Here is a 57,671-nt window from a genome sequence, read left to right on the forward strand (position 1 = left end):
CAGCTCATTGATCAAATGACAAATATGCAGGATTATTTATCTGTCACAGAATTAACGGAAGAGATCCTAGAGAAAACAGGTTACCGTGAAGCGCTGAAGATTGAAAAAACGATTGAAGCACAAAGCCGTTTAGAAAATATTGACGAGTTTCTATCGGTCACCAAAAACTTTGAAGAACAAAATGAAGATAAATCACTTGTCACCTTTCTGACAGACCTCGCCCTCGTCGCAGACATTGATAAGCTGGATGAGGCTGAGGAAGAAGATCAGGATGCGGTCATTTTAATGACGCTTCACGCAGCAAAAGGACTTGAATTCCCTGTTGTGTTCTTAATGGGAATGGAAGAAGGTGTCTTCCCGCACAGCCGTTCATTAATGGAAGATGCCGAGATGGAAGAAGAGCGCCGTCTTGCTTATGTAGGGATCACACGGGCCGAAGAAGAGCTTTATTTATCAAGTGCGAAGATGAGAACACTATTCGGCCGGACGAACATGAATCTGGAATCACGATTTATCAGAGAAATACCAGCTGATTTATTGGACAACCTAAATGAGAAAAAAGAAACGAAAACACCATTTGGCCAAACGAGAGAAAGACCGCAAAGACGAGGGCCTGTCTCACGTCCCCAAACGCAAACCATTCAAAACACAGGCGGCGGCAGCATTGGTTGGGCTGTCGGTGATAAAGCCGCTCATAAAAAATGGGGTGTTGGCACGGTTGTGAGTGTAAAAGGTAGTGGGGATAGTACAGAGCTTGATATTGCCTTCCCAAGCCCTACAGGCATTAAGCGTCTCCTTGCCGCATTTGCGCCAATCGAAAAGCAATAAACTGATAGGACTGACAAAACGGATGAAGTGAAAGGAAGAAGCAGATGGATAAAGAAGCAGCGAAACGCCGGATCGAGGAACTACACCAGATTTTGAATCAATACAACTACGAATATCACACACTGGATCGTCCAAGTGTTCCTGACGCTGAATATGATGCGCGGATGCGTGAGCTGATCTCTCTGGAGGAAGAATACCCTGATTTAAAAGCAGCGGATTCACCCTCGCAAAGAGTAGGAGGTGCTGTTTTAGACGCCTTCCAAAAAGTACGTCACGGTACACCGATGCTTAGTCTCGGCAATGCGTTTCATGAACAGGACCTTCTTGATTTTGACCGCCGGGTTCGTCAAGCAGTCGGTGACGACGTCGCTTACAATGTCGAGCTGAAAATTGACGGACTCGCTGTTTCTCTCCGTTATGAAAATGGCGTGTTTGTCCGGGGTGCCACGCGGGGTGATGGGACAACAGGTGAGGATATTACCGAGAACCTCAAAACCATTCGTTCCATCCCGCTCAAAATCAATCGGCCTCTGTCGATTGAAGTGAGAGGCGAGGCATTTATGCCAAAACCTTCTTTTGAAGCCCTTAACGAAAAAAGATTACAAAACGAAGAAGAGCCGTTTGCGAACCCGCGTAATGCGGCTGCTGGCTCACTTCGTCAGCTTGATACGAAAATTGCAGCGAAACGAAACCTTGATATCTTCGTCTACAGTATAGCGGAGCTTGATGAAATTGGTGTTGAAACGCAAAGCGCAGGACTTGATCTTCTCGATGAGCTTGGCTTTAAAACGAACAAAGAAAGACGGATGTGCCAAACCATTGAAGAAGTGATCGACCTCATTGAAACACTGAAAACAAAGCGTGCTGATTTCTCATACGAAATCGATGGCATTGTCATTAAAGTCAATTCATTGGCTCAGCAAGAAGAACTAGGCTTCACAGCAAAAAGTCCACGCTGGGCTGTTGCGTACAAATTTCCGGCCGAAGAAGTCGTGACGAAGCTGATTGATATTGAACTAAGTGTGGGGCGTACTGGCGTCATCACCCCAACAGCGATTCTTGAGCCTGTAAAAGTGGCAGGAACGACAGTGCAGCGTGCTTCTCTTCATAATGAAGATTTGATCAAAGAGAAGGATATCCGCCTTTTTGATCAAGTGATTGTCAAAAAAGCGGGCGATATTATCCCAGAGGTTGCAGGGGTCCTTGTTGATCAGCGAACAGGAGAAGAAAAGCCGTTTCACATGCCGACTGAATGTCCAGAGTGTCATAGTGAGCTGGTCAGAATTGAAGGAGAAGTGGCGCTGCGGTGCATCAATCCACAATGCCCCGCTCAAATACGTGAAGGACTCATTCACTTTGTGTCTCGTAATGCGATGAATATTGATGGGCTAGGCGAGCGAGTCATTACACAACTTTTCAAAGAACAGCTTGTCTCTCGTGTATCAGACCTTTACCGTTTAACAAAAGAAGAGTTGATTCAGCTAGAACGAATGGGCGAAAAATCAGTCGATAATTTACTGCGTTCGATCGAGCAATCGAAAGAAAACTCTCTTGAACGTTTATTATTTGGACTTGGTATTCGATTTATTGGTTCTAAAGCAGCGAAGACGTTGGCCATGCACTTTGAGGATATCGATCAGTTAAAACAAGCAACGAAAGAACAATTACTTGAAGTAGATGAAATTGGTGAAAAAATGGCCGATGCAGTCGTCACGTACTTTGAGAAAGAAGAAATACTAGTTTTGCTAAATGAACTAAAAGAACTTGGGGTCAATATGACCTACACAGGGCCAAAACCAGTGAAAGTAGAAGAAAGTGATTCCTACTTTGCAGGAAAAACGATTGTGCTGACGGGGAAATTAGAAGAAATGTCGCGAAATGATGCAAAGGCAGCGATCGAAGCATTAGGCGGCAAGTTAGCCGGTAGCGTAAGTAAAAAAACAGACTTAGTCATTGCCGGCGAAGCAGCTGGAAGTAAGCTGACAAAGGCAGAAGAACTCAATATTGAAATTTGGGACGAAGCCAAAATGCTCGAGGAGCTAAAGAAATAAGAGGAGTGTTTTCTATTGAAAAAGTTGCTATTGCTGCTGACAATGCTCACACTGGTATTGTCAGCGTGTGCACCTTTTGGGGGAAAGGATGAGGAAGAGGTCACACAAAAAACGGATGAAACGAAAGAAACAGCGATCATCCCAATGTACAACATCTCTGATTCCTATTACAAAATGGTGCTGCCGTTTAAACAAGGAGCGGCAAGAGGACTAACAGCAGAGCGTCTCAATACACGCTTAGACATTGATGAATTTGAAACAGGGCTCATGCGCCTGGCAACAGAATCATTCAATACAAACGACTATTTGTTCCAAGAAGGACAGCATTTAGATGAAGATACTGTTCTCAGCTGGCTTGCCCGCAAAAAAACAGGCAGTGATCTGAAAAAAGCTGAAAAAGAAGACAAAGACTTTAAGAACTTAGGCTTAAACCCTGCTCTTCCAAACTCAGGTTCAACAAAGTCAAAAAATGAAAATAGTCCAATCTACTTAGCTTCCATGCTAGAACATAATTACTTAATCAGAAAAGATAAAAATAGCTTACAGCTTGGCGGGGTTGTCATCGGTCTTGCGCTTAACTCTGTCTATTATTATCGCGAAAATATCGGGGATCCTCAGCAAGAGGTGACCATCGATTCATCGAAAAATTCAAAGAAACTTTTAGCAGAGGGCGAAAAAATTGCGGAACAAGTCATTAAACGACTTCGTCAAATGGACGGACTGCAAAAAGTCCCAGTCATGATTGCTCTTTATAAACAAGCACCAAAATCATCTATTGTTCCAGGAAACTTCATCGCTAAAACCGATGTAAAAGCAGGATCAGCTGATATTGGCAGTTGGGATACGATTAAAGAAGAGAATGTCTTCTTCCCTTCAGATAATGCCAAGAGCAGCTACAAAGATGATTCAGAGCGATTTGACCGCTTTAAGACAAAGGTAGAAGACTACTTCCCGAATTACACAGGTGTGGTAGGCAAAGGTTTCTATAAAAACGGGAACTTGCAAAAAATGAAAGTAGAAATTCCAATGCAATTCTACGGAAAAACAGAAGTCGTGGCATTCACGCAATACTTAACAGGTGAAGTCATGGATTACTATAAGAGCACCAATATAGAAATCAACATCACCTCTTCTGATCAGCAAGAAGCCCTCATCACAAAAAATGCTGAAGACAAAGAACCAACGGTCCATATATATGACTAAATAAAAACTGCCTTTTGGCGGTTTTTAGCGTGTAGACAAACCCTCGCATTCTTTGTCAGTCCTGCGTGCTGGTGCTCACGAATGTGAAATTCGCTTCGCGCCAGTACTCGTCCTTCCTAGGGCTGCAAAGGTTTTCTATTACGCTGAAAAGAAGACAAAGGGCTAAAATCAAGTTCATTTTCGCCCTTTGTCAACCATCTGAAAACCGCCTTTTGGCGGTTTTTTATTTCTAATTAGAGGAATTTTTCAACTTTTGTCAAAGTATGTGAAGAAACCAAAAGGAAAGGCAGGTATGTTGATGCTCGTATAAATGCTGATTACCGTCATGTATAAGTAAAAAGACGATAAAAGGAGAATCAGCATGCATAAAGAAGTAAAAGCACGATACGATGAACAAATGGTCTTAAAGAAAGCGGCTCTACTCTATCATTTTCAGCCAGAACAGGTCACATTTCTAGCCGATGCAGAAAATTATGTGTATGAATATACGGATGAAAAAGGGTCAAGTTATATATTGAAAATTACCCATACCATTCGCCGCTCCCGCACATATATTTTAGGAGAAATGGACTGGATTCGGTATTTATTTCAACATGGAATCTCAGTAGCTAAACCGGTTTTATCCACAAGAGGAAAAGATGTTGAAGCGATTCCCGATCAAGCAGGAGGCGCTTTTTTGCTGAGAGTGTACGAAAAGGCGCCCGGCAGAAAAGTGACCGAAGCAGATTGGAATGGACAGTTGTTTCAAGCGTTAGGAGCCTATACTGGGCGTATGCATCAAACGACTAAACAATATCAAGTGAAAGATCCTCGCTATAAGCGTCAAGAGTGGTATGAGGAGGAGCAATTAAAGCTTGAAACGTATATTCCTTCTGATCAAACGGTTGTGTTGCAGAGAAAAGATGAACTGATGCAAAAGCTTCACCAGATCCGAATATCCAAGGATGTCTATGGACTGGTGCATGCGGATTTACATCACGGGAACTTCCATTATCATCAGGGAGAAATCATTGCATTTGATTTTGATGATTGTGGGTATCACTGGTTTATCAATGATATAAGCATTTTGCTATACAACGTTCTTTGGTATCCGGTGATTCCGTATGAGGATAAAGCTGAATTTACGGGTGAATTTATGAGCCATTTTCTCAAAGGCTATCGACAGGAGAATGAGCTTGATGACGCATGGCTGGCGACAATACCAGATTTCCTTATGCTGCGTCATATGCTTATTTATGGGCTTTTACATCAAGCATTTGATCTCCGAACACTAAGCGCTGAAGAAAGTGCCATGCTGGCGCGTTTTCGAAAGGAGATTGAGGACAAAACCCCAATTACGCCTTTTGACTTTCATCAGCTAACAACATAAATAGAAAGCCCCTTGCTGTTTCACATAGCAAGGGGCTTTTTATCCTAAACCGTATCACACTTCACACCAACAACGCCTTCTAAATCTTTAATATCAAAGTACACATCGGTTGTATAGCGGTCTTTATGTACGCGAACACGTACTTCCATGATCGGATAGTCCTTTTCCTTTAAATCATCAATACGTACAGAATGAATACGAATATTGAGTGCTTTCATTTCTTTTAAAATCTCTGTCATACGGTTTCGATCAGAAAGTGACATTCTGATGCGGATTTCTTTTTCCTGTAAGCGAATGGGTCCAATCCGCTGGAAGAGCCAAGGTAAAAATTCCACACTGACAAGAATAAAGAAAAGACTAAGGAAGGCTTCTTTATAAAAACCTGCACCTGTTGCAACCCCAAGTCCTGCTGCTCCCCAAATCATCGCAGATGTCGTAAGACCTGAGATGACGTCATTGCTTTTGCGAAGAATCACACCTGCTCCAATAAAACCAACACCAGATATAATTTGCGCCGGTAACCTGAGTGGGTCCATTTGAAGCTTAGAGACTCGAGGGAAATTGTAGGCTGCATCAATGCTGATGATGGTTAATACGCAGGAGCTGACAGCAATGACAATACACGTTTTCAGCCCAAGCGGCTTTTTCTTAAGTTCGCGTTCAAGACCGATGATCAAACCGATTAAGGTGGCAACGGCTAATTTTAAGACCGTATCCCATTCAATTGTCCAAAACATGCGTATCGCTCCTTTCACTTCATGTACGTTTCACATCATGTATATGATCTTCTCACAGCCCATATGGCTGCACAACTTCTATTTTATTCAGAAACGGGAGAAAGAAAAGCATTTTATTTAAAAATAAAGAGAGTCATCCGCATAATGCAGATGACTCCTCATGTCTGGTTATTTTGTTTCTTCTTCGAGATGGTCTTCCATTTTGCTAAATAGCTTTTTAGAAGCTTTAGACGGTTTATTTGTTAAGAGGCTGACAATAATAGCAGTCAAACCACTTAAAATAAATCCAGGAACCATTTCGTACAATCCAGTCGTGTTGTTTAAGCCTGTTGAAATCCAAACGAGAACGACAACAGCCCCAACAATCATTCCGGCTAAAGCGCCATGATGATTCATTCGTTTCCAGTATAGACATAACAAGATGACTGGACCGAATGAAGATCCAAACCCAGCCCAAGCATAACCGACAAGGTCAAGAATGGTATCACTTGGGTTTAGAGAGAGACAAATGGCAACAATCGCTACGACTAGTACAGAGATACGTCCAATCATCACAAGTTCTTTGTCAGAGGCTTTTCTTCTAAAGAATGTACGGTATAAATCCTCTGTCATCGCACTTGCAGTGACAAGTAGCTGAGAAGAAATTGAACTCATAATTGCAGCTAAAATGGCAGAAAGTAAAAATCCAGTAATATATGGATGGAATAACACTTTAGAAAACACAATAAAGATGGTTTCTGGGTCTGCCAAAGTGGTGCTTGTTTCATGAACATACGCCACGCCGACTAAACCGACAGATAGTGAACCAATGACAGACACAATCATCCAGCTCATACCGATACGACGTGCTGGCTTTAAATCTTTTACAGTCGTAATCGCCATAAAGCGAACAATAATGTGCGGCTGTCCAAAGTAACCGAGTCCCCAAGCGAGGAAGGAAATAATGCCAATGACGCTCGTTCCTCTAAAAATATCAAGCAATTTAGGGTCAATCTGTTGAATATCATTGAATGTGGCAACAGGTCCACCTAATTGAGTAAAGGCAACGATCGGCACGAGCACTAATGCTAAAAACATAATAGCTCCTTGAACAAAATCAGTTAAACTAACTGCCAAAAAGCCGCCGAATAGTGTGTACAAAATCACGATACTAGAAGTTAAGATTAAACCAAACATATAATGAGCACCAAACGCTGATTCAAATAAGCGTCCGCCTGATACCATACCTGATGAGGTGTAAAGCGTAAAGAAAATCATAATGATGACAGCTGAGACAGCTTTCAATAAAGTAGATGAGTCTTTAAACCGTTTGTCAAAAAAGTCTGGAATGGTAATCGCATCATCAGCAACTTCTGTATACGATCTCAATCGTGGCGCTAGGAATAGATAGTTTAAGTAAGCCCCACTAATTAAACCAACAGCAAGCCATCCAGATGAAAGACCAGTTGTATACATAGCGCCTGGAAGCCCCATCAGCATCCACCCACTCATATCAGCTGCACCAGCAGATAGAGCCGTTACATAAGGACCTAACCCGCGTCCGCCTAACATATAATCATTCAAGTCATTTGTTTTTCTGAATGCATACCAGCCAATAGCAAGCATTCCAATAAAATAAATAGATAGAGAAATTACAATCTCAATACTCATGTTTCCATATCACCTTTTTCGTATTAATTTGACATCACCTCAATCAAAATATACAAAGAACAGCCTATTGAACTGTCTGCTCACTGCTATGGTTACTTAACCTATCAGAGTATTCCCAAGTGATCAACCTTCTTAAACATCTTTATCTTTAAGAAAAAATGCACGGATCGGTGATAAGCGTCTATATGTATGCGTTTACAAAAATAAACTAAAGTAAAAATTTTCTGAAAAATAAAAAGGTACTTCGATGAATATTTTAGACACTGGCTGCACCACAATGACATATTAGGGGATAAAGCCTTTCTGGGCGACCTCGTAAAGTTGCTTTAGAACAGTAAAATTTGATATGATAAAGTGTATATGACTTATGATCATGACCACGAACACGTATCATTTTTGGAGGTGAACCTGCATGTCAAGAATTTCAATAGAAGAAGTAAAGCATGTTGCGCATTTGGCACGGCTTGCGATTACAGAAGAAGAAGCTGAGATGTTTACAGAACAGCTTGATAGCATCATTTCATTTGCAGAGCAGTTAAACGAGGTAGATACGGAAAACGTTGAACCAACAACACACGTATTAAAAATGAAAAACGTCATGAGAGAAGATGTTCCGAATAAAGGTCTTTCCATTGAGGCAGTCATCAAAAACGCGCCTGATCATAAAGACGGCTATATTCGTGTGCCATCAATTTTGGACTAAAGGAGGCCTGAGGCATGTCACTGTTTGACCACAAAATTTCTGAATTAAAAGAGCTTTTACATAAAAAGGAACTGTCTGTTTCTGATTTAGTGGACGAGTCTTATAAACGAATCCATGAAGTAGACGGGAAAGTACAAGCATTCCTAGCGCTGGACGAAGAGAAAGCACGTGCGTACGCAAAAGAATTGGACGAGGCCGTTGGTGAAAAGGACGAGCTTGGTCTATTGTTCGGTATGCCGATCGGTGTCAAAGATAACATCGTGACGAAAGATTTACGTACAACGGCATCAAGTAAAATCTTGCAAAATTTCGATCCTATTTACGATGCAACCGTTGTGAACCGCTTAAGAGAAGCGGAAGCTGTCACAATCGGTAAATTAAACATGGACGAATTTGCGATGGGATCTTCTACGGAGAACTCAGGCTTCAAAGCAACGAAAAACCCGTGGAATTTAAATACAGTTCCAGGTGGGTCAAGTGGTGGCTCAGCAGCATCTGTTGCAGCTGGAGAAGTACCATTCTCTCTTGGATCAGATACAGGCGGCTCCATTCGCCAGCCGGCATCATTCTGTGGTGTTGTTGGTCTTAAACCAACGTATGGCCGTGTATCTAGATACGGTTTAATCGCATTTGCTTCATCATTAGATCAAATTGGGCCGATTACGCGTAATGTTGAGGACAACGCATATGTTCTTCAAGCGATTTCTGGTGTTGATCAAATGGACGCAACGAGTGCAAATGTCGATGTCCCAGATTTCCTTTCTTCATTAACTGGCGACATCAAAGGCTTGAAAATCGCTGTGCCAAAAGAATATCTTGGCGAAGGTGTTGGCGAAGAAGCAAAAGAGTCTGTTCTTCAAGCGTTGAAAGTATTAGAAGGACTTGGTGCGACATGGGAAGAAGTGTCTCTGCCGCATTCTAAATATGCGCTTGCGACGTACTACTTACTGTCATCTTCAGAAGCATCTGCAAACCTTGCGCGTTTTGACGGTATTCGCTATGGCTACCGTACAGACAATGCAGACAACCTGATTGATTTATATAAAAATACCCGTTCTGAAGGCTTTGGAGACGAAGTGAAACGCCGCATCATGCTTGGCACATTCGCTCTAAGCTCAGGATATTACGATGCATACTATAAAAAGGCACAAAAAGTCCGTACGCTGATCAAAAAAGACTTTGAAGATGTTTTCGAAAAGTATGATGTCATTGTAGGACCAACAACACCAACTCCGGCATTTAACATTGGTGAAAAGACAAGCGATCCACTCACAATGTATGCAAACGATATTTTAACGATCCCTGTTAACCTTGCAGGCGTTCCAGGAATCAGTGTGCCTTGTGGATTTGCAAATGGTCTTCCATTAGGACTACAAATCATTGGTAAACACTTTGATGAAGGAACCGTTTACCGCGTGGCACACGCTTTCGAACAAGCAACAGATCATCATAAAGCAAAACCTGAACTGTAAGGGGTGAATCAGAATGAACTTTGAAACGGTAATTGGACTTGAAGTCCACGTAGAGCTCAAAACACAATCAAAAATTTTCTCAAGCTCACCGACGCCTTTTGGTGCGGCTGCCAATACGCAAACAAGTGTCATCGATCTTGGTTATCCTGGCGTACTGCCTGTGCTGAACAAAGAAGCGGTGAACTTTGCGATGAAAGCAGCAATGGCACTGAACTGTGAGATTGCAACTGATACAAAATTTGACCGTAAAAACTATTTCTATCCTGATAACCCAAAGGCGTATCAAATTTCTCAATTTGATAAACCGATCGGTGAAAACGGCTGGATTGAAATTGAAGTAGACGGCAAAACAAAACGAATTGGTATTACACGTCTTCATTTGGAAGAGGATGCAGGAAAACTGACGCACACAGGCGACGGTTATTCACTCGTCGATTTCAACCGTCAAGGAACACCACTTGTTGAAATCGTATCTGAGCCTGACATTCGTACGCCAGAAGAAGCGTATGCTTACTTAGAAAAATTAAAATCCATTATTCAATATACAGGCGTCTCTGACTGTAAGATGGAAGAAGGCTCACTGCGCTGTGATGCCAACATTTCTCTTCGTCCGATCGGCCGTGAAGAGTTTGGAACGAAAACAGAGCTGAAGAACTTAAACTCATTTGCTTTCGTCCAAAAAGGTCTTGAGTTCGAAGAAAAACGCCAAGAGCAAGTATTGCTTTCTGGCGGCTTGATCGAACAAGAAACTCGCCGCTATGACGAAGCGTCTAAAAAGACGATCCTCATGCGTGTCAAAGAAGGTTCTGATGATTACCGCTACTTCCCAGAACCAGATTTAGTGGAGCTGTATATTGATGACGAGTGGAAAGAACGCGTAAGAGCATCCATTCCAGAGCTTCCAGACGAGCGCCGCAAACGCTACATTGATGAACTTGGACTTCCTGCATATGACGCAATGGTACTGACGCTGACAAAAGAAATGTCTGATTTCTTTGAAGCGACCATTTCAGAAGGTGCTGAAGCGAAGCAAGCATCAAACTGGCTCATGGGTGAAGTATCTGCCTACTTGAACTCGGCTCAAAAAGAGCTGGAAGATACGAAGCTAACGCCGCAAGGACTGGCTGGTATGATCAAGCTTATCGAAAAAGGAACGATTTCTTCTAAGATTGCCAAAAAGGTATTCAAAGAACTTATCGAAAATGGGGGCGACGCAGAAACAATCGTCAAAGAAAAAGGACTTGTCCAAATTTCTGACGAAGGTGCACTGCTCAAACTTGTCACAGAAGCACTTGATAACAACCCGCAATCCATTGAAGACTTCAAAAATGGAAAAGACCGCGCAATTGGTTTCTTAGTCGGACAAATCATGAAAGCATCGAAGGGCCAAGCAAACCCGCCGATGGTCAACAAGATTCTTCTCGAAGAAATCAAAAAACGATAAATTGCAAAAACCGCCTCATGGAAGAGGCGGTTTTTTTGTTGATGGATATGACAGGGTCTTATCACAGATTCAGACCACCGCCGTATATCAATTCATTGGTTCTTTTTTTATAATGAAGCATAAGCTTTAGCACATATTCGAAGGGGATAAAGGTGAACTAAAGTGAACATCGCCACGTATTGTCATTGGAGGAATAGCTTCAATTGTTCCACAGCTCTTTGGACAGCGGAGTCCTCACACGTTTCTAAATTTGTCAGCATCCCTTGAATGACCGGCTTGCGAGGCTCAGCTTTGGCCAATTCTTCTTCAATAACTTCAATGGATACAAGGGTATCATCCGAAAGCAGATGCTCAGATTTTAACAATCGAAGCTCTTCTTGAAGAGTAGCGGCATTTGGCGCTTCATCATCCCAAATGTTTTGCTTCAGAATCGGCTTCGCATGAGAACGGAGAAGCCCATGCACCAAATCATCAAATCGGTCGAGAATAAAGGATGAGAGCTCATCACATGATAATTGCATCTGATCTTGCAAAAGCAGTACCTGCACATAAGATTGGATAATTCCTTGAATCATGACTGACAGGTCAGTTATATATGGTTCGATCTCCTGTCCATACGTGGTCAAAATAGAAATTTGGATTTCATCATTCATCTGTTTTTTAACCGTTTTGGAATACTTTTTAATTTGCTGGTTTTCCGGAATAATGTTCTCGCTGAGGATCAAAATGATAAAATCCTTGTTCTCAGCAAAGTGCTGGAACTGTTCAGCGATTTGTTTCTGAAAGATATCTCTAGGCGCAAGATGTTGATTTTCTTTTCGAATCTTTTCAATACTTTGCATAGACGTGTCGATATAATATTCAAACGCTCTGTTGAAAAGCTGTTCTTTTGATTTGAAATGCAAATAAAATGCACCTTTAGAAATTCCGCATTCATCTGCAATTTCCTGAATGGTCGTAGAAGAAAAACCTTTTTTCGCAAACAACTGAATGCTTGCTTTAATGATCTTTTCTTTTTTTTCGTTCATGAAATAAGGCCCCTTCAGCTTTAGAATGTTACGTCAAACGCAAGTGAAATGGTTGACGGCATTGTATATCACCGTTTATTATGATATAGAATGACCAGTCAGTCAATACATAAAGGAAAATGGAGGACATAATGAATTCGATCATCAATTTTGTATTAAAGAACAAGTTCGCTGTATGGCTCATGACGATTATCGTAACAGTTGCTGGTCTATATGCCGGATTGAATATGAAACAAGAATCAATCCCAAATATCAACACTCCAGTCATTACGGTTTCTACAACGTATCCTGGCGCAACGCCGGACGAAGTATCAGATAAGGTGACAGATCCAATTGAGAAGTCGATACAAAATCTCAATGGGGTGAATGTGGTCACTTCTAATTCTTTTGAAAATGCCTCATCGATTCAAATCGAGTACGATTACAATAAAGATATGGATGAAGCAAAGAAGGAAATTGAAGATGCCATTAGCAATATCAATTTCCCAGAAAATGCAGAAAAACCAAAAATCGCACGTTTTAGCATCAATGCGATTCCAATCTTAGCTCTTAGTGTCTCTGGTGATAAAGAATCATTACAAGACCTGACACAAAAAGTGGAAAATGACCTTATTCCTTCTCTTCAAGGCTTAGATGGTGTCTCTTCTGTCGAAGCTTCTGGACAACAAATCAAAGAAGTAGAATTTTCTTTTAAACAAAAGAAATTAAAGGAATATGGTTTAGATGAAGAAACTGTCCAAAACATGATTAAAGGCTCTGATGTCAATGTACCTTTAGGGTTATACACATTTGGCAACAAGCAAAAATCAGTCGTAGTGGATGGCAATATTTTAAGTGTTAAAGATTTGAAAAACATGCGAATTCCTGTTACACCAAGTGCAAGCGGCGGTGCGGGAAGCGCAGGAGCTGGAGCGCCTTCTAGCGGCTCAGGAAATGCAGGAGCTCAAGGTGCTGATCAACAGGCTGGAAGTGCAAGTCAGCAGCAGGCAGCAGCTCAGCAGCAAACTGGTGCAGGTGCAGCAAGCGGTCAATCGGTAGAGCTGCCGACGATCAAACTTTCTGAGATTGCAGATATTAAAGTCGTGAAAGATGCAGAATCGATTTCTAGAACGAACGGAAAAGACAGTATCGGTCTGCAAATTGTCAAAGGCTCTGATGCCAACACAGTGAGTGTAGCAGAAGCAGTCACAAAAGAACTTGAAACATTCAAAAAAGACAATAAAGGAATCAAAGTCAGCACGACATATGATCAAGCAGAGCCGATTAAAGAATCTGTCAGCACAATGCTGAACAAGGCGATCATCGGAGCAATCTTTGCGATCATTATCATCATGTTGTTCCTTCGAGATATCAAATCAACATTAATTTCGGTCATCTCTATTCCGTTATCCCTGTTGATTGCTGTTTTATTATTAAATCAGCTAGATATCACATTAAATATCATGACACTTGGTGCCATGACAGTCGCCATTGGACGTGTTGTCGATGACTCGATTGTCGTCATAGAAAACATCTATCGACGAATGGCGTTAAAAGATGAACCGTTAAAAGGCAAAGCACTCGTTAGAGAAGCAACAAAAGAAATGTTTATTCCGATTATGTCTTCGACGATTGTCACAATTGCGGTATTCTTGCCATTAGCGCTAGTGGGTGGAATGATTGGTGAACTATTCATCCCATTTGCATTAACCATTGTGTTTGCTCTAATGGCTTCATTACTTGTCGCCATTACAATCGTTCCAATGATGGCTCACAGCCTATTTAAAAAGAACCTGTACGGCAAAGCGAAAAAGGTAAAAGAACACAAACCAAGCAAACTTGCTGGTGGTTATAGACGTGTACTCAATTGGACATTGAACCATAAATGGATCACGTCAGGAATTGCGATTTTGATGCTGGTCGGAAGCTTATTCCTCGCACCACTTGTCGGTGTTAGCTTCTTACCACAGGAAGCAGAAAAAACGGCAATGGTGACATACACGCCAGAGCCTGGACAAACGAGAGAACAAGCCATTGCTGAAACGAAAAAGGCAGAAGATTACTTAATGAAACGGGATCATGTCAATACGGTTCAATATTCATTAGGCTCTTCAAATGCACTGACAGCAAGTGTTGGTGGAAACTCTAACGGTGCATTATTCTTCGTACAATACGACGATGACACACCGAACTTTGATAAAGAAAAAGATCGTGTGGTTAAAGCCCTTCAAGACAAAACGTCTAAAGGGGAATGGAAATCACAAGACTTCTCATCTGCTGGCGCAAGCAATACAGTGACGTACTATGTGTACGGTGACAAAGCAAGTGATATTGAAGGCACAGTCAAAGATGTCGAGAACATTTTAAAAGATGAGAAGAACTTGAAAAACGTCAGCACAAGCTTATCTGAGAAGTATGACGAATATACGTTTAATGCAGATCAAGAAAAACTGGCGAAACTAGGCTTGACCGCTTCACAAATCGCACAGGCGATCGCTCCTCAAAGTAATGAAACAACGTTGACGAAAGTAACAGAGGACGGCAAAGAACTAGATGTGAAGCTTCAAACGGAAAAAGATGAATACAAGAGTAAAAAAGATCTAGAGAATAAAAAGATCACAACACCAACAGGACAACAAGTCCGAATTGGCGATGTGGTGAAAGTGAAAGATGGCACAACAGCAAACACTGTGACAAAGCGTGATGGGAAGATTTACGCTGAAGTATCTGGTGACATGACAACAGACGACGTATCAAGTGTGACACAAGATGTCCAGAAGAAAGTTGACAAGCTTGATTTAAAATCTGGCGTTACGATTGATACAGGTGGTGTAAGTGCGGATATTGAGGAATCCTTTACACAGCTAGGACTCGCAATGCTTGCAGCGATTGCTATTGTATACCTCGTTCTCGTCATTACATTTGGCGGAGGTCTTGCACCATTTGCGATTCTGTTCTCACTTCCATTTACGATTATTGGTGCACTCGTTGGATTGTTTGTAGCGAAAGAAACCATCAGCTTAAATGCCATGATTGGATTGCTGATGCTGATCGGAATCGTTGTAACAAATGCCATTGTCTTGATTGACCGAGTGATTCATAAAGAAAAAGAAGGACTTTCAACAAGAGAAGCCTTACTTGAAGCAGGTACAACAAGATTACGTCCAATCTTAATGACGGCACTTGCGACAATTGGTGCATTGCTGCCACTCGCATTAGGTTTTGAAGGCGGAAGTCAGATCGTATCAAAAGGACTTGGCGTCACCGTTATTGGCGGTTTAACAAGTTCTACACTTCTCACATTGGTCATCGTGCCAATCGTGTATGAAATCTTAAGCAAGTTTAGACGTAAGAAAAAGTACGCTGAAGAAGAGTAAGAGGAAGCCCCGCTCATGAGCGGGGCTTCAGCGTGTAGACAAACCCTCGCATTCTTTGCCAGTCCTGCGTGCCGGTGCTCACGAATGTCAAATTCGCTCCGCGCCGGTACTCGTCCTTCCTAGAATGCAAAGGTTTTCTATCACGCTGAAAAGAAGACACAGGGCTAAAATCAAGTTCATTTTAGCCCTGTGTCAACAATTTGAGCCCCGCTTATTAGCGGGGCTTTTTTATGATGAAATCTGACAAACCGCTTTTCTCATAAGCTCTTCAAAGGCCTCGAAAAAGGCATCTCGATCAACGTGGTCAATGACTTGAATCGATTTTCCATCTGGATGTTCTTCGGTACGTCCTTGTCTTGGCGATTCGGTATAAACAATTGCATTCATTTCTTTTGAACGGGTAAATGAGGTGGATGCAAGAGTGATCGTGGTCAGCACATCCCATAAGTAGTAAGTCGAGTTCGTTTCGTGATGAATGAGAGGCGGACAAAAGGCATAACATTGTCCAATAAAGTCAATCCCGATGTGAGAGCGAAGGGAAGCCCATCGTTGACGGACATCGAGTGTGAGCGGGACTTGATTCGTGCTTTCCAGTGCGACCATTTCAATTGGAAAACGCTCTTGAAATACGGTGCTCACAGCATAAGGGTCCCAAAAAGCATTCCATTCTGCTGTTCCATCATGCTCGGGTTCTTCTACATTGCCTTTTTCAAGGAATGTGCCGCCCATCCATACCAGTTTCTCAATTTTATTTGAGATGGAAGGATCTTCTTCTAAGGCGCGTGCAAGGTCTGTGAGCGGTCCTGTAAAGAGCAGCGTAACAGGTTCGGTTGACTTTTTCACCGTTTCAATCAGGTGAAGATGTGCAGGAAGCTTAGATACTTTTGTATCAATAGCGCCTTTTTCATTTAAAATCGGCAGGGCATCTACATAAAAAGCATGCATGCGCCATTCCTTTGGAAATGGATTCACACCTCTAGAATTGGAAGCGGCTACTTCAATCTCATATGGGCTAAATCGATCAATAATTTTCTGAGAGGCGCTCAGCGCAGGCTCTAAATAACAATCAGCAGGAATCACAGACATCCCGATCACTTTCAGGTGTTCCATTTGAAGAAGTAGAAATAAGGACACGAGATCATCAACACCGCCGTCATGGTTGAAATAGACAGGCTTTTTCATGGCATGCCATCCTTTTCATCGTTTTCTTTTATCTTATCAGAATGCTGATCTGCTGAGGGAAACGTACCGTGAGATTTCAAATATTAGGGGGTTGTTCTGTTGCCATTTTCAAATCTCATAGTATAATTAAAGGTTGTTAGTGGTGAAAATAGATTGCATAATGATAATAGGATGATGATGAATGAAACGTGCTCGAATTATATACAATCCGACATCTGGACGTGAACTCTTTAAGAAGAATTTACCGCAGGTTTTGCAAAAATTTGAACAGGCTGGCTATGAAACATCTTGTCATGCGACGACATGTGCAGGAGATGCAACACAAGCAGCCGAAAAAGCCGCACAGAGAGATTTTGATTTAATTGTAGCAGCTGGTGGAGACGGCACGATTAATGAAGTCGTCAATGGATTAGCACCGCTTGAAAAAAGACCAAAATTAGGAATCATTCCAGTTGGAACGACCAATGACTTCGCTAGAGCACTTGGCATTCCAAGAGAAGATATTTTAAAAGCGACAGATGCCATCATTGATGGTGTAGCAAAGCCGCTTGATATTGGTAAAGTGAATGGACAGTATTTCATTAATATTGCGGGAGGCGGCCGATTAACAGAGCTGACCTATGAAGTGCCTAGTAAGCTGAAAACCATGCTAGGACAACTTGCGTATTATTTGAAAGGCATGGAGATGCTACCATCCATTCGCCCGACAGAAGTCGAAATTGAATATGACGGCAAATTGTTTCATGGAGAAATCATGCTGTTTCTTGTTTCACTAACAAACTCAGTAGGCGGCTTTGAAAAGCTGGCACCAGATTCCATTCTAGATGACGGGATGTTTGACCTGATCATTCTAAAGAAGGTCAATCTAGCAGAAGCCATTCGAGTGGTCAGTCTTGCACTTCGAGGCGAGCATATTCATGATAACAATGTCATCTACGCAAAAGCGAATCGCGTGAAGGTAGATGTAAAAGATAAAATGCAATTGAATTTAGATGGTGAATACGGCGGCATGCTGCCAGGTGAATTTGAAAATCTGTATCGCCATATTGAATTTATTGTGCCAAAAGCAACAGCTGAAAAAATAGGGTGAAGACTAAACTTGGTTCCTTATGGCGACCAAGTTTTTCTTTGCAAATGAGGTGATAAAATTGGTGAAAATGAAACCGCCTGTTGAAAAGAATGAATACTACAATGTAACCTTCGAAGATTTAACGCACGAAGGTGCAGGAGTAGCGAAAATTGAGGGTTTCCCTGTGTTTGTACCGAATGCCCTTCCTGACGAACAAGGGAAAATTAAAGTCACACGTGTCAAAAAAGGATTTGCTTTTGGACGACTCATGGAGCTGACAAAGGAAAGTCAGCACAGGCAAGATGCGCCATGTCCCATTTACAAGCAGTGCGGCGGCTGTCAAATCCAGCACATGAGCTATGAAGGTCAGCTGCAATTTAAACAGAAACAAGTAAAGGACGTATTGGAGCGGATCGGCAAGCTTGATATGAGCCGTGTAAAAGTTCATCCTGTACTCGGCATGGAAGACCCTTGGAACTACCGAAACAAAGCACAAGTACCAGTTGGCGAACGGGAAGGCGGACTTGTTGCTGGATTTTATCAGCAGCGTACCCATGAAATCATTGATATGGAAAAATGCTTGATCCAGCAATCAGAAAATGACGAAGTGGTACAGGCAGTAAAAGACATCTGCAATGCGTTTGGCATCAAAGCATATAACGAAGAGCGGCATAAAGGCTGGCTCCGTCATGTCATGGTTCGCTATGGCATGGCAACAGGTGAAATGATGGTTGTGTTTGTCACAAGAACGGCTGATTTTCCGCAAAAGCAACAGGTGATTGAGCAGATTATAGCACGCTTCCCACATGTTCGGTCAATTGTGCAAAACGTGAATTCAAAGAAGACAAATGTCATTTTCGGAGACGAAACGACCGTTTTATGGGGAGAAGAATACATTTATGACACGATTGGCGACATCAAATTTGCCATTTCAGCCCGCTCATTTTATCAAGTGAACCCAGCTCAAACAAAGGTGCTTTACGACAAAGCGCTTGAATATGCCGAGCTGCAAGGAGAAGAAACCGTGATCGATGCGTATTGCGGAATCGGTACAATTTCCTTATTTCTCGCACAAAAAGCAGGCAGAGTCTATGGCGTAGAAATTGTGCCAGAAGCGATTGAAGATGCAAAACGCAATGCTGCCCTAAACGGGATTAACAACGTTGAATTCGCAGTCGGTGAAGCAGAAACTGTTATCCCAAACTGGTACAAAGAAGGTATCAAAGCAGATACGCTAGTGGTCGATCCACCAAGAAAAGGCTGTGATGAAGCACTGCTTGATACGATTTTAAAGATGAAACCAAACCGTGTTGTGTATGTGTCCTGTAATCCTGGGACGCTAGCTCGTGATTTGCGTATTCTTGAAGATGGTGGGTATGTGACGGAGGAAGTGCAGCCGGTGGATATGTTTCCGCATACCTCACATGTGGAATGTGTGGCGCAACTTATTTTAAAAGAAGGCAACTAACCCTTGTGGTTGTTGCCTATTCTTATTCTTCGAAAGGATTTACGAAGTTGTTATGAACTATCGCCTTTCTTACTAGAACAATTTCTAATTACCTTAAATTTATATAAACAATACAAAAAGTTAGTATTGACTATACTGTTTTTGTGTATTATATTTAACTTATGATATAAAAACTTACTTTAGAAGGAGTTAAGTATGGAAAGAAAAAAGGGAGCTAAAGAAGTATACAAAAGTATTAAAACACTAAACTTTACAAATAGCTTAAGTAATTCGGAAACTGTTCTGCTAACAACAGGTACAATTTTAGCAATAGCAAAACAAAATGGTTCTGAATTTACAAAAGTAATTCAAAGCCAAAATGTTTTAGAAAAAGTAGAAAAGATGATTATTGAGTTACAACTCGAAGAGCACTTTAAAAATTTAATGCTAGAAGTATTTAAAAAAACTTTTAATACAAAGTACATAAATGCTTTAGTGAATGTCCTTTTAAACATCGAACAGAATTTAAAAAAACTATATATAGGTGAAGTCTTTGATGAGTTAATCGAATTCGTAGGAATGGAAAGTCGAGATCTATTCTTGACACCACAAAGTATTAATAAGATTTCTACAAAATATTTAGTAGATCAGGTTTCTGAATATACTACGTTCCACGATGGAACAGCAGGTTATGGTCAGACTGCAATAATGTTAGCGAAAAAAGTACCAAATAGTCGTTTAGCTTTACAAGATATCAATCCTACAGTTGCAACAGTATTGCGTTTAAGATTATTCTTAAATGACATTGAGGGAACAGTTGTAATAGACGATTTAATAAAAAATCCAGTATATGTAGAAGGAAATAAACTAGTTCAATTTGATCGGGTGTTTATGGCTCCGCCATTTGGACTCCGTTTAACAGAAGAACAACAAATTGATATGAAATATGATCCATTTAATCGATTTGTTTATGGGATTCCTCCTCGTTCCCAAGGTGATTTAACATTTTTAAGCTGTGGGTTAAGTGCAACAAAAGAAAATGGAAAAGCAGCTTTCTTATTACCGGCGGGTGTTTTATTTAGAGGTGGTCCGGAAAAAGAAATCCGTCAACGTTTAATTGACTTTGATGTAATAGAAGCAGTCATTTCTTTTCCACCGTTACTACAACCGTACACAGGTATTAAAACGGTGCTTTTACTTTGCAACAAAAATAAGCCCAAATCACGTAAAGGTAAAATTTTAATGGTAAATGCTGAAGATCTAGGTGAGACATCTAATAAACGTGATGTTGTATTAAGTGAAAAAAATATTGGATTAATTAATGACATAATTTCTGCGGGTGAAGAAATTGATAAAATTAGCCAATTTATTACTAACGATGATATTAAATTAGCACAATTGACACCAAGTAACTATATTTATAAAACGGAGACACAAGTAAGTGAATTAGGTACTGTTGCAATTGATATGGATGGCTTAAATAATGTATCAACGAAGCCATTATCAGAATTAGTTGATTTTTATCGCGGGTTTAACGCCTCAGCAAAAGATGAGGATGAAAGCGGAGAATACGCTGTTTTAAAAATTTCTGATATTCAAGATGGTGTGGTTAATTTGGAAGGTGTAACACGTTATTCTATTAAAAATAATGCCAAAATCAATAATAACCGTATACAACAAGGCGATGTTTTATTATCTATTCGAGGAGTAAATCGTAAAGCAGCATTATTTACTAGTGATTGTGATGATGTGTTACTATCTCAAAACTTTGCAGGCATTCGTTGTAGTGAATTACTAGATCCAAAATTTTTGCTATTATACTTAGAATCGCCGATAGTACAATTCTACTTCGATAAACATACAGCGGGTACAACAATTATGAATTTATCAATGAAGGGTTTAAAAGAACTACCTGTCCCGCTACTATCAATAGACGAACAGAAGAAAGTTGTTGAGATATTCGAGGTTGAACAAGGTAAAATTAACGAAGAATTAGTACGTCTAAAAGCACGTCAAAAAGAACTTAAGCTTGAAGTATATGAAGCAATGGGAATCAATAAAGCTTTTACACTTTTGTAAAGGCTAGGATTTCTGATATAAGAAGGAACTTAAATGATTACAGGTGAAATTAAATAAAATTGATGGGATTTGGACAACTCTTTGGACAGAAGGAAATACAAATCCATTAACAAATATCGAACAATTAACATATTTACTATTTATTAAAGGATTAGACGAAAGTGAATTACATAAAGAAAAAGAATCGTCTTTTTTAGGCTTAGAACATACAGGAATTTTTACTGAAATGCCAACTGATTTTACAGATATACAAAAAGAACATTAGCCAAAAATGCGCTGGACTCAATTTAAACAATTACCAGCAGAAGAAATGCATCAAGAAATGGTAACTACTATTTTTCCGTTTATCAAAACATTAGGTGGTGGTATTACGGTTGTCTTTAAAGATCAATTGCCAAAAGCAAAAGGAATTTTGGATATTATTGATATAATTAACCGTAATGCTGAGGAGATCTATTATTAATCTAGCTGGGAATAGAAATAACCCAGCTTTTCTTAGAAACATAATATTTTCAATATTAAAACTTATTAAGGTTTTAATAATATAGAATCAATTTAGGGGTGTAAAAATGTATAAAATAAATTTATATAAAATTGATGAAAGAAATCATAGAACTTTTTTTAATTATTTAGAAGAAAAACTGGTTTATATTGGAAATAAAGCGTTAGAAGATGAGGAAGGAGAAAAATATTCATTTTCATTATTTAAAATAAATGAAGAGGTAGATAAAGAAATTAGTTGGAATTGGATTTTAAATGAGTTTGAACAATCGTTGTTGTCAGTCAAAACACAACCAAAAGCAGTGCTAGTACTTGAGTATGATGATGAAATGTATGCGGTGACATTTGGGAGTGCATTTTTCTTAGTAGATAAGTATTGTGATAGAAATTTTGCATTCGAATTTGCTAGAAGAATGAAATACTTAGAGATTAAAACGACTACTTTATTATCACCTAATATGCAAAGGAATAAGAATATTAGTACATATATAAATTACGAAGCCTTGGAGTTTGATAGTGGTGAGTCATTTGCAAAATTAAAGGCAAAGTTAAACTTAGATGAGTTCAATAATCCATTAATTGGGGAAACTGTCGAATTTGGAAAATCTATAAAATTCGATTTGAAAGTTTCAAGCTTAGAAAATGTAAGCCAGCTATTAAAATTTATAAAATCAACATTAAATCAAGATGAAATATATAAAATCCCCGTATTTAATAATGTGACGGACAAAGATCTCTTAATAAAACTAGAGGCCAACTTATTTTCAAAGATTGAGGAAAATAGTAATGTTATAACTATTTCTGAGTTAGATATTATTGGGGTTTCAGAGATATTTAATAATCAAGATACATTTTTTGAGCTATGGCACGGTCATAAAAGAAAAGAAATAGAAAGTCTTAATTTTGCTGAGGTAGAAAAGTTCGCTGAAGAAAAAGAAATCGAATTATCTAGAGAGATTCTCAATATCAAGGTAAAAAGTTTTAATAACGGTAAATCTATTAGAACAGACAAAATTAAAAATTTAATTGATTATGTAGACGATGATAATAGGTGTGTTTTAAATAAAGGAATATGGTATCACTATAATGATGATTATCAAAAGTACTTAGAGGATTCTATTTCAGAAATAGAAGTGATTTATAATCAGGAGTATGATTTTAGCGATTCAATTCATCAGGATTTTATTGATGAAAAATTTAATGCAGAAAAAGAAGAGACTGAATTCGAGGGATTGAGAGATTCGAAAATAAAAGAAAAATTAAAGAATAAATACTATGCAGAAAGAGCTTTTAATCTTTTAAGAGTGAGAGATGGTTTTGAAAATTACGATAGAGTTACAAATAGTTATGCAGGTGCAAAGATAGAGTTAATGGATTTATACAAAGATGAAACTATGTACGCAGTAAAAATAGGAAGTAAATCTTCAAATTTATGTTATGCAGTAGATCAATCTATAAGTTCTTTGAAAATGTATAAACATAATACATTAGAAGGAATGCCGGCAATTAAGAATGTCGCAGTTTGGTTAGTATTAAAGAGACAACCACTTCCTCTTAATGAAAATGGACAACCTGATTTAAGTACTTTGAATATGATCATGCTGAAAAACAAATTAGATTCGTGGAAAAAAGAAGTTCGATTGCAGGGACTTAATCCGATTGTATATATAAATTATAAGCAGTAGTAGTTTATCCAGGCACGTGGAATTTGTAGCAAGCCTTGTAATTAATCAGTAATCTATTGAGAGTCATCCCGATTTCGAGAAAAGCATTGATATCGGGATATTTTTATTTTTGTTTGTTCAATATGCACCAAAAAATAATATTTGGAAGTGAAATGAATATTTCCCCCCACATTTCATCACCAAATGTCCTTTTTTGCAATTTTGCCTAGTTCATATTAAAGTATATAATGATAAAAATTGCTGAAAGAATTTACAGAAGGACATGCCCCATAAGGCGCTATGTCATGAGAGGAATTGGATGAAAGATGAGTAAAAATTTCTGGCGTGATTTACCACGGCCATTTTTTATATTAGCACCAATGGAAGAAGTGACAGATGTTGTGTTTCGTCATGTTGTGAGTGAGGCAGCGAGACCGGATGTGTTTTTTACGGAGTTTACGAACAGTGAGAGCTACTGCCACCCTGATGGCATTCAAAGTGTGAAAGGCCGATTAACGTTCACCGAGGATGAGCAGCCGATTGTTGCTCATATTTGGGGAGATAAGCCTGAGAACTTTAGACAAATGAGCATTGGAATGGCGGAGTTAGGATTTCAGGGGCTCGATATTAATATGGGTTGTCCTGTCCCTAATGTTACGCAAAACGGAAAGGGCAGTGGATTGATTCTTCGTCCAGACGTTGCGGCAGAGCTGATTCAAGCGGCAAAAGCAGGGGGATTACCTGTTAGTGTGAAAACAAGACTAGGGTTTACAGAGGTCGATGAATGGCGTGGTTGGCTCAGACACATTTTGGAGCAAGACATTGTGAATTTATCGATTCATCTTCGTACTAGAAAGGAAATGAGCCAGGTAGATGCGCACTGGGAGCTTATTCCTGAGATAAAAAAACTGCGTGATGAAGTAGCACCTGATACGCTTTTGACGATCAATGGTGATATTCCTGATCGTCAAACGGGCTTAAAGCTTGCTGAGCAATATGGAATAGATGGAGTGATGATTGGGCGTGGGATTTTCCATAACCCATTTGCTTTTGAAAAAGAGCCGAAAGAGCATACGAGTGACGAACTCTTAGGTCTTTTAAGATTACATCTTGATCTTCATGATCAATATTCTTCATTAGGTTTGCGTCCATTTAAGGCACTGCATCGTTTCTTTAAGATTTATGTAAAAGGATTCAGAGGAGCGAGCTTCCTAAGAAACCAATTAATGAACACATCATCAACAGATGAAGTGCGTGCAATGCTAGATGAATTTGAAGCGAGAAATAAGGAGCAATCATTATGAAAAAGAGGAGGGAGGGCCCTTCTCTTTTTTCTTGAATCAGGACTACTTCTTTTGCACTACATATTCGTGATTATACTAAACTTCTTGGTATTTCTATTTTGTAACTTGTTTATCTTAATGTCTTAAAACAGTATTAATTAAATTCATTAATATTCTAGTAATAAACATCATGTTATTTAACTTAAAGTGATATGAAATTAAAATTATACTTATGTATAAAAAATTACTGTCGATATAATTATGGGAGGTATTAGTGTGTTAGTGTTCAAAAAAAGTGTTGAAGTTATATATAGAATCTTAAAAAAAATTTTCGTTCCCTCAAAAAAATTATCTGTATTCTTTGCTCAACTGTGTATGTATTTGTTTTTAATAGCACTGGTAGGCGTTTTAATTAACCAGACATGGATAATTGAATACAGTGGTTTTTTTCTAAGTAGCATAATTGATATAGCTTTTATATATTGGCTGTTCTCTTATTTCAGCTTTCTAAAATTTAGAAAAGATCCTTTGTATTTTAAAGTAGCTAAACAAAAGGACTACCCTCACCAATATTCTGAAATTAGTAAGGCAGTGGAAAATATCGATGAAATTGAAGTCTCTGTTATGAAATGGGCTAAAGAGAATTATAATCAGAATGCTTTAGAAAAACTAAAATCATTAAATCTATATCACAGAGTTAGTTCAGGAAGAAAGGATTTAGATTTTTTATATAACTCACTTATAGCAGTTATTTTCGGGGTAATAACGACAGTAATATTTAATCCTGACATAATGAATACTTATAAAACATATATAAGTGAGCGTTTCCCCTTAGTCAACGAGTATGTAATTTACTATATGAATGGTGTGACAATATTTTTTTGTGGGGTAATCGTATCATTATACTTTTTGAAAGAAAAGCATTTAATGAATAGAAAAACTGAACTTTATGAAAGTATATTAGATAGAGTTATTAGCAAACTTGAGCACAAAGAAAGTGACTGAAACTCTTTTAGACCTCATCTATAACGTTTAAATGATAAGTGAGTTAAAAGACCCCCTCACCAAAAGGGGGTCACCAATTCCTTTACTCTGCACTCTCCTCAACATCACGGCTATCTTCTGTTTCACCAATATAAATAGGGCCGTTTGCATGGTCGATTCGGATTGGCCATTCGTATGGGACTTGCAGGCGTCGTGCGATGGCTCTCCAAAATTTTGCAGAATCAAATTCTAGTTCTTGAAAGTCTTTAAGCAATTCTTTATAAGAAGATCCATCAAATTGAATGTACGAGTCTTGCAGACGCATAAAGGCGTAATGTCTCACTTCTAATGCTGCCGCAGCTTCCATTTCTTCTTCTGTTGCTTCGCCAATGATTGTTCCTGCGGGTGGAAGCATGTCGTATACGTTAAATTCCTCTTCTTCTTCGTGTGCTGCATTGTGCTGTTGATCTGACATTTTTTTCACTCCTTCTAGTCTTCATCAAGCTTTTATTCGTGCTTACTTCTATTATCGGAAGGAAATGTGAAATGTGGAATGAAAAAAGAAGCAGATCCACAATACTTGCTTTTTCTTCTTGAATCCTCTATGATTAATTACAGATATAAAAGGTCTACAATAGATAGAAAGGAATGTTTCTATGAAATATTCTAAAGCGACCAACTATGCGCTTCATACGATGGTCTTTTTAACCCTTGCACCAAAGGGGAAAGCAATAGGCGTTGAGCCTCTCGCCAAGATGCAAGATCTTTCACCTACCTATTTATCTAAAATTTTAACAAAGCTTGTGAAGGCAGGATTGATTGAATCAACACCTGGCGCAAAAGGTGGTTACACCATTCTGAAAAAGAAAGAGGACATTTCGTTTTTAGACGTCATTCAGGCGGTAGAAGGACAAACCCATTTATTTCGTTGTTCCTTAGCACATGATTCTTTCATGCCTCACGATGGCTGTTTGATTGAACAAGTCATGCAGGATGTTGAAACAAAAATGCAGGAGACGTTAAGTCAAAAGCGGTTAGTTGATATTGCAAGTCAAATAGAGCAGACAGAAAAAAATCCATTTTTCAACATGTGATTTTTTTGAACCAATTATAGATATTAAGAGTCTTTAAAGTCTTGAATGAAGGAGCGGTTTATATGATATTAGATTGTGCCATTATCGGAGGCGGACCAGCCGGATTAAATGCAGCACTTGTTGTAGGGCGGGGCAGAAAACAGGTAATAGTATTCGATGACGAGATGCCAAGAAATCGGGTGACTCAGGAATCACATGGATTTATTACAAACGATGGAATGACACCGTTTGAGATCAGACAAGCGGGAGAAGCGGATCTTCAAAACTACCCCAATATCCAAATCAAACGAAGCAGAATTGTGGAGATACAAAATCATGAGGACAACTTCGCATTACTGACACAAGAAGGAGAAAGATTCGAAGCGAAGAAAATCATATTGGCAACAGGACTTCAGGATATACTGCCAGAAATGAAGGGGATTCATGAAGTGTATGGAAAGACGTTGTTTAGCTGTCCTTTCTGCGATGGCTGGGAGCTGAAGGACAAGCCACTTGCCCTGATTGCAGAGAACCAGCGCGCTTTGCATATGGCGAAACTTCTTTCCAATTGGACAAAGGATTTGATTGTGTTTACAAATGGACAGCAAGTGTTAGCTGAAGAGGAGAAAGCACTGTTATCAGCACATTCTATTCAAGTTATTGATGTGCCAATTGTAGCGATCCATCATGACAATGGTCAGCTACGCTCTCTTCAGATTGCAAATGGAGAGATAGTGATAAGAGAAGGCGGATTTGTCGCATGTGATTTTAAGCAGTCAACCCCTTTTGCTGAAAAACTAGGCTGTCAAATGACGAAAAATGGGGGCATTGAAACAGATATTCTTGGGCGTACAACCGTCAGCGGTATTTTTGCATGTGGTGATAATTTAGGCGGACCTGCTCAGCTTGTTCTTGCAGCAGCAGCTGGAAGTCAGGCAGGAATGGGCGTCATTCATGAACTTGTGCAGGAAGAGTTTCAACAAAAAACATCTCTGTAAAAAGAGATGTTCAGCGATGAGCGATTTTCCGTTTTACTAAGACGTGAGCAGTCCATTCAAAAAGTGCGTAGATGACAAAGAAGATTAGGATCCAGCTACTGACATCGACCCATACATTGTTGATATGAATGATGTTCGCCTGATCAAGTCCAGCCTGTATCCACATCGTGATCAATGCGGTGAGGAACACCTGTAAAAACCATTTTTTCAATTGGTCACACCTCCATCTCTTTCTATCATATAAGAAATGACAGTTTATTTCCAATTGAATTTCCATCAGTTTCAACGGTAAAATAAGATATAAAACCAATGGAAGGACATGAGATGAGCAATCAAACCAATCGTTTTTTAAAAAGTCATTTTCCTGATCTTGTCCTCACACCGCCTCTTTTTTATAGGTGGCCTTTTGGTCTTCGCTTTGAAGTGGCAGATTGGTCATTAGGAAAAGAATCGGTTGTATTAGAAAAAGCAGGCGATCGGGCTTTAAAAATTATCAGATATGCTTTTGATCCAGAAGACGATATTCTACTTGTCACGGATGTCTATACGCAGCATGAACATGAATTAACGAAGCAAAAGCTCCTTGTTTATCAAAAATATGCCGACCGACAAGTGCGTCACCGATTGCGTCACGAGCGTTTGACCTATGTACAACCAAAACAAGAAGAAACAATGAAAAGAGAGAGATTTACACTCAAGTGTCAGCTGCAAGATATTCGATTGCGCCCGCTATTACAAGCCATCTGCCAAGAGGATTTCTACAAACCGAATCAAATCATGAAAGGAAAGCTTGGTTATGACATTTATCTCATCAATCTCTCAAAACAGATGATTTTCCACTTATATGATGATCGAGGCTGTGATCTTATTGCGGCAGATCCAGAACATCTGCGTCCAGTTTATGAAGGTTTACAGCACTGGCTCTTAGACTATGACCGTGCTCAGATGGATCAGTTGTTTGCCGGGAAATAAGAAAAACCGCACTTTGACAAGTGCGGCTTCTTTTTATGCTTCTACTTTATTGAAAAACTGTGGCAGATATTCTTTGTGTGCTTCTAGCATTTCATCTAGGATGCTTTTTGCAATGGCATCTGATGGGACGAGCGGATTGATGGTCATGGCGACAAGTGCTGTGTTGTAGTCGCCTGTCACGGCTGCTTCAGCGGCTACACGTTCAAAGGATTTAATTTGAGAAATAAGTCCTTTGACAGCGACCGGCATTTCACCAACAGCGATTGGTTTTGGGCCGTCTTTTGTGATGACACAGTTCAGTTCAACGGCAGAATCATTTGGAATGTCACTGATGGCGCCATTGTTGATCGTGTTTACAGGCTGAATGTCATGCTTGTCGTTATAAATGGATGCGATCAAGTTACATGCTGCATCACTGTAGTAAGCACCGCCTCGTTTTTCAAGCTGTGGCGGCTTAATATCAAGATCAGGATCTTTGTAAAGCTCGAACAGGTCATTTTCTAGTGCACGGACGACTTCTGCACGAGTTCCTTCATTCTCTGCTGCTTTCTTTTCTTCAGCCAGCATATCACTTGTTTTGTAATAGTAGCGGTGGTACGGACAAGGAATCACACCAAGCCCTTTTAAGAAATCTGCATCCCACGGAATGGCGTGAATGTTGTTCATGGACATGGTGGAGTTTGGATCTGCCATGTCTTCGATCACTTGATCCATGATGCTTTTGCCATCTAAGAACACGTTCAGTCCAAAGACCATATGGTTTAATCCAGCAAAGCTGACTTCGACTCTGCTTGCGTCGACATCAAGTCCTTTGGCGATGCCCATGCGAATGCCGATTGGTACGTTACATAGTCCAACGACTTTGCGGTGGTTTGAATAGCGAAGTACGGCTTCTGTGACCATACCAGCTGGATTTGTGAAATTCACAAGCCAAGCATCCGGGCATAATTCTTCAATATCTTTCACAATCTCAAGAATGACAGGGATGGTGCGCAGACCCTTGAATAGACCGCCTGGACCGTTTGTTTCTTGACCAATGACATCATATTTTAAAGGAATACGTTCATCCTTCATACGTGCTTCCAGTAATCCGACGCGGAATTGTGTTGTGACGAAATCAGCGTCTACCAGTGCTTTCCGGCGATCTAAAGTTAAATGAACCTCGATTGGAAGCCCTGCTTTTTTCACCATGCGTTTTGCAAGATTTCCGACGATCTCAAGCTTTTCTTTACCTGCTTCGATATCGACGAGCCAAAGTTCGCTAATTGGAAATTCCTCGTACCGTTTAATGAATCCTTCGACAAGTTCTGGTGTATAGCTTGATCCTCCGCCGATTGTGACAACCTTTAATCCTTTTGCCATGTTCTGCACCTCCGAATAATGTAACGCACAATGTTATAATAGAGTGAATCAATCTTTTATCATTTGTTTGTACATCTATAGCTTATCGTGAGAGTACCTTGTGCGTAAACGGTTTCAGCGTCTTTAGGCAAGGGTGCCCTATTTAGAGATTTGTTACATAAAAGAAACGTGTTGTGTCATGTTGTTGGAGAAAGGGGAAGTCAGATGTTTTCAAGTGAGGTCATTTCCAGCTTTAATGAACTAGAAAGCTCTTTATACCGATACATTATGGAAAACAGTGAAAAAGTCGTCTATATGAGAATTCGTGATTTGGCAGATGCCGCACATATATCGACCTCATCTGTCCTTCGCTTTTGTCGAAAAGTGAATTGTGAAGGCTTTTCAGAATTTAAGGTGAAGCTCAAAATGTATTTAGAAGCAGAACAAACACCTTCTTTGAAAAGCACGCAGCATTTCCTGTATGAATTTATCGAACGGACACTTAAAGGAGATTTTGAGGAGAAGATTAAAGAGGCAGCGAAGCTCATTGCGGATGCAAAGAATGTGCTGTTTATTGGGACGGGCAGTTCTGGTATTTTGGCGCAGTATGGGGCAAGGTACTTTTCAAGTCTGGAGAAATTTTCGTTTTACATCAATGATCCATTTTTCCCGATGAATATGCAGTATTTAGACAATAGTGTCACCATTGTGCTGTCGGTATCAGGAGAGAACAGTATTACGATTGATCATATTTCGAAACTTAAAAGAGAAGGCAGCACGATCATTAGTATTACAAACAATCAGCACTGTACAATTTCTCGTATTTCTGACTTGAATATTGCTTATTACGTCACAGACGAACGAGTCCATAGAGCCAACATCACTACACAGACACCCGTTGTCTATATCCTAGAAGCAATGGCGCGTGACATGTTTGCGATGTTAAAAGAAAAGTAAAAGAGTCGCTGCCTTAAACAGCCGCTCTTTTTTTCTGCATCATGAAAGTGGTGATGGCAATGCTTGAGCAGATGAGTACAAACAGTCCGCCTAACAAATACACAAATCTCGCTCCGAATGTATCCGCAATTAATCCAACAAAGAAAATAGATAAACTGACAGACATAGAAGAGAGAACGTATTGAGCCGAATACACCTTTGATAACTCATGGACTGGCGTTTCCGTTTGGAGGATGGTTTGCTGCGAAACATCCCGAATTTGATAGGCAGGCCCCATTAAAATACAAAGCAGCAATGCAAGCCATGGCAGGCTGTTTAGTGAAAATAGGATCGTCAGCACTGCATAAATAAAAGAGCCCGCTGCCATAAAGAGGAGAAGTTGTTTTTGAATAAACTGACTTAGCCATGCAGCCATGAGTCCGCCTATAATGGCACCTATATAATATGCGGCATTGATATATCCCCACCATTCCGCACCTTCATTTAAAACAAGTGTGACAAAGGCAAGCGTAACCGGTCCGACCCACAAAGCACCTGCAATATTTTCACTAACATCCATGAAAGTCAGGATGCGAACCGTTTTGTTTGTCCAAATGATCTTCCAGCCATCCTTGAACCCGTTCATCTTATTTTCTTTTTGAACCGTGTCTTCTTGCTTGAGTAGAGAAAAAACAGGGATGATCAATAGATAGGACAACACAATCATGAAACAAGAGGCCCACATTAAATAAAATGGACCAATCAACAGGACGAGCATTCCAGTAAACGAATAGCCGGCGATTTGAACAGATTGATAAAAAACGGAGGCTGTACTGTTCGCTTTCACAAGCTGATTTGCTGGCACAAGCATCGGCATGATGGCCTGTAATAAAGGGCTGATGAACCCGCCTGTGATGGAAATCAAAACGAACGCACTAAACAGCCAGATCAGGTGCTGCTGAAAGAAATCAAATTGGGTCGTGAATACGATGAGCATTCCAATACGTAAAAGAGGGACCCATTTCAATAGACGCTTGGCTTGAAAGAGTTCTGTCAAAACAGGCGAGAGGAGCCCAGCCAATAGCTGACATAGTGTTCTTATGAGCGGAAATACAGCCGCATAGGCGACAGATTGTGTATCTTGATAAATAACCAATGTGACTGTCATCAAAAATAGAATATCACTTAGCATGAGAAGGCTTTTACTGCCTGTATAACACCAAAACTTATTTCCCATATCCAACCGACTCCTTTTCAAAAACAAGTTCAGTATAGCATGTTGGCGAAGTGTGCAGAGGTTTTCCATTGAAAAATACATCTTAAGGATGAGAGGATTGTGATAAGCTAAATGAAAGGACATTGTAAGGAAAGGGGTTCAATCCATTGAAAAAATTACCAGCACATGACTTTTTGGACAAGCATGGCATCCCGTATGACATCAAAACATTTTCTGCCGACACAGAGAAGGGCGCAGCGAATGTAGCGGCTGCTCTTGGTTTTAGAGAAAGACAAATGATCAAAACATTGATCTTTGAAACAGGGGAAGGGGAGCAGCTGCTTGTGATGGTTGGTGCTGACCAGCACATCAAATCAGGGAAACTAAAGAAAGCCGCAGGCTCTCGCAATATCAAAATGGCTTCACCAGACACGGTGCTTGAAGTGACAGGCTATCGCATTGGCTCCATCCCGCCATTTTGTTGGCAGCCTGAAGGGTTCCGCACGATTATCGAAGCATCGCTATTAGAAGAAAAGATATTAGGCGTTGGAGCAGGAGAATGGGGAAATGAAATACTCATCACACCAGAACAATTAGTGAAAGCCTCAAAGGCGGTCCCATTTGATCTAGTTCAACCATCCGAATAGAAAAAGTGCCTGTTGCTGAAGCAGGCACTTTTTTAATTGGAGTCAGGTGCTATAAAGGGTCCGATGTCTTTCATTTGCAGAAAAGCATTCACCGTCCTATTTTCCTCAAGGTCATTCGCCCGTTTGCAGACCACAACAGGTCTGATAATGTCAATTCCTTCGATATACACGCGCCCAATCTCTCCACGTTCTAAGCTTCGCTGAACAGCGTCACGAGGAACAAGGGTGATGCCATAGCCAGCTTTGATCATTTGAATGGCTTCGTGGACACCACTGAATTGTAAATCAACGGTCGGTTTTTTAATTCCTTTAGCGGTAAAAAGGGAAAAAAGCTTGTCTCTCGTCGAACTGCCTTCTTCTCGCATTAAAAAGGGTTCATGGCTTAGGCGTTCTAGGGGGACGGTTTGTCCATTTAACGGGTGATCCACAGGCACGATAAAGTCATAACTTAAATCAGTTAAGTGAGAGGTGTGAAGATCTTCGTCGTGCAGATCCTCTATTACGGCGATCGCCACATCTGATTGATATTGAAGCAGGCTTTCGATCACTTGAGCGGAGTTTCCGCTTTTTAATTCAATGTCTGTCTGTGGCGATGATGTTTTAAAAGAGGCAAGCCAATCAGGCAGCAAAAAGTTAAGTGGTACATAGGTAGAAGCAATTCTGAGTCTTCCTTTTTTTCCGTTTTGCAGAAGGGTGATCTGATATTCTACTTCTTTTTCCGCCTCGAATACTTGCCGAGCATATGGATACAGGATCTTCCCCATCTCTGTCAGTGTAATCCCCCGGCCGTTTCGTTTGAAAAGACGAAAGCCGATCTCTCGTTCAATGCTTCGTAATTGTGCTGTCACAGCCGGCTGTGTCAAAGACAGCACGTCTGCCGTTTGTGTGACACTTTTTGTTTCGGCTACCTTTGCAAAAATACGGAGGGCATGTAAATTCATCATTGCACCGCCTATCAATTATTTTGATGATTCAATCAAAAACATTCATTAGATTTATTATAAGGTATCCCTTATCGTAAAGGTAGCGAAGGGGGAAGAAAAAATGGATCGTCGTCAAAAGCAAGTGGTGTCAATTTCGCTCATCACAGCATTTGCCCTTATTGGGGATTCAATGCTCTATATTGTTCTCCCGGTCTATTGGAAAGAGATTGGTTTATCATCCATTTGGGAGGTGGGGTTACTGCTGTCTATCAACCGATTCATTCGTATCCCGCTAGCACCTGTCGTATGGTGGCTTTATCGATATATCCCAATGAAGACCGGTGTACTGATCGCAATTTTGATCGCGTCAGTGACCACGATATTATATGGTATGAGTGGATTTTGGCTGCTATTGATTTGCCGCTGTGCATGGGGTCTCGCTTGGACGTTACTCCGTATGAGTGGGATGAGGGTCTTGGCTGAAATGGACGAAGGCTCACAAGGACATTTGACGGGTCTTTATAATGGGCTTTACCGGCTTGGCAGTTTATTTGGCATGTTATTTGGTGGAATCCTTGCCAGCTTGATCGGTTTTCAGTCCATGACGCTTGTCTTTGGCTTACTCACATTAATGGGCTGCATTTTTTATGTATCGTTGGATGAAATTGAAAAGAGAGAAGGCACGCAGGTGTATCATGGCATCAAACAGAAGTGGTTTACACGAGATGTGGTAAAAGTACTGATAACAGGCATGCTGATCGCACTGATCATCCAAGGTTTATTCGCATCCACGCTGAGTCATGTCATTGAAGCAAAGATTGACCAAGATGAATTGACTCTGTTTGGCTTTGTCATCGGAGCTTCAGCTTTAAGCGGTGTTATTCAAGCACTCAGGTGGGGATGGGAACCATTTCTCGCACCGAGAACGGGCAAATGGTTTGATCGTCTTGTGATGAAGGAACGAATGTTATGCTGGATGTTTCTTTCATTTGGAGGTCTCAGTTTTCTTGTGATCATGCTGAAGGTAAGCGGCTGGTTCCTATTGATGCTGCTTTTGATGCAACTGATGGCAACAATTGTCACAACGTTCACCGATACACTTGCCTTTCAAAAAGCTTCTGCTCAAACAGATAAGAACCGCTTTCTCGCCAGCTATTCTTTTGTTCAAGATATGGGGGCTGCTTTAGGACCTTTGTGTGGGTATACGTTGATCCAGTTTTTCGGAACAAACAGCGTCTTTTGGCTGATGCTTATCATAAGTTTAATGCTCGTCAGCATGTGGATAAGAAGCGGGCAGCATGTTTCTTCTAGTGCAGTGTAAAAAATAAAGCGTTATATAAAAAACTGCCTCATGCAGCTAATCGCAGGAGGCAGTCATATTCTCTTATTCTAAGTCTGAATCATAGGCTTTTTGCGTCAGTTGGCTGACGACCTCTTTCAAGCCATTGGGTTTATGGAATTCAACAGGTGTGCTTCCTTTTTCAAATACAATTTGATCTGCTTCAACGAGCACGACATATCGATTGTTGACCTTTGCAATATGAATCGAGTGGCCGAAGTCGGCTAAAAGTCCTTTAATTTCTGTTTCGCCTAGACGCATCTTCATCGTGATATCAGGGGTTTGTTCAACAATGTGTGAAGCGGCTAGCGTGACCTGTTCTGTATCGAGTGTTTCCCGAATCTCCCGTTTTTCACTTGCTTCCCATATTTCAAGGTCCTCTTCAAATTGTTTTAATTCTTCACTTTCATCCTGAAATGTTTCAAATACATGTTCCTGCACCATATTCATGACCTGTGATTTCATGATTTCAGGCATCGATTCCCCGTATTCGACGAATTTTAGAAAGTCTTCAAAATAACGAGCGTGTGAGGATTGGTGAATTTTCACTTCGGCTTCCTCTGTCATGCCCTCTTCTGGCATAAACGGGTATTGAATCGATTTCATGTTTTTTGTTGTAATCGCCATTTCTACTTTTTTGATCAAGGTGGATGTATCAGCAATAGAAGCGACTTTCTGTTCAAAATCGCATTTCATGATAAAGACAAAAGAGTCATCGAAATACTTTTTAGGAACCGCAGATGCAACCAGAAACACGCCGCCTCTGACAGCACTTGTATCTAAATAGGTGCGAACAAATTGTTCACTGCATTCGTTAAATACTTCTTTTGTATCTGCAAATCTCGTCTGATGAAATAAATTGTAGTTTGGATTTGAATCGAGTTCATGCCCGGGTTCGACAATAAATCGGCCAATTTTAGTCGGTACTTGCTCAGACTTAGGGTGTCTGTCCACTTTTCGTTTGACGATTTTTTTAAGCTCACCGTCTAGAAAGTCCTTCAGCTCACTTTGTTCAAATTCCTCTTGGTTTAATGTTTGGTAATGTTTAAACCGTTTATTTGCTTGTTCCTCTTTGCCTTCTATTTCAACCACATAGAATGATAGAAAACGTATCGTAAAATCCACTGATTGGTCACCACTTTTTCTTCTTTGGATATGTTGAGTATAGAAAAAGGAGTGAAAATCGTCAACGAATGGAGAAATATCGTGTCATTATTTCCCGAGAAATGTTTCGTGAAAAACGCTTGATAATAATTATCATTCTTGATAGAATGATAAAAGAAAAGAAGGAACCTGCCAGTTCCTTCATCTCAGAAAATCATGTATTATTTTGTTTCAAATGTTTCGCAATCCGTTTCAGCATTGCGAGTCACGTCAGTCATTGTGCTTTTACCAATTTTAATGGTAGAAGCTGTACAGCTGTTGTCAGCCCAAAAACGGCAAGAGTTCACTTCACAAAGTACATTTTGTGCCATGGGAATTCACCTCCGTGATTCATATTAAGAATGAAGCAAGCTGCCACTTGAGTTCATTCAATCTAGTAGTCTCTTTATCGAAAGAGGCTGTTTGTGCTGTATATGCACATGTTTATCATACCATCTACCCTGAAAATATACAATTTAAACTTTGAAAGAGCGAGAATGCAAATCTCGCTCTTTTTTGTTTGTAAAAATAGTTAAATGCTAGGTGGCACCCTCTCTTATTCCGACATATGAATAGAGTAGATTCAAAACCTGATGTCGGACAAAGTATAAGGGTACATGTACTGATTTTCCGCATGAAGATAGGGTTTTCAATCAAAAATTTTCATAGAGAGATGAGGGGAGAAGATGAAAGCAGTCATTCTCTGCGGAGGAAAGGGAACGAGAATGAGTGAGGTCACACAAGCGCTTCCTAAACCACTTGCTATGATCGGAGATCGGCCTATTCTATGGCATATTATGAAAATCTATCAGTATTACGGTGTAGACGAGTTTATCTTATTGCTTGGATATAAAGGAGAGAAAATCAAAGAGTATTTTCTCAACTACGACTGGCGGCATCACAGCATGCAGCTGGATATGTCGACAGGGGAAATAAAGCTTTTAGGGAATTCGGAGAACTGGAAAATCACTTTTTTAGATACGGGTGAGAATACGATGACAGGCGGGCGGCTAAAGCAGGTACAGGATTATATTGGTGATGAGACATTTATGATGACGTACGGGGACGGACTTGCCAATATCAATATGTTTCATTTGCTCAAGCGCCATCAAGAGCTTGGAGCAGCTGCCACTGTCACAGGAATTGAAAAGAAATCACAGTACGGCACGCTGAAGGTGTATAACGGGATGGCACAATCCTTCTCTGAGAAGACAGACAGTATCGGGATGATCAATGGAGGATTTTTTGTGTTGTCTCCAAAGGTTTTTGATTATTTAACAGATGATGATCAATGTGTGTTCGAAGCAGAGCCTCTTCAAAACTTGGCGAATGATGGAGAGCTTGCAGTCTATGAGCACCACGGATTTTGGACAGCAATTGATACGTATAAAAACTTGAAAGAAATCAACGGCATGTGGGCAGATGGAAAACAACCATGGAAGGTTTGGTGACAGCATGAGCGGATTTTGGAATGGGAAAAACGTATTTGTGACCGGGTGTACGGGATTGTTAGGGAGTTACCTCGTCAAGGAATTGATTGATCAAGGAGCAAACGTAACAGGGCTTGTACGTGATCAGGTGCCAAGATCGAACTTGTATCAAGGCAGTCAATTTGAAAAGATGAATGTCGTCCAAGGCGCACTTGAGGACATGCAAACGATAGAACGTGCGTTAGGAGAATATGAGATTGATACAGTCTTTCATTTGGCTGCCCAAGCGATTGTCGGGGTCGCAAATCGTCACCCGGTCTCTACATTTGAAGCCAATATTTTAGGAACATGGAATGTGCTGGAGGCATGCAGAAGGCAGCCGCTTATCAAACGAGTGATTGTGGCATCGAGTGATAAAGCATACGGGGATCAAGAACAGCTTCCTTATGATGAAGACATGCCGCTTAACGGCAAGCACCCATATGATGTGTCAAAAAGCTGTGCAGATTTAATTTCTCACACGTACTACAACACATATGGTCTACCGGTTTGTATTACGCGCTGCGGTAATTTATATGGAGGCGGGGATTTGAATTTTAACCGAATCATTCCGCAAACCATCCAGCTTGTGTTAGAGGGAAAGGCGCCAGAAATTAGAAGTGACGGAACCTTTATCCGTGATTATTTCTATATTGAAGATGCGGTCAAGGCTTATTTACTGCTAGCTGAAAAAATGGAGGAAAAAGGGCTTGCAGGAGAAGCATTTAACTTTAGTAATGAAATTCAGCTGACTGTGCTTGAGCTCGTTGATAAAATCTTAAAGGCGATGGGCAGTGAACTAAAACCTCGTATTTTGAATCAAGGAACGCATGAGATTAAGCATCAATATTTATCAGCAGAAAAGGCGAGAAAGCTGCTTGATTGGAAGCCTGATTACTCCATTGATGAAGGGTTAGAAAAGACAATTGAATGGTATCGCGAATTCTTTCAAAAATAGAGGTGTATACAGATGAACAGCATATATTGTACGGTTCTATCAAGTGGAAGACTTTATCAAGCTATTGCGTTTTTCTTATCGTTGAAGCAAGTAGAAGATGATGCTGTCATCAAGACGTTATGTATGGATGATGCTGCATTTGATTTGCTTCATCAAATGAATTTCCCGCATGTCGATCTTGTTCATGTACGTGAACTTGAAACGCCGGAGCTTCTAGAGATCAAAAAGGAACGAAATGATTCGGAATATTGCTGGACATTAAAACCGATTTGGATTGAGTGGCTATTTAAGCAGGACCAGGCGGAGGAAGTGACGTATCTTGATGCGGATTTGTTCTTTTATGAGAGTCCACAAGTGATTTTTCAAAACCAGCCTGATGCCTCTGTGCTTCTATCAAGAGGGGATATTGTCATTCCAAGCTTTGATCCAGAGGAAGTGAAGATGCTTCAGAAACTTTTAGGGCGCTATAATTCAGGGTTCCTGCATTTTAAAGGAGATGAAGCCGGCCGAAAGTGCCTGAGCTGGTGGAAAATAGAATGTCTAAAAGAATGCAAAAATGCGCCTGGAGAAGGAAAATTTGGCGATCAAGGGTATTTAGATCATATGCCGGTGCTGTTTGAAAAAGTAGAGGATATTCAAACAAAGGGTGTGAATATTGGTCACTGGAATTATGGCCAGCATTCTTATCAGGAAGAGAATGGACGTATTTTGCTTGAGGATGGAAGCCCACTCATTTGCTATCATTTCAGTGGTTTTCGGATCTTAAGCAAAGATGATATGCAGCAAATCCATGAAAAAGGAAGAGATGACTTGCCATTTTTCCAAGAAGCCTATCGGGAAGTGCTGCGTCATGTGATTGAATCGGTAGAACAAGTCAATCCGATGTTTAACGGCTATGCCAAACTGGAGGAGGATGGCGCATGAATGAAAAGCCGAAGGTCAGCGTCATTATTCCGAGTTATAATGCGAAAGAGCGTTTAGAAGGGAGCCTTTTTTCCTTAACGCTTCAGGAAACCGATATTCCATTTGAGGTCATTGTCGCTGATAATGGGTCAACGGACGGCACGATGGAAATGCTCGAAAACATTGAGGTGAACTTTCCATTCAAAAAGGTGCGTATTCCTGTCAATCAAGGAATTGCCAAGGGGCGCAATCATGCCATTCGTGAGGCAGAGGGAGACCTTTTAATATTCCATGACAGCGATATGCTGGCAGAGCCCCAATTTATTCAAAAGCACGCAGAGGCACATGCTGATCATGAGGACCGTGTCATTTGCGGTGTATGCTGGAAGCGAATCTACCGTTATTTTTACACCGGTTTTGATAAAGATCATGTGAATCGATTAAAAAAACAAGGGCTGTATCAGCGGAAAATGAAAGACAAAACGTCTCTTATGTCGATGGAGGAAGTGAAAAGCGGCGCATTTCTAGAGAGAAGCTTCGACTTGCAGTCCGAATTTATTGATATCCTGAAAGACATTTTAAACACGTACGACTATGATTTAAGTTCTTATCAATTGCCGTGGCGATTTTTTATCACAAATAACTCTTCCGTCAAGCGAAAGCATGTCATGGAACTAGGGATGTTTGATGAAAAAATCGTTAGATACGGGTTTGAGGATTATGATTTAGGCATTCGTCTGCATCAGCTTGGCCTCTCATTTGAACTGCGTGAGGATATTTTGAGTGTGCATCAGGAACATCCAAGTAATTTAACGTCATTCGATGACATCAAATATAACATTTTGTATATGTGCGAGAAGTACAACAATATTGATTCGATTGATGTTCATCTGGCTTTCTCTGGACCATTTTCTCATACCGTGACAAATGATATCGTGAAAGACATTCGCCAGCTGCGTAAGAATGAAGCATATGATGATCTGCTCGCTTATTTTTTGGAGCTGCTTCATATGATCACAGAGCGGAATGTGGGCATTAAACGTGATCAAAAGGACGTGCTGACGGCAAAGCATTTCCCTTTGAAAAAGCTGTCAGAGGCGGCTCAGCTTGCCAAGCAGGAACATGGATGCACGGTGCTGGCAGAGGCCATTCAAGGGCTCACAAAAGAGCTGCTGCATGTTGACTTGTTCCAAGTGGATGTGTTGTAGATGGCATCCTATCATTTCACAACCATTGTGTCGAATACCCATGTATTTAAGCTACTGGCGCTGATTCATTCACTTGAGCAGACGGCTCAATCATACAAACTTTCTGTCTTATGTGCTGATCCTTTGGCTTACAAGGTGTTAAGTCAGTTTCCTCACCCACATGTCCAATATGAACAGCTTGAAGATGTGGAAGATGATTCGCTGCGAAAAGCAAAGGCGGATCGTACGTTCCACGAGTATTGCTGGACGCTTAAGCCTGCGTTTCTACTCAAAATTCTTGAGTCCTCTGATGCAGATTATCTCGCTCACTTGGATACGGATTTGTATTTTTACCATGATCCAGAGGCGATATTTGCAGAAAATCCACTCGCTCATGTATTTTTGACAGATCATATGAATTCCAAGCGTTTCTATCACTTTTATGAATTATCCGGCCGTTTTAATACTGGGTTTGTAGGCTGTCGAAACACAGATGTGGCCAAACGGGCTGTGACGCAGTGGAAAGAGAACTGCATTGCGCACTGTACAGTAGAAATGGATACGGAAAAAAAGACATATGGTGATCAGCGGTATGTTGAAAGATGGGTCGATGATTTTGAGGGTGTCCATGTGGTGGCATCTAAAGGTGCCAATGCAGCGATTTGGAATATTGAAAACTATAAGCTCTCCGTTGTGAAAGGAGATATGTATCTCGACGAATGTCCACTGCTGTTCTATCATTTTTCTGCCTTTACGATCATTGATGAAAATACCTTTAATCTGAATTGGTATTACTATATGACAGAACACACTCTTGTGGATCATTTGTATATTCCGTATGCTGATTTGATTCATCTGAAAATTAAACAGGTGCAAAAGGTCTTTCCAGACTTTCAGCAGGGGTTTATTGCAAAGAAGCATGTTCCTGACACACATTTTTATAAGATATGAAAAAACCGCTCATTTATTGAGCGGTTTTTACCTTTTATGATTCATTCCATTTCGCTATGGTCTGATCGCTTGGCAGTAAGAAGGCTAGGATGCCTAATATCGGTAAAAAGGCGACACCAATCATGGTAGGTGTTAAACCGACTGCATCAATTAATGAGCCGAGGGCAACGGATCCAATCGCTCCCATACCAAACGCAAGCCCAACAGTTAAACCAGACATTGTACCAATTTTCCCGGGAAATAGTTCTTGGGCATAGACCACGGTGACAGAGAAGCTTGAGGTCAGAATGATCCCAATGAGTCCAAGTAAAACATAAGCAAAAACTGGTCCGGCAAATGGGAGAAGCAGGGCAAGCGGAAAGGATGCTAATAAAGAAATTAAAATGACGGTTTTCTTGCCGAAGCGGTCTGCAAGCGGCCCGCCTAAAAATGTCCCAATCGCACCCAATATAAGAAATAAGAAAATATAAGTTTGTGATTCTTTAATCGTCAAACCATATTGTTCAATCGCATAAAACGCATAGAAATTCGAGATCGCATTTCCATACCAAGAACGCGCGAAAATAAGAAAGACGATAATGCCAAGTGCTGTGAGCGCTGACTTGCGGTGAAGTTCAGATCTTGCTGCTTTTGCAGGCGCTTTTTTCGCTTGTGCTCGAATGGTTTGAAGTCTTCCTGCGTACCATCTTGAAATATAAAGAAGGAAACCGACAGCAATCATTCCAACAATCGTAAACCAAGCCACACCTGGCTGACCGAGAGGGACGAGCATTAATGCAGCGATTAGCGGAGCAAAGGCTTGACCTGTATTTCCACCGACTTGATAGATGGATTGAGCAAGACCCCGTCTAGGACCAGCTGCCATGTTGGCAACCCGTGAGCCCTCTGGATGGAAAATCGCAGAGCCGAGTCCAATAAAGACGACGCACAGTAGGATGGTCGCAAATGATGGTGCAAACGCAAGGCCGAGAATGCCGACAGCACTTGAAAATAATGCGATAGGCAGTGCATAGGGCATCGGCCGTTTATCTGTGTACCACCCGATCGCAGGCTGCATGACAGAGGAGACCATATTTAATGTAAAGGCGATTAGCCCTAATTGAGTAAAGGTCAGCCCCATTGAGCGTTCTAAAATAGGGAACATGGCAGGAATCACGGCTTGCAATGTGTCGTTGAGCATATGGCAAATACCAATAATCAATAAAATAGGATAAACCGTTGAACCGGTGACCGCTTTTTGAGGTTTATTCTTTGTTTGAGCAGCAATAGCCAATGAGACTTCCTCCTTTCATTCAACTTGTTTTCTTTTTTTCATTCTCCTCATTTTATTCATAAGGTGAACTATAAAACAATAGCAAATTGTCATGATTTAGAAAAAAAGAGACACATGCGCTTGATGGAGCGTGTGTCTCTAAAGGGTTATTTATAGAAAGAAGCGATGACAGGCTTCATTTTTTGAATGACAAGTCCACTGCCTCCACGGTTTTTCACACCTTCAATCATGCCGACGAGGACATAATCTTCTTTTTTAGGATTAAACGCAAGTAAAAATCCATTTTCAGTACCGTCTGTCGCACCTTGTTTGCTCTTTAGTTCCGCTGTTCCGGTTTTAGCGGCTATATCAGCCCCTTTTATTTGCAACGAGTGAGCGGTTCCGTTTGAATTGGTGACGACTTGAGTTAGTGCATCCTTCACCGTATTTGCTGTATCTTCTTTGATGATCTGTTTTGGTGATGCTGTTTTTTCATCCTGAATGACTCGAGGGTACACAAGCTTTCCTCCTGTTGCAAATGGAGAATAGGCATGTACTTGTTCAATTGGAGACATGAGTAATTCTCCTTGGCCATATGCTGAGTCGGCAAGTAAGATGTCTGATTGGATCCCGTCGTTAGACACTTGTGCCGGTTTCATTGTGAACGGCATGTTTAAATCATCACCAAACCCAAATGTTTTCACTTTTTTCTCGTAAGTATCTTTGCCGATTTCAAGGGCTTCCTGTCCAAAATAAATATTATCTGAGTACACGAGGGCATCGACCATATTGACTTGTTCTTTGTCATGAACCCGTGTAATGCGATAATTTCCCCATGATTGATCCTTTTGCCATTTCAGCCCATGAATGGTGCGCACTTTATTAGGTTTTGTGACACCTGTTTCCAGTCCAATTGCTGCTGTAATGGTTTTGAATGTAGATCCTGGTGCATATCTGCTCGCATACCGAGCTTGGAATGGGAGATCAGGATTTTCACTGTATGCTTGGTATTGTTTAGGCGTGATCCCGTTGGTCATTAAATTGACATCGTAAGAAGGGGTGCTGACAAGCGCTAATAAATCACCTGATGATGGATTCATAATGGTGACAGCCCCTTTTTCACCTTTCAGCTGTTGATAGGCTTTTTTCTGTAAAGATGCATCAATGGTCAGCTTGACTGTTTTTCCGTCTTTTCGGTCTGTTTTTTGTAATGTTTCTTCAATACCTGTTTCATCATGGATAATGAGGATGCTTCCGCCATCTTGTCCTCTTAAGTTCTTGTCAAATGTGAATTCAAGGCCGGTTTTGCCGATGATTTGATCCGCTTTTAAAGCTGGATTTCTTTTGATATCATCCGCATTTGCTTTTCCCACATAGCCTGTCAGATGAGCAGCGGCTTCGTTATATGGATAGTAGCGCATTTCCTTCGTTTGATAGGTGACGCCATTTATGTCTTTTGGAATCGGCTTTTGCTCTAACATAGACTTTAGCGGGACAAATGTGTCATCTGTGACCCATGCTTGTTTCAGCTGATTTTGAATCAGCTCTTCATCTATATCAAAAGCGCTGCTGATTTTTTTGATGTTGCTTTCTTTTTCCGTGCCTGTCCCGAGCTTTCCAGGGATGATGCCAAGTGCGTGTCCACCAGTTGTTTCTGCTAACGTGCGCCCTTTTCGATCCACAATATTTCCGCGTACCGCAGGGTCAGCTGTCACTTTGATGGTGTCACCCTTTTCCATTTGCGGGAAGATGAGATTTGGTTTCCAGTCTACTTTCCACTCGTTATCCTCTTCGGAGAGAATGCCATTGTAAGAGAGTTTGTTCAGTTTTCCAAGTGACGTTTTCATCGTGACTTCATAGGTGAATTGATACCCATTTCCTTTGTCCTGTTTTTCTACGTTGACGTTTGAGACGTTTAGATCATTCGCACCGATGCCGCTAAAGATATGATCGTATTTTTCGGCAAGTTGTTTTTTAGAAAAGTCATTGGCTTTCAGAGAGCCGCTTGTGACCTCATTTGCCAATTTTGTGAATTCTTTTTTCTCCAGATGTTTCGTAAAGGATTCAGCGGCTTTCAGCGCCTCTTTTTCTTTTGAGAAAAGCGTATCTTTTAAGAAAAAGAGAGCAGCAGCAATCGCGATGATGCTAAGAAGGGGAATGATGACTTTTTTCTGTTTCCAAAATGATTTTCGTTGATCTGTATACAATGAAAACACCTCAATTTTTGATTAGATCCTCTATAGTTTACAGTTACTGTGTAGGATTTGTATAGTTTCTCCTATGAAAATAGACCAAGTCATGAAGTGGAAATATGAAGCAAGACACAGTTGCTACTTAAGGATCTCTTCATTTTTTCTTATGATTTAAAGGATTTTTTATGTGATCATCGAATGTGAAAAATTAGAAAAGATTAAAAGCGTTTTCATGAAGGAGGAATTGTGATCGTTTATAATAAAGTGAATCTGACTGGACTTGTTCTTGGACCGATCTTCTTTTTGCTTATTTTTTTGCTCATTCCAGAAAGTGAATTGACCTATGCACCAAGAGTGGTACTGGGCGTTACGGCTTGGACTGCGACATGGTGGGTCACAGAAGCTTTGCCTATACCGGCTACCTCTTTATTGCCCATCATCCTTTTGCCAACACTTGGCGGGCTATCGATGGAGCAAACATCAAGAGCTTATGGAGACCCGATTGTTTTTATGTACATGGGCGGATTTATGATTGCCATTGCTATTGAAAAATGGAATTTACATAGAAGAATGGCCTTACATATTTTAAACATCATTGGCACAAGAAGTGACCGCATTGTATTAGGGGTTATGATGGCAACGGCCTTTTTATCTATGTGGATTTCAAATGCAGCCACAGCACTGATGATGCTGCCTGTGGCACTGGCTGTGATTAAAGAGGTGAAGGCGAACGATATTTTGTCTGGTGCATCTCTTGACCGATTCAGTAAAAGCATCCTATTATCAGTCGCTTATTCAGCCTCTATTGGCGGACTGGCGACACTCGTTGGGTCTGTGCCAAATGCTGTTTTTGCAGCGATGTCAAAAAAGCTGTTAGATCGAGAAATTATGTTTTTTGAATGGTTTTTGTTTGGTTTTCCGGTGGCGGCTGTTCTGCTCATTCTCTTATTTCTGTATTTGACCAAGATACAGTTCAAGGTAGAGCACACAGGTGAAATGGGAGCGGCGTTTATACGGAAGGGTTTAGAGGATTTAGGCAAAATGAAACAAGAAGAAAAATGGGTTTTTGCTATTTTTCTTATGACGGCTTTTTTATGGATTTTTAAAATCTTTTTGTTTGGCGGGCTTCCTGTCTCGGATACGTCGATCGCAATCTTTGGGGCGATGCTGTTATTTCTCATTCCAGCGACAAATGGAGAGAGAATACTAGAATGGCAGGATATGAAGCAGTTGCCATGGGGGCTTTTGCTTTTGTTTGGAGGCGGGCTTTCGCTCGCTACAGGATTTGCGGAAACGAATCTAACAGGATGGATCGGGGAAAATTTACAGCATTTAAATGGGCTGTCGTACCTCATGCTGCTAATTATTTTAACGGCTTCTATTTTATTTATGACCGAAATTATGTCTAATACAGCAGTTGCGAACATGATCATTCCGATTACAGTAGGGCTTGGACTTGCAATTGGCATGGAGCCGTACGGCTTAATGGCTGCGGCTGCGTTAGCTTCCTCATGTGCGTTTATGTTGCCAATTTCCACACCGCCAAATGCGGCTGTCTTTAGTGCGGACGTACTGAAAATATCTGATATGGTCAAGGCTGGCTTTTGGCTAAATGTGATCAGTATTGTAGCGATTGTGCTTGCGGTTTATTTCTGGCTTCCTGTCGTGCTGAGATGAAGACTTTGATCGAATGGAGACTTTTGGTGTTTTTGTTTCTTTTGGCTTCGGTACTGAAGCTGCCTTTTTGAGGTGCGGGTCCTTTGGCGTGTAATAGGTGGCCCCAATGTTGAGTCTGCCTTTAAGCTGATCAATGGAAAGCTCACCAAACTCTAAATGGTAGTCAATTTTGTCCACATGCAGTGATTCAATGTGAATGTGCGTATCCTCCGAGACAGGCGGAGCAGGTGCAGACATTTTCTGCTCAAGAGCGGTGAGTCTTTTTTCCAGCTCGACGACAGATGGGGATGGACTGGTTTCGGTTTTTTTAAAGAGTGATTGAATGAAATGTTTCAAGTGGACCACAACCTTTTCTTTCGCCTTGCTCTAGTCTATGGAAAAGCTGCCCGGTATATACTTATAGAGATACATGAAAGGGGAGAAGTGCATGCTGCCTACACGCATTCAGATTACCCATATGAAGACGAATACGATTGGTACAGGGTCCTCGATGACATTCGGTTCGACGATCGTACGAAATCACTGCTCGACGATCAAAAGAAACAATGGTTTTGGTGAACAAAATGCCGATGGCGTGATCACGATCTTGCCGATTGAAACAATTGATGATCGTGATCTAATAGACGCAGTCAGTATCAATATTCGTCATCTATGATGATCGCAGTTGCTTTTCCTTCATCCTTTTGCAGGCGAATGTATAGCACGCCGTCTTTAAAGGCCGCATTCATTTGACCAAGAATCATATCTGGGAGCCGAATTTTTCTTTCAAACGGACCATACTTTCCTTGTTTTTGGCGAAAATCTTGTTCGTTAAAAAAGGAAAAACGCTGTCCTTTTACAATTAAATATTCACCATATGACAGCACCTGAACATCTTCCTTCCGGTAGCCAGGCAGATAAATTAAGTACTGAAATTCAGTAGGGGTTTCCACAATGTCGACTGGTGGAAACGATGCATCTGTTCCTCGCTGATCTTGCTGCGAGAATGTAAAGGGAGACGGACCATTTGCCATAAAGGGAGATCTTTGCTCATCATCGAATATCATTTTCCAAAAATCATCTCCATGCATTTGCTGGGCAATGTCCATCCACTGCTTCATTTTTTCGAAGTCCATGTGAAGACCTCCTGTTAACATACTTGATGGGTGCTCGCATATACCTATAAAAAGGAGGTTTATCTGTGGTTCAACCAACTCCGTATATCAATATTAATATTTTCATGTTAAAAATTAATTCCTTTGAAAATGCGTCGGCGGTGAATGTCGGACAAAATTTGTTAGCAGAGTGGCAAAACTCAGATAAAAAAAATCAGGGGTACGGACAGAATTTTGGAGATGCCAGCGGTTTTGTCGGAACAAAGAGCCATGTAGATGATCGAGATCAAGTGGACTCACCTGCCTCTTTTTCGCCAGCAGCTAAACCTATTCCAAGGAAGTGATGTGTGATGTTATTCTCACCCTCAGTCGTCAATGTCGGTGCTTTTAAAATCAATGCAATGGATCGGGGGGCATCACTGACGCTAGGACCTTATCAGCAGATCGATTATTTTCTCTCGATGAAATTGAACCAGGGTTTTGGTGAGGACAATGGAGATTGTTCACCGCTTGTCATTCCGATTTCAAGCGTACTCGATCCAGATATGGTGGATTCGAATTCAGTGAAAAACAGTGTGATTTAAACAAAAAAGAGACCGGGATACCCCGTGTCTCTTTTCTATTGTGTTTGATTCAGATGGCTTTTGCGTCTTGCATAGGTGAAGTACACAACGACACCAATGGCTACCCAGATGAGGAAGGCTCGCCATGTCTCCCATTTCAGTGTGGCAGCCAAGATCATACAAATGACCGCACTAATGATGGGAAGGACAGGAACAAAGGGTACTTTAAACGCTGTTTTCATATTCGGATGTTTTTTCCGGAGTATGATCACAGCGATCGAGATCACCGTAAAGGCCGCAAGTGTACCGATGCTGACTAAATTAGCAAGTGTTGATAAGTTGACGAAACCAACGATACATGCCGCAACAGCGCCTGTCAGCCAAGTGTTGGCAACCGGTGTCTTCGATTTTGGATGAACGTTTGAAAAGATTTTCGGCATGAGTCCATCTCGGCTCATAGCAAAGGTTAAACGAACCTGAGCGTAGACAAGTGCAATTAACACTGTCGTAATCCCGATAATAGCACCTGCCGATATAATACCAGCGACACTATTTAGACCAACCACTTGTAAAGCAAAAGCGACAGGGTCACTGACATTCAGCTTCGTGTAGTGAACCATGCCTGTTAAGACAAATGAAACCCCGATGTATAAAATCGTACAAACACCGAGCGCACCAATAATTCCGATCGGCATCGCTTTTTGTGGGTTTTTGACTTCTTCAGATGCATTAGCGATTGCATCAAATCCAAGGTAAGCAAAAAAGACAGTGGCCGCTCCTGCAATCACGCCATGGAAGCCCATTGGCATAAAAGGTGTCCAATTTTCAGGTTTAACGTAAGCAAAGCCTGAAATGATAAAGAGGAGGACAATGGCAATTTTGATGAGCACAATGATGTTATTCAGCTTCGTGCTCTCTTTTACGCCTCTTGAGACAATAAAGGTAATGAGTAAAATAATGAGTGCGCCTGGCAGGTTAAAGATGGCCCCATCAGCGGCTCCGGGTGCAGCCGATAAAGCCTTCGGTATATGCAGACCGAATCCACTGAGCAGTGATTGAAAATAGGACGACCATCCACTGGCAACAGCAGAGAGGGCAATCACATATTCAAGCATGAGATCCCAGCCCATTAAGAAGGCGAGAAACTCCCCAAGTGTTGCGTAAGAATACGTATAGACACTTCCTGACACTGGAATGGACGAGGAAAATTCAGCGTAGCAAAAAGCAGCAAGGGCGCATGCGATCGCAGCCAAAATAAAAGATATAATAATCGCAGGTCCCGCATCTTTCGCAGCCGCAACCCCCGTTATCACAAAAATTCCAGTCCCGACCACACAGCCAATGCCAAGCAAGATTAAATCAAATGTATTCAAAGAACGGCTCAGCCGCTTCGTTTGACTTTCAAGCATGAGCTGGTCGAGAGACTTTTTTCTAAATAAAGAACTCATGTTGACCTCCTAATGGATAAATCTTTTCGTAAGACGAATGTTAGTATATGCGTAAATGACAATTTAGTCAATTGGTTGAAAAACGCTTTAAATCGCTAAAGTATTAAATGTCACAAAAGGCTAATGTTTATCAAAAGACATCCGCCGTCATGTGACAGGCGGATGTGATAACAGGAGATTTACGTTTGTTCTGCAAATATTTTTTCATTGTACAGCACACTCGGATGGGTTGGGTAATGGGCTGAGGATGCAAGATGATGGGTTTTGGCTTGAGCCAAATCACCGAGCTGATAATAACAATAGCAAAGCTGAAGGTGAGGATACCATGTTTTATATTGTGTCAGTGTAAAGGCTGTTTCGATTTCAGGTGCCTTCAGTGCCTGCTCATACCAATAGATGGCCGCTTTGTATTTATTTTGTGCTTTGAAATGATCCCCAATCCGGCAGCAAAATTCTGGACGGGGCTGATCATATAAGAAGGATCGCAATAAGGAGGATAAGGCGGCTTCCTCAAAACCGACTGCATAATAGCAGTCAGCTAAATTTTGGCATGTGCGAATTTCATCCTCAATCCAGCATTGTTTTGTGGCTAAAAATTTGTGATAAAAACGAATCGCTTTCACATGCTGCTTGTTATCTCGTAATTCATTAGCGAAGTAAAAGAGATCGCGAGGCGTCATCTCTTCGCCTTTTGCAAGCATGTTTTCATAAATGCGCAGATTGCGTCCAGGCTCTCCAGCGGTTGTTTTCTTACGCTTTTGATGGGTGACGGCGATATTAGCCGGTAAGATGTTGCCATACACCTGAAGAAACTCATGAACGGCCCCGTACCACTGAAAGTTCAAGGCACGTTTGACGAGCCGGTTTCTTCTATATTTAAAATTCACCTGACCGTCCTCACTAAATCCAACGTGGTAAAACATCGAGACGGCATCTACTGCGGGATCAAGCGTCTGTTTGAGCTGAAGCAGTTTTTGCTGGTCCTCTTCAAGTAGGACATCGTCGGCATCCAGCCATAAGATATACTCTTTTGTCGCATGGGAAAAAGCGAAATTGCGTGCTTTTGCAAAATGCTGGACCCATTCAAAGTCGAGTACCTTTGCTGAAAAGGAGTGAGCAATGTCCTTTGTTTGATCTGTTGATCCTGTATCAACAATGATCATCTCATCTACAATGTCTTGAACAGAAGACAGGCAGTCAGCCAAAACCTCCTCTTCATTTTTCACAATCATACATAAACTAATGGTTATCATCTTTAGATCACCTCTTCATAGTGTATCGAGCATCAAAAGGAAACATTCTTTTCAGCAGCGGGTTTTTTTAAAACTAGTTTTCTGCTACTGGCTGATTTAAAATAAAGGAAGAATCTATGTAAGGGCTGATAAAATGAGTTTATTGAATGTAGAAGGATTATATAAAACCTATGGCGAAAAAACGCTGTTTGATCATATCTCTTTTCATATAGAACCAAAGGAACGCATCGGGTTAATTGGACCGAATGGAACAGGGAAGTCAACGCTTTTAAAAGTCATTGCAGGACTTGAATCATTTGAGGAAGGCGACATCACAAAGGCAGGGACACTTGATATCGAATTTCTCGAGCAAGATCCTGAAATGAGCGGGGATGAAACGATTCTCGACTATATTTTTTCAGGAACAGCACCAATGATTCAAACAATGAAAGCCTATGAAAAGGCGCTGGCTGATTTAGAGCATGATCCACAAAACGAGGCAAAACAAGAAGCGCTTATGCGTATGCAAAATAAAATGGATCAGGACGACGCATGGGATGCGAACCTTTCGGCGAAAACGATTTTGACAAAGCTTGGCGTTAAAGATGTGAGCCGATCTGTTCATGCGTTATCAGGCGGACAGAAAAAGCGTGTGGCGATCGCCAAAAATTTAATCCAGCCTGCGGGTTTGCTGATTTTAGATGAGCCGACAAACCATCTAGACAACGCAACCATTGAATGGCTTGAAGGATATTTGAGTCAATACAGCGGGGCTGTCATTCTTGTCACCCATGATCGTTATTTCTTAAACCGTGTCGCCAATCGGATTTATGAATTAAATCAGGGGCAGCTTTACACATATAAAGGAAATTATGAAGTCTTTTTAGAAAAAAGAGCGGAACGAGAAGCAGATGCTCAAGTAAAAGAAACGAAACGTCAAAACCTGCTTAGACGTGAGCTTGCATGGCTCAGAAGAGGGGCAAAGGCTCGAACGACAAAGCAAAAAGCACGTATCGGCAGAGTGGAAGAGCTGAAGGATCAAAAGGGACCTGATGCAAAGGGAGAGCTTGATTTTGCCATCGGTTCTCACCGGCTTGGAAAACAAGTGATTGAGGCAGAAGAGATCAGCATCACATTTGCTGGTCAAACCCTTGTGGACCAGTTCAGTGATTTAGTCGTGCCAGGGGATCGTATCGGATTTATCGGACCGAATGGAGTGGGCAAAACGACTTTACTCAATTGCCTGGCGGGTAAAATCGAACCGACGAATGGACAATTGACCATTGGACAAACAGTCCGCATTGGCTATTACACGCAGGACCATAACGAAATGAATGAAGAGCTGAATATCATTGATTACATCAAAGAAACAGCTGAAATTGTCAAAACGGCAGATGGCGTCATTGTGACAGCAGAGCAGATGTTGGAGCGATTTTTATTCCCTAGATCCATGCAGCGCACGTTTATCCGCAAGCTGTCAGGGGGAGAGCGCCGCAGATTGTATTTATTGAAGGTATTGATGGAAGAGCCGAATGTTCTCTTTTTAGATGAGCCGACGAATGATCTTGATACAGAGACGCTCAGCATTTTAGAGGATTATTTGGAGCAGTTCCCAGGCGTAGTCATCACCGTGTCGCATGATCGTTATTTCTTAGACCGAGTCGTCCATCGTCTGCTTGTGTTTGAAGGAAATGGACGTATTTCACACTTCCAAGGTGCTTACAGCGATTACATGGAGCAAGAAAAAGAACAGAAGCGGACAGAGACAAAACCAGCTGAAAAACAAGTAGAAGCTGCACCGAAAAAGAGGAAAAAACTATCCTATAAGGACCAGCTTGAATGGGATGGGATTGAAGATCGGATACAAGCACTAGAGGACAAACACCAGCAGCTCGAAGCCAGCATTGCTGAGGCTGGCAGTGATTTTGGGAAAATTCAAGAGCTGATGGACAAGCAAAAAGCCGTCGCTGAAGAACTAGAACAAGCAATGGACCGCTGGACAGAACTGTCACTGATGATTGAGGAATTAGAAAGTAATGAAAAATAAAGGTTGGCAAAAAAACTGTAGAGACATTCTACAGTTTTTTTTGATAAGAACATTTGGCATAAGCATCGTGCTGGTGAATGGATTCTTCATTTCGGCACTCAACTTGAAACCCTTTGATCCAGTTTTGTTCGTACAACTCTGCCGCAATTAATCTCGCAACATCCTCTACAAAACGTGGATTTTCATAGGCCTCTTCTGTCACGTGTTTTTCATCTGGTCTTTTGAGTACAGGGTAAAGGGGCGCACTCGCATTAGACTCGATGATCTGCAGTAGATCTGCTTTCATGTCATCAGGGAGTTGACCTTGTTCAAACAGCTCTACCTGAATAGATACAGTGCCGCGCTGATTATGTGCGCCGTATTCACTGATTTCTTTTGAACAAGGACATAACGTTGTCACTTGAGCAATGCAGCCAATATGACAAATCCATCCGTTTTCTTCATGAAAGTGGATGTCATATTGCACGTCTGCATGCATCAAACCGGACTTTCCGCTGATGGGACTCTTTTTTTCCATGTACCACGGAAAGGAAACTTGAATCGAGGCAGATGGCTGATTCATATGCTTGGCAAGCTGTGCTGTCAATTCTTTTAAGGAATCCACATCAACCGGCTTTCCGCTCTCATAAAAGGAGTGAAGCTGCTCGGTGAGACGGCTCATATGAATGCCTTTTTGATGAGCTGGCAAATATGTACTCAGCGTAAAATCAGCGGAAGAGGTTTGGTGCTGTGGAGCCGTTTTAGACAAAATATGTACAGGGTACGACACACGGCAAATTCCGACCTGTTCCAGATCAAAATAAAAGTCCTGTTCGGTTTGTTGGATGTCTATCATGTCCTCTTTTTGACAAGGTTTTGTTCTAGCGCTTGGCGGGACAGAACCGAATTGTGCGTGTCGTTCTTTTTTGGATGGAAATGAACGCATAGGGTACCTCCTTTAAAACGTAATGATTCCTATTTATTCTGCATCAAACCACAACAGAAATCAAGTGATCAAACATTAACGTTTACGTTAAGGTCATAAAGGTGTATAATAAAACATGAATTGATGAGCAGGAGGCACTGGTGATGGAATGGATGAAAATTGATCAAGTGGCGAAAAGAAGCGGTCTGACGAAACGGACCATTCGTTTCTATGAAGAGATTGGTTTATTATCAGCACCAAAGCGGACAGAGGGCGGTGTCAGACTTTACTCAGAGGATGACATGGAAGAACTGGAGAAAGTGATGCAGGCCAAAGAAGTACTTGGCTTTTCTTTACAAGAGCTTCAGTCGTTTATGGAAATAGGAAAACAGCTTGAGCTGAATAAAGAAGGCTACTTGCTGTCACTTGACCCGAAGGAACGATTAGAGAAACTGTTAGATATTGATGCGCAGCTGACTGTGCAGCATCAATTGATTACAAAAAAGCTAGAAACGATTCAATCCTTTAAAAAGGATCTTGAAATGATGAAAGAAAGAGCGGCTCATGCGATTGAGCAATTACAAAAATAAACACCTCAGTGTGTTTATTTTATTTTGTTAAACAACTGTAGGAAAGGTTCTGATGGAATGAAGGAAGAAGAAGTGTTGAAACAGCGTACGAGTCTGCTTAGACAGCCAAAGGCCGTCTGGGCGGTGGCCTTTGCTTGTGTGATTTCATTTATGGGCATAGGGCTTGTAGACCCGATTTTGCCTGCCATTGCATCACAATTAGATGCATCTCCAAGTCAGGTCTCTCTTTTGTTTACGAGCTATTTGCTTGTCACCGGCTTTGTGATGTTTTTTACCGGTTTTATTTCTAGTCGTATTGGTGCCAAATGGACGTTATTATTAGGACTCATCTTTATTATTGCCTTTTCTGCTTTAGGCGGTACTTCTTCAACCATTAATGAATTAATTGGTTTTAGAGGCGGATGGGGCATTGGGAATGCCTTATTTATTTCAACGGCATTATCAGTGATTGTCGGTGTGTCTGTTGGCGGAAGTGCGAAAGCCATCATTTTATATGAGGCGGCACTAGGTCTTGGGATTTCTGTCGGGCCGCTCCTTGGCGGTGAGCTTGGAACGATCTCTTGGCGTGGGCCATTCTTTGGTGTGGCAGTGTTAATGCTCGTTGCTCTTTTAGCCATTACCTTTATGCTGCCACCTATGCAAAAGCCGCAGAAAAAGGTGAAGTTATTTGAAGCTGTTGGAGCCTTGAAATATAAGGGGCTTTTAACGATGGCATCTGCTGCTTTCTTATATAATTTTGGATTCTTTGTTCTTTTAGCTTATTCGCCATTTGTGCTTCATCTTGATGAGCATGGTCTTGGCTATGTCTTTTTTGGATGGGGATTATTTTTGGCTGTGACATCTGTCTTCTCAGCGCCGGTCATTCATCGTAAATTGGGTACATTAACAGCTCTTGTTGTTCTCTTTGCTTCGTTTGCTGTGATTTTATTCGGCATTGGAATATGGACATCACATGTGGTCGTGGTCATTTGCGGTATTGTCATTGCTGGGGGAATCCTCGGCATGATCAATACGGTGCTTACGACGGCTGTGATGGGATCAGCTCCTGTTGAGCGTTCAATTGCATCATCTTCATACAGTGCTGTACGATTTATTGGTGGTGCGATTGCGCCTTGGATTGCGGGAGTTCTCGCTGAAACTTACACAGCAAGCACCCCTTATTATGTAGGGGCGGCTGTTGTTCTCTTAGGAATGGTCATCCTGCTTCTTGGCCGTAAGCATTTGGTGAATATCCAGGCAGGTCATTAATAGAAAAAAGCCTCATATCTTTTGAAAAGATATGAGGCTTTTTTGTCGTTATAATACTTTGGTTGTCCAGGATTCACAATTCCAAGTTTCAGTGGCCACATCTTGATAAAATTCAGGTTCGTGGGAAATCAATAGGACGCTGCCTTTATATTCTTTTAACGCGCGCTTTAATTCTTCTTTGGCATCGACATCCAAGTGGTTTGTCGGCTCATCGAGAACAAGTAGGTTGGTTTCTTCATTGATCAGCTTACAAAGGCGGACCTTCGCTTTTTCACCACCACTTAAAACAGACACACGGCTTTCAATATGTTTTGTCGTTAAACCGCATTTGGCAAGGGCAGCTCTGACTTCATATTGTGTGTACGATGGGAAGGTGCTCCACACCTCTTCGATACAAGTGTTGCTGTTTTGCTCTTTTACTTCTTGTTCAAAGTAGCCTATATGCAGGAATTCTCCGCGTTCCACCTCACCAGAAATGGGGGAGATTTCTCCAAGAAGACTTCGGAGCAGTGTCGTTTTTCCGATACCGTTGGCACCGTATAACGCAATTTTCTGCCCGCGTTCCATTTTTAAATTCAATGGACGAGAGAGCGGTTCGTCATACCCAATGACTAAATCCTTCGTTTCAAAAATCAATTTCCCTGATGTGCGTGCAGGTTTAAAGTGGAATTCTGGTTTTGGTTTTTCTGCTGCTAATTCAATCATGTCCATTTTATCGAGTTTCTTTTGACGAGACATCGCCATATTTCGAGTGCTGACACGTGCTTTGTTTCTCGCGACGAAATCCTTTAGTTCAGCTACTTCTTGTTGCTGCCTTTTATACGCTGCCTCTAGCTGCTGCTTTTTCACTTCGTACACTTGTTTAAATTGATCATAATCACCAACGTATCGCGTGAGTTCTTGATTTTCGACATGATAAATCAAGTTAATGACACTGTTTAGGAACGGGATATCATGTGAAATGAGGATAAATGCATTTTCATATTCCTGCAAATAGCGCTTCAGCCACTCAATATGCTGTTCATCTAAATAGTTGGTCGGCTCGTCAAGAAGAAGAATTTCAGGCTTCTCTAACAGCAATTTCGCAAGCAGTACTTTTGTCCGCTGTCCGCCGCTCAGCTCTGTCACATCGCGGTCCAGCCCGAGATCTGTTAACCCAAGACCTCTTGCAATTTCCTCTACCTTGGAATCAATGATATAAAAATCATTGTTCGTCAGGGCATCCTGAATGACGCCTACTTCTTCTAAAAGCTTTTCTAGCTCATCAGGATCTGCTTCACCCATTTTTTCGTAAATGTCATTCATTGCGGCTTCCATT

Annotated in this window: 53 protein-coding genes (2 of these 53 cut by a window edge); 34 read left to right on the top strand and 19 right to left on the bottom strand. The window is 41.0% G+C overall.

All coding sequences use genetic code 11. The features are described 5' to 3' along the window. The 4 genes from pcrA to NST73_RS03465 form a co-directional block, all read left to right on the top strand. Positions 1 to 828, top strand: partial view of a DNA helicase PcrA gene (gene pcrA / locus NST73_RS03450; RefSeq protein WP_047946451.1) — the end only. It extends 1,395 nt beyond the left edge of the window; 828 of the gene's 2,223 nt are visible here — the last part of the coding sequence; the start codon falls outside the window, past its left edge; the stop codon is at positions 826 to 828. 44 nt (positions 829 to 872) lie between these two features. Further along, entirely contained in the window at positions 873 to 2,879 is a 2,007-nt protein-coding gene (gene ligA, locus NST73_RS03455; protein ID WP_047946452.1) for an NAD-dependent DNA ligase LigA, read from the top strand. Positions 2,880 to 2,921: 42 nt separating this feature from the next. Further along, positions 2,922 to 4,082 carry a CamS family sex pheromone protein gene (locus NST73_RS03460; RefSeq protein WP_223255677.1) on the top strand — a complete coding sequence of 387 codons (1,161 nt, stop codon included), beginning with the start codon at positions 2,922 to 2,924 and terminating at the stop codon, positions 4,080 to 4,082. Positions 4,083 to 4,443: 361 nt separating this feature from the next. Next, entirely contained in the window at positions 4,444 to 5,451 is a 1,008-nt protein-coding gene (locus NST73_RS03465) for a phosphotransferase (protein ID WP_342467853.1), read from the top strand. Positions 5,452 to 5,495: 44 nt separating this feature from the next. Here the strand turns inward: NST73_RS03465 and NST73_RS03470 are convergent, their stop codons facing one another. Beyond that, entirely contained in the window at positions 5,496 to 6,194 is a 699-nt protein-coding gene (locus NST73_RS03470; protein WP_169476135.1) for an MgtC/SapB family protein, read from the bottom strand. Between the two features lie 162 nt (positions 6,195 to 6,356). Next, complete coding sequence (gene putP, locus NST73_RS03475; protein WP_061418249.1) at positions 6,357 to 7,838, bottom strand: sodium/proline symporter PutP; 1,482 nt, start codon at positions 7,836 to 7,838, stop codon at positions 6,357 to 6,359. A gap of 412 nt (positions 7,839 to 8,250) precedes the next feature. Between putP and gatC the strand changes: the two genes are divergently transcribed. From gatC to gatB, 3 genes are read left to right on the top strand one after another with little or no spacing between them, the layout of a single operon-like run. Then, positions 8,251 to 8,541: an Asp-tRNA(Asn)/Glu-tRNA(Gln) amidotransferase subunit GatC gene (gene gatC / locus NST73_RS03480; protein WP_003213898.1), complete on the top strand. Its 291-nt coding sequence runs from the start codon at positions 8,251 to 8,253 to the stop codon at positions 8,539 to 8,541. Between the two features lie 14 nt (positions 8,542 to 8,555). Beyond that, positions 8,556 to 10,013, top strand: coding sequence for an Asp-tRNA(Asn)/Glu-tRNA(Gln) amidotransferase subunit GatA (gatA, locus tag NST73_RS03485; protein ID WP_007496857.1), 1,458 nt, complete (start codon positions 8,556 to 8,558; stop codon positions 10,011 to 10,013). 13 nt (positions 10,014 to 10,026) lie between these two features. Next, positions 10,027 to 11,457: an Asp-tRNA(Asn)/Glu-tRNA(Gln) amidotransferase subunit GatB gene (gene gatB, locus NST73_RS03490; RefSeq protein ID WP_007496855.1), complete on the top strand. Its 1,431-nt coding sequence runs from the start codon at positions 10,027 to 10,029 to the stop codon at positions 11,455 to 11,457. 182 nt (positions 11,458 to 11,639) lie between these two features. Here the strand turns inward: gatB and NST73_RS03495 are convergent, their stop codons facing one another. Beyond that, positions 11,640 to 12,485 (bottom strand): TetR/AcrR family transcriptional regulator, encoded by an 846-nt coding sequence (locus tag NST73_RS03495; protein WP_039168537.1) that lies wholly within the window; start codon positions 12,483 to 12,485, stop codon positions 11,640 to 11,642. Between the two features lie 131 nt (positions 12,486 to 12,616). On the opposite strand from NST73_RS03495, the gene NST73_RS03500 reads away from it, so the two are divergent. Beyond that, entirely contained in the window at positions 12,617 to 15,841 is a 3,225-nt protein-coding gene (locus NST73_RS03500) for an efflux RND transporter permease subunit (RefSeq protein ID WP_327872507.1), read from the top strand. Positions 15,842 to 16,069: 228 nt separating this feature from the next. Here NST73_RS03500 and NST73_RS03505 read toward each other — a convergent pair whose 3' ends face one another. Next, positions 16,070 to 17,023, bottom strand: a complete 954-nt coding sequence (locus NST73_RS03505) for a nucleoside hydrolase (protein ID WP_135009857.1) — start codon at positions 17,021 to 17,023, stop codon at positions 16,070 to 16,072. 181 nt (positions 17,024 to 17,204) lie between these two features. Here NST73_RS03505 and NST73_RS03510 point away from each other — a divergent pair, with 181 nt between their 5' ends. From NST73_RS03510 to NST73_RS03545, 8 genes are all read left to right on the top strand, one after another. After that, positions 17,205 to 18,113, top strand: coding sequence for a diacylglycerol kinase (locus tag NST73_RS03510; RefSeq protein ID WP_007496845.1), 909 nt, complete (start codon positions 17,205 to 17,207; stop codon positions 18,111 to 18,113). 61 nt (positions 18,114 to 18,174) lie between these two features. Beyond that, positions 18,175 to 19,560, top strand: a complete 1,386-nt coding sequence (rlmD, locus tag NST73_RS03515) for a 23S rRNA (uracil(1939)-C(5))-methyltransferase RlmD (protein WP_326241528.1) — start codon at positions 18,175 to 18,177, stop codon at positions 19,558 to 19,560. Between the two features lie 195 nt (positions 19,561 to 19,755). Then, positions 19,756 to 21,618, top strand: coding sequence for an N-6 DNA methylase (locus tag NST73_RS03520; RefSeq protein WP_342499385.1), 1,863 nt, complete (start codon positions 19,756 to 19,758; stop codon positions 21,616 to 21,618). 43 nt (positions 21,619 to 21,661) lie between these two features. Continuing rightward, entirely contained in the window at positions 21,662 to 21,883 is a 222-nt protein-coding gene (locus tag NST73_RS03525; protein WP_058336470.1) for a type I restriction-modification system subunit M N-terminal domain-containing protein, read from the top strand. Between the two features lie 6 nt (positions 21,884 to 21,889). Beyond that, positions 21,890 to 22,081, top strand: a complete 192-nt coding sequence (locus NST73_RS03530) for a hypothetical protein (protein ID WP_058336471.1) — start codon at positions 21,890 to 21,892, stop codon at positions 22,079 to 22,081. Between the two features lie 106 nt (positions 22,082 to 22,187). Next, positions 22,188 to 23,804 (top strand): DUF6119 family protein, encoded by a 1,617-nt coding sequence (locus tag NST73_RS03535; RefSeq protein ID WP_058336472.1) that lies wholly within the window; start codon positions 22,188 to 22,190, stop codon positions 23,802 to 23,804. A 305-nt stretch (positions 23,805 to 24,109) separates the two neighbouring features. Further along, complete coding sequence (locus tag NST73_RS03540) at positions 24,110 to 25,087, top strand: tRNA-dihydrouridine synthase (protein WP_144680092.1); 978 nt, start codon at positions 24,110 to 24,112, stop codon at positions 25,085 to 25,087. 255 nt (positions 25,088 to 25,342) lie between these two features. Next, positions 25,343 to 26,071 (top strand): hypothetical protein, encoded by a 729-nt coding sequence (locus NST73_RS03545; protein WP_024718617.1) that lies wholly within the window; start codon positions 25,343 to 25,345, stop codon positions 26,069 to 26,071. 82 nt (positions 26,072 to 26,153) lie between these two features. Here NST73_RS03545 and NST73_RS03550 read toward each other — a convergent pair whose 3' ends face one another. Then, positions 26,154 to 26,525, bottom strand: a complete 372-nt coding sequence (locus NST73_RS03550) for a hypothetical protein (RefSeq protein ID WP_007496834.1) — start codon at positions 26,523 to 26,525, stop codon at positions 26,154 to 26,156. A 181-nt stretch (positions 26,526 to 26,706) separates the two neighbouring features. Between NST73_RS03550 and NST73_RS03555 the strand changes: the two genes are divergently transcribed. Together NST73_RS03555 and NST73_RS03560 are read left to right on the top strand one after the other, a co-directional pair. After that, positions 26,707 to 27,144 (top strand): Rrf2 family transcriptional regulator, encoded by a 438-nt coding sequence (locus NST73_RS03555; RefSeq protein ID WP_024718615.1) that lies wholly within the window; start codon positions 26,707 to 26,709, stop codon positions 27,142 to 27,144. Positions 27,145 to 27,206: 62 nt separating this feature from the next. Beyond that, the gene (locus NST73_RS03560; RefSeq protein WP_342499386.1) at positions 27,207 to 28,121 is read left to right on the top strand and encodes an NAD(P)/FAD-dependent oxidoreductase; all 915 of its coding nucleotides are present in this window, start codon (positions 27,207 to 27,209) and stop codon (positions 28,119 to 28,121) included. A 10-nt stretch (positions 28,122 to 28,131) separates the two neighbouring features. Here NST73_RS03560 and NST73_RS03565 read toward each other — a convergent pair whose 3' ends face one another. Next, a complete protein-coding gene (locus NST73_RS03565) occupies positions 28,132 to 28,332 on the bottom strand; it encodes a hypothetical protein (RefSeq protein WP_024718613.1) in 201 nt (66 codons plus the stop codon). A 113-nt stretch (positions 28,333 to 28,445) separates the two neighbouring features. Between NST73_RS03565 and NST73_RS03570 the strand changes: the two genes are divergently transcribed. Next, positions 28,446 to 29,093, top strand: coding sequence for a DUF3885 domain-containing protein (locus NST73_RS03570; protein WP_342499387.1), 648 nt, complete (start codon positions 28,446 to 28,448; stop codon positions 29,091 to 29,093). Positions 29,094 to 29,126: 33 nt separating this feature from the next. Here the strand turns inward: NST73_RS03570 and NST73_RS03575 are convergent, their stop codons facing one another. Next, positions 29,127 to 30,455: a 6-phospho-beta-glucosidase gene (locus tag NST73_RS03575; RefSeq protein ID WP_056408143.1), complete on the bottom strand. Its 1,329-nt coding sequence runs from the start codon at positions 30,453 to 30,455 to the stop codon at positions 29,127 to 29,129. A gap of 204 nt (positions 30,456 to 30,659) precedes the next feature. Between NST73_RS03575 and NST73_RS03580 the strand changes: the two genes are divergently transcribed. After that, the gene (locus tag NST73_RS03580; RefSeq protein WP_342499388.1) at positions 30,660 to 31,391 is read left to right on the top strand and encodes a MurR/RpiR family transcriptional regulator; all 732 of its coding nucleotides are present in this window, start codon (positions 30,660 to 30,662) and stop codon (positions 31,389 to 31,391) included. A 13-nt stretch (positions 31,392 to 31,404) separates the two neighbouring features. On the opposite strand, the gene NST73_RS03585 is transcribed toward NST73_RS03580, so the two are convergent. Then, positions 31,405 to 32,607 (bottom strand): MFS transporter, encoded by a 1,203-nt coding sequence (locus NST73_RS03585; protein ID WP_274660846.1) that lies wholly within the window; start codon positions 32,605 to 32,607, stop codon positions 31,405 to 31,407. A 146-nt stretch (positions 32,608 to 32,753) separates the two neighbouring features. Between NST73_RS03585 and NST73_RS03590 the strand changes: the two genes are divergently transcribed. Next, positions 32,754 to 33,233, top strand: coding sequence for a YbaK/EbsC family protein (locus NST73_RS03590; RefSeq protein WP_024718610.1), 480 nt, complete (start codon positions 32,754 to 32,756; stop codon positions 33,231 to 33,233). 32 nt (positions 33,234 to 33,265) lie between these two features. Here NST73_RS03590 and NST73_RS03595 read toward each other — a convergent pair whose 3' ends face one another. Next, positions 33,266 to 34,174 (bottom strand): LysR family transcriptional regulator, encoded by a 909-nt coding sequence (locus NST73_RS03595; protein WP_326377280.1) that lies wholly within the window; start codon positions 34,172 to 34,174, stop codon positions 33,266 to 33,268. A gap of 103 nt (positions 34,175 to 34,277) precedes the next feature. Here NST73_RS03595 and NST73_RS03600 point away from each other — a divergent pair, with 103 nt between their 5' ends. Continuing rightward, on the top strand, positions 34,278 to 35,477 hold the full coding sequence (locus NST73_RS03600; RefSeq protein ID WP_342499389.1) for an MFS transporter: 1,200 nt from the start codon (positions 34,278 to 34,280) through the stop codon (positions 35,475 to 35,477). Between the two features lie 63 nt (positions 35,478 to 35,540). Here NST73_RS03600 and NST73_RS03605 read toward each other — a convergent pair whose 3' ends face one another. Further along, a complete protein-coding gene (locus NST73_RS03605; protein WP_039168562.1) occupies positions 35,541 to 36,620 on the bottom strand; it encodes a DUF3900 domain-containing protein in 1,080 nt (359 codons plus the stop codon). A gap of 200 nt (positions 36,621 to 36,820) precedes the next feature. Then, positions 36,821 to 36,970, bottom strand: coding sequence for a DUF1540 domain-containing protein (locus NST73_RS03610; RefSeq protein WP_008344201.1), 150 nt, complete (start codon positions 36,968 to 36,970; stop codon positions 36,821 to 36,823). Between the two features lie 354 nt (positions 36,971 to 37,324). On the opposite strand from NST73_RS03610, the gene rfbF reads away from it, so the two are divergent. From rfbF to NST73_RS03635, 5 genes are read left to right on the top strand one after another with little or no spacing between them, the layout of a single operon-like run. Beyond that, positions 37,325 to 38,089: a glucose-1-phosphate cytidylyltransferase gene (gene rfbF, locus NST73_RS03615; RefSeq protein WP_096881107.1), complete on the top strand. Its 765-nt coding sequence runs from the start codon at positions 37,325 to 37,327 to the stop codon at positions 38,087 to 38,089. Positions 38,090 to 38,093: 4 nt separating this feature from the next. Further along, positions 38,094 to 39,065 carry a GDP-mannose 4,6-dehydratase gene (locus NST73_RS03620; protein ID WP_025092661.1) on the top strand — a complete coding sequence of 324 codons (972 nt, stop codon included), beginning with the start codon at positions 38,094 to 38,096 and terminating at the stop codon, positions 39,063 to 39,065. A 12-nt stretch (positions 39,066 to 39,077) separates the two neighbouring features. After that, positions 39,078 to 39,989: a putative nucleotide-diphospho-sugar transferase gene (locus NST73_RS03625; protein ID WP_268382435.1), complete on the top strand. Its 912-nt coding sequence runs from the start codon at positions 39,078 to 39,080 to the stop codon at positions 39,987 to 39,989. Next, entirely contained in the window at positions 39,986 to 41,176 is a 1,191-nt protein-coding gene (locus NST73_RS03630) for a glycosyltransferase family 2 protein (RefSeq protein ID WP_160758104.1), read from the top strand. The genes NST73_RS03625 and NST73_RS03630 overlap by 4 nt, the downstream gene beginning before the upstream one ends. After that, on the top strand, positions 41,177 to 42,106 hold the full coding sequence (locus tag NST73_RS03635; RefSeq protein ID WP_047946786.1) for a putative nucleotide-diphospho-sugar transferase: 930 nt from the start codon (positions 41,177 to 41,179) through the stop codon (positions 42,104 to 42,106). A gap of 34 nt (positions 42,107 to 42,140) precedes the next feature. Here the strand turns inward: NST73_RS03635 and NST73_RS03640 are convergent, their stop codons facing one another. Further along, positions 42,141 to 43,379, bottom strand: a complete 1,239-nt coding sequence (locus NST73_RS03640) for an MFS transporter (protein WP_144740868.1) — start codon at positions 43,377 to 43,379, stop codon at positions 42,141 to 42,143. Positions 43,380 to 43,525: 146 nt separating this feature from the next. Next, positions 43,526 to 45,565, bottom strand: a complete 2,040-nt coding sequence (locus tag NST73_RS03645; RefSeq protein ID WP_342499390.1) for a penicillin-binding transpeptidase domain-containing protein — start codon at positions 45,563 to 45,565, stop codon at positions 43,526 to 43,528. Between the two features lie 231 nt (positions 45,566 to 45,796). Between NST73_RS03645 and NST73_RS03650 the strand changes: the two genes are divergently transcribed. Then, the gene (locus NST73_RS03650; RefSeq protein WP_342499391.1) at positions 45,797 to 47,227 is read left to right on the top strand and encodes a DASS family sodium-coupled anion symporter; all 1,431 of its coding nucleotides are present in this window, start codon (positions 45,797 to 45,799) and stop codon (positions 47,225 to 47,227) included. On the opposite strand, the gene NST73_RS03655 is transcribed toward NST73_RS03650, so the two are convergent. Continuing rightward, complete coding sequence (locus tag NST73_RS03655) at positions 47,159 to 47,563, bottom strand: hypothetical protein (RefSeq protein ID WP_047946782.1); 405 nt, start codon at positions 47,561 to 47,563, stop codon at positions 47,159 to 47,161. The two genes, NST73_RS03650 and NST73_RS03655, sit on opposite strands and share 69 nt — an antisense overlap. 91 nt (positions 47,564 to 47,654) lie before the next feature. Between NST73_RS03655 and NST73_RS03660 the strand changes: the two genes are divergently transcribed. Continuing rightward, on the top strand, positions 47,655 to 47,882 hold the full coding sequence (locus NST73_RS03660; RefSeq protein ID WP_017360415.1) for a hypothetical protein: 228 nt from the start codon (positions 47,655 to 47,657) through the stop codon (positions 47,880 to 47,882). Here NST73_RS03660 and NST73_RS03665 read toward each other — a convergent pair. Next, the gene (locus tag NST73_RS03665) at positions 47,863 to 48,342 is read right to left on the bottom strand and encodes an Hsp20/alpha crystallin family protein (RefSeq protein WP_342499392.1); all 480 of its coding nucleotides are present in this window, start codon (positions 48,340 to 48,342) and stop codon (positions 47,863 to 47,865) included. The two genes, NST73_RS03660 and NST73_RS03665, sit on opposite strands and share 20 nt — an antisense overlap. Positions 48,343 to 48,407: 65 nt before the next feature. Here NST73_RS03665 and NST73_RS03670 point away from each other — a divergent pair, with 65 nt between their 5' ends. After that, complete coding sequence (locus tag NST73_RS03670) at positions 48,408 to 48,665, top strand: hypothetical protein (protein WP_008344180.1); 258 nt, start codon at positions 48,408 to 48,410, stop codon at positions 48,663 to 48,665. 6 nt (positions 48,666 to 48,671) lie between these two features. Next, entirely contained in the window at positions 48,672 to 48,905 is a 234-nt protein-coding gene (locus tag NST73_RS03675; protein WP_008344178.1) for a hypothetical protein, read from the top strand. 35 nt (positions 48,906 to 48,940) lie between these two features. Here the strand turns inward: NST73_RS03675 and NST73_RS03680 are convergent, their stop codons facing one another. Together NST73_RS03680 and NST73_RS03685 are read right to left on the bottom strand one after the other, a co-directional pair. Further along, complete coding sequence (locus NST73_RS03680; RefSeq protein WP_342499393.1) at positions 48,941 to 50,332, bottom strand: amino acid permease; 1,392 nt, start codon at positions 50,330 to 50,332, stop codon at positions 48,941 to 48,943. 179 nt (positions 50,333 to 50,511) lie between these two features. Next, complete coding sequence (locus NST73_RS03685; RefSeq protein ID WP_342499394.1) at positions 50,512 to 51,585, bottom strand: glycosyltransferase family 2 protein; 1,074 nt, start codon at positions 51,583 to 51,585, stop codon at positions 50,512 to 50,514. 133 nt (positions 51,586 to 51,718) lie between these two features. Between NST73_RS03685 and NST73_RS03690 the strand changes: the two genes are divergently transcribed. Further along, a complete protein-coding gene (locus NST73_RS03690; RefSeq protein WP_342499395.1) occupies positions 51,719 to 53,611 on the top strand; it encodes an ABC-F family ATP-binding cassette domain-containing protein in 1,893 nt (630 codons plus the stop codon). A gap of 28 nt (positions 53,612 to 53,639) precedes the next feature. On the opposite strand, the gene folE2 is transcribed toward NST73_RS03690, so the two are convergent. Next, a complete protein-coding gene (gene folE2, locus NST73_RS03695; protein ID WP_342499396.1) occupies positions 53,640 to 54,536 on the bottom strand; it encodes a GTP cyclohydrolase FolE2 in 897 nt (298 codons plus the stop codon). A gap of 143 nt (positions 54,537 to 54,679) precedes the next feature. Between folE2 and NST73_RS03700 the strand changes: the two genes are divergently transcribed. Next, the gene (locus NST73_RS03700; protein WP_017366797.1) at positions 54,680 to 55,105 is read left to right on the top strand and encodes a MerR family transcriptional regulator; all 426 of its coding nucleotides are present in this window, start codon (positions 54,680 to 54,682) and stop codon (positions 55,103 to 55,105) included. A gap of 57 nt (positions 55,106 to 55,162) precedes the next feature. Continuing rightward, the gene (locus tag NST73_RS03705) at positions 55,163 to 56,353 is read left to right on the top strand and encodes an MFS transporter (RefSeq protein ID WP_342499397.1); all 1,191 of its coding nucleotides are present in this window, start codon (positions 55,163 to 55,165) and stop codon (positions 56,351 to 56,353) included. 48 nt (positions 56,354 to 56,401) lie between these two features. Here the strand turns inward: NST73_RS03705 and NST73_RS03710 are convergent, their stop codons facing one another. Further along, positions 56,402 to 57,671 carry the 3' portion of an ABC-F family ATP-binding cassette domain-containing protein gene (locus NST73_RS03710; RefSeq protein WP_008343192.1) on the bottom strand. It continues 284 nt past the right edge of the window, so only the last 1,270 of its 1,554 coding nucleotides appear in the window; its start codon lies off the right edge, out of view; its stop codon occupies positions 56,402 to 56,404.

This window comes from Bacillus sp. FSL W7-1034 (assembly GCF_038593365.1).
In the GTDB taxonomy this organism is placed as follows: domain Bacteria; phylum Bacillota; class Bacilli; order Bacillales; family Bacillaceae; genus Bacillus; species Bacillus altitudinis.

Coding starts and splice junctions, on each gene's coding strand:
- ligA (WP_047946452.1), top strand. CDS start 873: ATGGATAAAGAAGCAGCGAAACGCCGGATCGAGGAACTACACCAGATT.
- NST73_RS03460 (WP_223255677.1), top strand. CDS start 2,922: ATGCTCACACTGGTATTGTCAGCGTGTGCACCTTTTGGGGGAAAGGAT.
- NST73_RS03465 (WP_342467853.1), top strand. CDS start 4,444: ATGCATAAAGAAGTAAAAGCACGATACGATGAACAAATGGTCTTAAAG.
- putP (WP_061418249.1), bottom strand. CDS start 7,838: ATGAGTATTGAGATTGTAATTTCTCTATCTATTTATTTTATTGGAATG.
- gatC (WP_003213898.1), top strand. CDS start 8,251: ATGTCAAGAATTTCAATAGAAGAAGTAAAGCATGTTGCGCATTTGGCA.
- gatA (WP_007496857.1), top strand. CDS start 8,556: ATGTCACTGTTTGACCACAAAATTTCTGAATTAAAAGAGCTTTTACAT.
- gatB (WP_007496855.1), top strand. CDS start 10,027: ATGAACTTTGAAACGGTAATTGGACTTGAAGTCCACGTAGAGCTCAAA.
- NST73_RS03495 (WP_039168537.1), bottom strand. CDS start 12,485: ATGAACGAAAAAAAAGAAAAGATCATTAAAGCAAGCATTCAGTTGTTT.
- NST73_RS03500 (WP_327872507.1), top strand. CDS start 12,617: ATGAATTCGATCATCAATTTTGTATTAAAGAACAAGTTCGCTGTATGG.
- NST73_RS03505 (WP_135009857.1), bottom strand. CDS start 17,023: ATGAAAAAGCCTGTCTATTTCAACCATGACGGCGGTGTTGATGATCTC.
- NST73_RS03510 (WP_007496845.1), top strand. CDS start 17,205: ATGAAACGTGCTCGAATTATATACAATCCGACATCTGGACGTGAACTC.
- NST73_RS03520 (WP_342499385.1), top strand. CDS start 19,756: ATGGAAAGAAAAAAGGGAGCTAAAGAAGTATACAAAAGTATTAAAACA.
- NST73_RS03530 (WP_058336471.1), top strand. CDS start 21,890: ATGCGCTGGACTCAATTTAAACAATTACCAGCAGAAGAAATGCATCAA.
- NST73_RS03535 (WP_058336472.1), top strand. CDS start 22,188: ATGTATAAAATAAATTTATATAAAATTGATGAAAGAAATCATAGAACT.
- NST73_RS03540 (WP_144680092.1), top strand. CDS start 24,110: ATGAGTAAAAATTTCTGGCGTGATTTACCACGGCCATTTTTTATATTA.
- NST73_RS03550 (WP_007496834.1), bottom strand. CDS start 26,525: ATGTCAGATCAACAGCACAATGCAGCACACGAAGAAGAAGAGGAATTT.
- NST73_RS03555 (WP_024718615.1), top strand. CDS start 26,707: ATGAAATATTCTAAAGCGACCAACTATGCGCTTCATACGATGGTCTTT.
- NST73_RS03560 (WP_342499386.1), top strand. CDS start 27,207: ATGATATTAGATTGTGCCATTATCGGAGGCGGACCAGCCGGATTAAAT.
- NST73_RS03570 (WP_342499387.1), top strand. CDS start 28,446: ATGAGCAATCAAACCAATCGTTTTTTAAAAAGTCATTTTCCTGATCTT.
- NST73_RS03575 (WP_056408143.1), bottom strand. CDS start 30,455: ATGGCAAAAGGATTAAAGGTTGTCACAATCGGCGGAGGATCAAGCTAT.
- NST73_RS03580 (WP_342499388.1), top strand. CDS start 30,660: ATGTTTTCAAGTGAGGTCATTTCCAGCTTTAATGAACTAGAAAGCTCT.
- NST73_RS03585 (WP_274660846.1), bottom strand. CDS start 32,607: ATGGGAAATAAGTTTTGGTGTTATACAGGCAGTAAAAGCCTTCTCATG.
- NST73_RS03595 (WP_326377280.1), bottom strand. CDS start 34,174: ATGAATTTACATGCCCTCCGTATTTTTGCAAAGGTAGCCGAAACAAAA.
- NST73_RS03600 (WP_342499389.1), top strand. CDS start 34,278: ATGGATCGTCGTCAAAAGCAAGTGGTGTCAATTTCGCTCATCACAGCA.
- NST73_RS03610 (WP_008344201.1), bottom strand. CDS start 36,970: ATGGCACAAAATGTACTTTGTGAAGTGAACTCTTGCCGTTTTTGGGCT.
- rfbF (WP_096881107.1), top strand. CDS start 37,325: ATGAAAGCAGTCATTCTCTGCGGAGGAAAGGGAACGAGAATGAGTGAG.
- NST73_RS03620 (WP_025092661.1), top strand. CDS start 38,094: ATGAGCGGATTTTGGAATGGGAAAAACGTATTTGTGACCGGGTGTACG.
- NST73_RS03625 (WP_268382435.1), top strand. CDS start 39,078: ATGAACAGCATATATTGTACGGTTCTATCAAGTGGAAGACTTTATCAA.
- NST73_RS03630 (WP_160758104.1), top strand. CDS start 39,986: ATGAATGAAAAGCCGAAGGTCAGCGTCATTATTCCGAGTTATAATGCG.
- NST73_RS03635 (WP_047946786.1), top strand. CDS start 41,177: ATGGCATCCTATCATTTCACAACCATTGTGTCGAATACCCATGTATTT.
- NST73_RS03660 (WP_017360415.1), top strand. CDS start 47,655: ATGCTGCCTACACGCATTCAGATTACCCATATGAAGACGAATACGATT.
- NST73_RS03665 (WP_342499392.1), bottom strand. CDS start 48,342: ATGGACTTCGAAAAAATGAAGCAGTGGATGGACATTGCCCAGCAAATG.
- NST73_RS03675 (WP_008344178.1), top strand. CDS start 48,672: ATGTTATTCTCACCCTCAGTCGTCAATGTCGGTGCTTTTAAAATCAAT.
- NST73_RS03680 (WP_342499393.1), bottom strand. CDS start 50,332: ATGAGTTCTTTATTTAGAAAAAAGTCTCTCGACCAGCTCATGCTTGAA.
- NST73_RS03685 (WP_342499394.1), bottom strand. CDS start 51,585: ATGATAACCATTAGTTTATGTATGATTGTGAAAAATGAAGAGGAGGTT.
- NST73_RS03690 (WP_342499395.1), top strand. CDS start 51,719: ATGAGTTTATTGAATGTAGAAGGATTATATAAAACCTATGGCGAAAAA.
- folE2 (WP_342499396.1), bottom strand. CDS start 54,536: ATGCGTTCATTTCCATCCAAAAAAGAACGACACGCACAATTCGGTTCT.
- NST73_RS03700 (WP_017366797.1), top strand. CDS start 54,680: ATGGAATGGATGAAAATTGATCAAGTGGCGAAAAGAAGCGGTCTGACG.
- NST73_RS03705 (WP_342499397.1), top strand. CDS start 55,163: ATGAAGGAAGAAGAAGTGTTGAAACAGCGTACGAGTCTGCTTAGACAG.